At 54.1% G+C, this 57,671-nt stretch carries 44 protein-coding genes, 1 tRNA gene and 1 riboswitch (1 of these 46 only partly in view); of the genes, 30 read left to right on the forward strand and 15 right to left on the reverse strand.

The window, feature by feature from the left end; translation table 11 throughout:
• Positions 1 to 15: 15 nt before the first annotated feature.
• Positions 16 to 89 (forward strand) — tRNA-Arg (locus tag K239x_RS00265).
• A gap of 355 nt (positions 90 to 444) precedes the next feature.
• Positions 445 to 795, forward strand: a complete 351-nt coding sequence (locus K239x_RS00270) for a hypothetical protein (RefSeq protein WP_145415719.1) — start codon at positions 445 to 447, stop codon at positions 793 to 795.
• 137 nt (positions 796 to 932) lie between these two features.
• On the opposite strand, the gene K239x_RS28135 is transcribed toward K239x_RS00270, so the two are convergent.
• Positions 933 to 1,337 carry a globin gene (locus tag K239x_RS28135; RefSeq protein WP_419189490.1) on the reverse strand — a complete coding sequence of 135 codons (405 nt, stop codon included), beginning with the start codon at positions 1,335 to 1,337 and terminating at the stop codon, positions 933 to 935.
• Between the two features lie 257 nt (positions 1,338 to 1,594).
• On the opposite strand from K239x_RS28135, the gene K239x_RS00280 reads away from it, so the two are divergent.
• A complete protein-coding gene (locus K239x_RS00280; protein ID WP_145415721.1) occupies positions 1,595 to 2,179 on the forward strand; it encodes a GNAT family N-acetyltransferase in 585 nt (194 codons plus the stop codon).
• A 24-nt stretch (positions 2,180 to 2,203) separates the two neighbouring features.
• On the opposite strand, the gene K239x_RS00285 is transcribed toward K239x_RS00280, so the two are convergent.
• The 3 genes from K239x_RS00285 to K239x_RS28140 form a co-directional block, all read right to left on the reverse strand.
• Entirely contained in the window at positions 2,204 to 2,890 is a 687-nt protein-coding gene (locus tag K239x_RS00285) for an SAM-dependent methyltransferase (protein ID WP_419189491.1), read from the reverse strand.
• Positions 2,891 to 3,119: 229 nt separating this feature from the next.
• On the reverse strand, positions 3,120 to 4,673 hold the full coding sequence (locus K239x_RS00290; RefSeq protein WP_419189492.1) for a Y4yA family PLP-dependent enzyme: 1,554 nt from the start codon (positions 4,671 to 4,673) through the stop codon (positions 3,120 to 3,122).
• A 93-nt stretch (positions 4,674 to 4,766) separates the two neighbouring features.
• Entirely contained in the window at positions 4,767 to 4,943 is a 177-nt protein-coding gene (locus K239x_RS28140; RefSeq protein WP_419189493.1) for a hypothetical protein, read from the reverse strand.
• Between the two features lie 205 nt (positions 4,944 to 5,148).
• Between K239x_RS28140 and K239x_RS00295 the strand changes: the two genes are divergently transcribed.
• From K239x_RS00295 to K239x_RS00310, 4 genes are all read left to right on the forward strand, one after another.
• Positions 5,149 to 5,793 (forward strand): thioredoxin family protein, encoded by a 645-nt coding sequence (locus K239x_RS00295; protein ID WP_145415723.1) that lies wholly within the window; start codon positions 5,149 to 5,151, stop codon positions 5,791 to 5,793.
• 172 nt (positions 5,794 to 5,965) lie between these two features.
• Complete coding sequence (locus K239x_RS00300) at positions 5,966 to 7,171, forward strand: glycosyltransferase (protein ID WP_145415724.1); 1,206 nt, start codon at positions 5,966 to 5,968, stop codon at positions 7,169 to 7,171.
• A gap of 81 nt (positions 7,172 to 7,252) precedes the next feature.
• Positions 7,253 to 8,377: a hypothetical protein gene (locus K239x_RS00305; protein WP_145415725.1), complete on the forward strand. Its 1,125-nt coding sequence runs from the start codon at positions 7,253 to 7,255 to the stop codon at positions 8,375 to 8,377.
• A gap of 205 nt (positions 8,378 to 8,582) precedes the next feature.
• A complete protein-coding gene (locus K239x_RS00310) occupies positions 8,583 to 9,455 on the forward strand; it encodes a sugar nucleotide-binding protein (RefSeq protein ID WP_145415726.1) in 873 nt (290 codons plus the stop codon).
• On the opposite strand, the gene K239x_RS00315 is transcribed toward K239x_RS00310, so the two are convergent.
• Both K239x_RS00315 and K239x_RS00320 read right to left on the reverse strand, forming a co-directional pair.
• Positions 9,452 to 10,321 (reverse strand): calcium-binding protein, encoded by an 870-nt coding sequence (locus K239x_RS00315; RefSeq protein ID WP_145415727.1) that lies wholly within the window; start codon positions 10,319 to 10,321, stop codon positions 9,452 to 9,454. The genes K239x_RS00310 and K239x_RS00315 overlap by 4 nt on opposite strands.
• Positions 10,322 to 10,496: 175 nt before the next feature.
• A complete protein-coding gene (locus K239x_RS00320; protein WP_145415728.1) occupies positions 10,497 to 14,021 on the reverse strand; it encodes a beta-propeller domain-containing protein in 3,525 nt (1,174 codons plus the stop codon).
• 347 nt (positions 14,022 to 14,368) lie between these two features.
• Between K239x_RS00320 and K239x_RS00325 the strand changes: the two genes are divergently transcribed.
• The 9 genes from K239x_RS00325 to K239x_RS00365 all read left to right on the forward strand — a co-directional run bounded on the left by K239x_RS00325 (position 14,369) and on the right by K239x_RS00365 (position 28,418).
• Positions 14,369 to 15,643: a radical SAM/SPASM domain-containing protein gene (locus K239x_RS00325; protein ID WP_145415729.1), complete on the forward strand. Its 1,275-nt coding sequence runs from the start codon at positions 14,369 to 14,371 to the stop codon at positions 15,641 to 15,643.
• A gap of 111 nt (positions 15,644 to 15,754) precedes the next feature.
• The gene (locus tag K239x_RS00330) at positions 15,755 to 17,326 is read left to right on the forward strand and encodes an ATP-binding protein (protein WP_145415730.1); all 1,572 of its coding nucleotides are present in this window, start codon (positions 15,755 to 15,757) and stop codon (positions 17,324 to 17,326) included.
• A 252-nt stretch (positions 17,327 to 17,578) separates the two neighbouring features.
• On the forward strand, positions 17,579 to 20,443 hold the full coding sequence (locus K239x_RS00335) for a sulfatase-like hydrolase/transferase (RefSeq protein WP_145415731.1): 2,865 nt from the start codon (positions 17,579 to 17,581) through the stop codon (positions 20,441 to 20,443).
• A 249-nt stretch (positions 20,444 to 20,692) separates the two neighbouring features.
• Entirely contained in the window at positions 20,693 to 21,682 is a 990-nt protein-coding gene (locus K239x_RS00340; protein ID WP_419189494.1) for a mechanosensitive ion channel family protein, read from the forward strand.
• A 225-nt stretch (positions 21,683 to 21,907) separates the two neighbouring features.
• Positions 21,908 to 22,654, forward strand: coding sequence for a hypothetical protein (locus K239x_RS00345; RefSeq protein WP_145415733.1), 747 nt, complete (start codon positions 21,908 to 21,910; stop codon positions 22,652 to 22,654).
• A gap of 124 nt (positions 22,655 to 22,778) precedes the next feature.
• Complete coding sequence (locus K239x_RS00350; RefSeq protein WP_145415734.1) at positions 22,779 to 24,065, forward strand: DUF4332 domain-containing protein; 1,287 nt, start codon at positions 22,779 to 22,781, stop codon at positions 24,063 to 24,065.
• Between the two features lie 224 nt (positions 24,066 to 24,289).
• Complete coding sequence (locus K239x_RS00355) at positions 24,290 to 25,531, forward strand: Glu/Leu/Phe/Val family dehydrogenase (protein WP_145415735.1); 1,242 nt, start codon at positions 24,290 to 24,292, stop codon at positions 25,529 to 25,531.
• A 118-nt stretch (positions 25,532 to 25,649) separates the two neighbouring features.
• Positions 25,650 to 26,378: a 1-(5-phosphoribosyl)-5-[(5-phosphoribosylamino)methylideneamino]imidazole-4-carboxamide isomerase gene (gene hisA, locus K239x_RS00360; RefSeq protein ID WP_145415736.1), complete on the forward strand. Its 729-nt coding sequence runs from the start codon at positions 25,650 to 25,652 to the stop codon at positions 26,376 to 26,378.
• The gene (locus tag K239x_RS00365) at positions 26,379 to 28,418 is read left to right on the forward strand and encodes a prolyl oligopeptidase family serine peptidase (protein WP_145415737.1); all 2,040 of its coding nucleotides are present in this window, start codon (positions 26,379 to 26,381) and stop codon (positions 28,416 to 28,418) included.
• A 285-nt stretch (positions 28,419 to 28,703) separates the two neighbouring features.
• Here K239x_RS00365 and K239x_RS00370 read toward each other — a convergent pair whose 3' ends face one another.
• The 3 genes from K239x_RS00370 to K239x_RS00380 all read right to left on the reverse strand — a co-directional run bounded on the left by K239x_RS00370 (position 28,704) and on the right by K239x_RS00380 (position 31,590).
• A complete protein-coding gene (locus tag K239x_RS00370; RefSeq protein ID WP_145415738.1) occupies positions 28,704 to 29,543 on the reverse strand; it encodes a class I SAM-dependent methyltransferase in 840 nt (279 codons plus the stop codon).
• Between the two features lie 114 nt (positions 29,544 to 29,657).
• Positions 29,658 to 30,428: an SDR family NAD(P)-dependent oxidoreductase gene (locus K239x_RS00375; RefSeq protein ID WP_419189495.1), complete on the reverse strand. Its 771-nt coding sequence runs from the start codon at positions 30,426 to 30,428 to the stop codon at positions 29,658 to 29,660.
• 16 nt (positions 30,429 to 30,444) lie between these two features.
• The gene (locus tag K239x_RS00380) at positions 30,445 to 31,590 is read right to left on the reverse strand and encodes a helix-turn-helix domain-containing protein (RefSeq protein ID WP_145415739.1); all 1,146 of its coding nucleotides are present in this window, start codon (positions 31,588 to 31,590) and stop codon (positions 30,445 to 30,447) included.
• A gap of 429 nt (positions 31,591 to 32,019) precedes the next feature.
• Between K239x_RS00380 and K239x_RS00385 the strand changes: the two genes are divergently transcribed.
• The 4 genes from K239x_RS00385 (at position 32,020) to K239x_RS00400 (ending at position 39,587) form a co-directional block, all read left to right on the forward strand.
• The gene (locus K239x_RS00385; RefSeq protein WP_145415740.1) at positions 32,020 to 35,712 is read left to right on the forward strand and encodes a hypothetical protein; all 3,693 of its coding nucleotides are present in this window, start codon (positions 32,020 to 32,022) and stop codon (positions 35,710 to 35,712) included.
• A gap of 94 nt (positions 35,713 to 35,806) precedes the next feature.
• Entirely contained in the window at positions 35,807 to 37,159 is a 1,353-nt protein-coding gene (locus K239x_RS00390) for a dihydroorotase (protein ID WP_145415741.1), read from the forward strand.
• A gap of 92 nt (positions 37,160 to 37,251) precedes the next feature.
• A complete protein-coding gene (locus tag K239x_RS00395) occupies positions 37,252 to 37,905 on the forward strand; it encodes a sigma-70 family RNA polymerase sigma factor (RefSeq protein ID WP_145415742.1) in 654 nt (217 codons plus the stop codon).
• Positions 37,902 to 39,587, forward strand: a complete 1,686-nt coding sequence (locus K239x_RS00400; protein ID WP_145415743.1) for a serine/threonine-protein kinase — start codon at positions 37,902 to 37,904, stop codon at positions 39,585 to 39,587. Before K239x_RS00395 ends, K239x_RS00400 begins: the two co-directional genes overlap by 4 nt.
• Positions 39,588 to 39,595: 8 nt before the next feature.
• Here the strand turns inward: K239x_RS00400 and K239x_RS00405 are convergent, their stop codons facing one another.
• Positions 39,596 to 40,762, reverse strand: a complete 1,167-nt coding sequence (locus tag K239x_RS00405; RefSeq protein WP_145415744.1) for a metallophosphoesterase — start codon at positions 40,760 to 40,762, stop codon at positions 39,596 to 39,598.
• Between the two features lie 40 nt (positions 40,763 to 40,802).
• On the reverse strand, positions 40,803 to 41,318 hold the full coding sequence (locus K239x_RS00410) for a SixA phosphatase family protein (RefSeq protein ID WP_145415745.1): 516 nt from the start codon (positions 41,316 to 41,318) through the stop codon (positions 40,803 to 40,805).
• 140 nt (positions 41,319 to 41,458) lie between these two features.
• Here K239x_RS00410 and K239x_RS00415 point away from each other — a divergent pair, with 140 nt between their 5' ends.
• Positions 41,459 to 42,802, forward strand: coding sequence for an outer membrane protein assembly factor BamB family protein (locus K239x_RS00415; RefSeq protein WP_145415746.1), 1,344 nt, complete (start codon positions 41,459 to 41,461; stop codon positions 42,800 to 42,802).
• Between the two features lie 33 nt (positions 42,803 to 42,835).
• On the opposite strand, the gene K239x_RS00420 is transcribed toward K239x_RS00415, so the two are convergent.
• Together K239x_RS00420 and K239x_RS00425 are read right to left on the reverse strand one after the other, a co-directional pair.
• Positions 42,836 to 43,588 (reverse strand): sirohydrochlorin chelatase, encoded by a 753-nt coding sequence (locus K239x_RS00420; protein WP_419189496.1) that lies wholly within the window; start codon positions 43,586 to 43,588, stop codon positions 42,836 to 42,838.
• Positions 43,589 to 43,655: 67 nt separating this feature from the next.
• On the reverse strand, positions 43,656 to 44,027 hold the full coding sequence (locus K239x_RS00425) for a heavy-metal-associated domain-containing protein (protein ID WP_145415747.1): 372 nt from the start codon (positions 44,025 to 44,027) through the stop codon (positions 43,656 to 43,658).
• 198 nt (positions 44,028 to 44,225) lie between these two features.
• On the opposite strand from K239x_RS00425, the gene K239x_RS00430 reads away from it, so the two are divergent.
• Positions 44,226 to 45,734, forward strand: a complete 1,509-nt coding sequence (locus tag K239x_RS00430) for a BBP7 family outer membrane beta-barrel protein (protein ID WP_145415748.1) — start codon at positions 44,226 to 44,228, stop codon at positions 45,732 to 45,734.
• Between the two features lie 92 nt (positions 45,735 to 45,826).
• Here K239x_RS00430 and K239x_RS00435 read toward each other — a convergent pair whose 3' ends face one another.
• Together K239x_RS00435 and K239x_RS00440 are read right to left on the reverse strand one after the other, a co-directional pair.
• The gene (locus K239x_RS00435) at positions 45,827 to 46,300 is read right to left on the reverse strand and encodes a hypothetical protein (protein ID WP_145415749.1); all 474 of its coding nucleotides are present in this window, start codon (positions 46,298 to 46,300) and stop codon (positions 45,827 to 45,829) included.
• A 3-nt stretch (positions 46,301 to 46,303) separates the two neighbouring features.
• A complete protein-coding gene (locus tag K239x_RS00440; protein ID WP_145415750.1) occupies positions 46,304 to 47,851 on the reverse strand; it encodes an arylsulfatase in 1,548 nt (515 codons plus the stop codon).
• A gap of 271 nt (positions 47,852 to 48,122) precedes the next feature.
• On the opposite strand from K239x_RS00440, the gene K239x_RS00445 reads away from it, so the two are divergent.
• The 8 genes from K239x_RS00445 to K239x_RS00480 form a co-directional block, all read left to right on the forward strand.
• The gene (locus tag K239x_RS00445) at positions 48,123 to 49,229 is read left to right on the forward strand and encodes an AI-2E family transporter (protein WP_419189497.1); all 1,107 of its coding nucleotides are present in this window, start codon (positions 48,123 to 48,125) and stop codon (positions 49,227 to 49,229) included.
• A 432-nt stretch (positions 49,230 to 49,661) separates the two neighbouring features.
• Positions 49,662 to 49,736, forward strand: a riboswitch (cyclic di-GMP riboswitch).
• A gap of 59 nt (positions 49,737 to 49,795) precedes the next feature.
• Positions 49,796 to 50,194, forward strand: coding sequence for a response regulator (locus K239x_RS00450; protein WP_145415751.1), 399 nt, complete (start codon positions 49,796 to 49,798; stop codon positions 50,192 to 50,194).
• Positions 50,195 to 50,207: 13 nt separating this feature from the next.
• A complete protein-coding gene (locus K239x_RS00455; protein WP_145415752.1) occupies positions 50,208 to 50,666 on the forward strand; it encodes a hypothetical protein in 459 nt (152 codons plus the stop codon).
• On the forward strand, positions 50,663 to 51,217 hold the full coding sequence (locus tag K239x_RS00460; RefSeq protein WP_145415753.1) for a chemotaxis protein CheW: 555 nt from the start codon (positions 50,663 to 50,665) through the stop codon (positions 51,215 to 51,217). The genes K239x_RS00455 and K239x_RS00460 overlap by 4 nt, the downstream gene beginning before the upstream one ends.
• The gene (locus K239x_RS00465; protein ID WP_145415754.1) at positions 51,214 to 52,635 is read left to right on the forward strand and encodes a methyl-accepting chemotaxis protein; all 1,422 of its coding nucleotides are present in this window, start codon (positions 51,214 to 51,216) and stop codon (positions 52,633 to 52,635) included. Before K239x_RS00460 ends, K239x_RS00465 begins: the two co-directional genes overlap by 4 nt.
• Positions 52,635 to 55,388, forward strand: a complete 2,754-nt coding sequence (locus K239x_RS00470) for a hybrid sensor histidine kinase/response regulator (RefSeq protein ID WP_145415755.1) — start codon at positions 52,635 to 52,637, stop codon at positions 55,386 to 55,388. Before K239x_RS00465 ends, K239x_RS00470 begins: the two co-directional genes overlap by 1 nt.
• Positions 55,385 to 57,061 (forward strand): response regulator, encoded by a 1,677-nt coding sequence (locus tag K239x_RS00475; RefSeq protein ID WP_145415756.1) that lies wholly within the window; start codon positions 55,385 to 55,387, stop codon positions 57,059 to 57,061. Before K239x_RS00470 ends, K239x_RS00475 begins: the two co-directional genes overlap by 4 nt.
• On the forward strand, positions 57,058 to 57,671 hold the 5' portion of the coding sequence (locus K239x_RS00480) for an FHA domain-containing protein (protein WP_145415757.1). 757 nt of this gene lie beyond the right edge of the window; 614 of the gene's 1,371 nt are visible here — the first part of the coding sequence; the start codon lies at positions 57,058 to 57,060; its stop codon lies beyond the right edge, outside the window. The genes K239x_RS00475 and K239x_RS00480 overlap by 4 nt, the downstream gene beginning before the upstream one ends.

A 57,671-nucleotide genomic window follows, 5' to 3' on the forward strand; every position in this document is an offset into this window, starting at 1 on the left:
AAACTATCACGACACGCCCTCGTAGCTCAGCTGGATAGAGCAGCTCATTCCTAACGAGCAGGTCAGAGGTTCGAATCCTCTCGGGGGTGCTTCGCTTTTCGATTCTTTTTGCGAGTACCGGTTTTTACCGAAGTTGCCAATCGCGGTCGGTCATTGCGACCAAACCCGACCACCCAGATCCGATCGCTCAAACGCTGGATTTGAGGCAATAGGTGGCGTCATCGATCGATTTCACGCGTGTGGCTTCATGCAACTCTGCCTGCGAATTTGCGGGGAGCACTCGATTGGATCAGCTATTTTGGGGGAGTGGCATGTGGTTGTTGTGGGGCCCCACCATTAGCCATTTATGCAAGGGTGTTCCTTCATCGGTTGATTGTGAAGCGCGGCGGGCCGTTTGTTGGTCCGATGAAACGCCAAACGCAACTCCGGAGAAGAGCGAATACTGTGCGAAACAAACTGATGATCTTGGGCGTCTCATTCTTCTTGTCTCTGCCAGGCATCGAGGGCATCGCGGCCATCGTTGTTGAACTGGATCTAAAAGAGGATCGAACAGCCGTCCGCGAAGAGTACCCGATCGAGTCATCGCATTACGCGACGTCGATCGTTGTAAAAGATTCCGAACAGCCGTCCTCACAATCGCTGACAACTGTTCGCTTTGTTTCTCAGCCATTAGCGATTGAACAAAATTCGTTTAGCAACGGCTATTCGCTTGCCCAGATGACTATCTACGGGCTGACAGCAGCGTTCACTTTTTATGCCGCGTTAGTATTGCCCCGATTCATGCACTGGCGTTGAGCCGGCGGTGGATGCCTATGTTTGTGGGTGCCCGTGTTTGTGGAGGCCTATGCTTAGTGCCATGCCCGTGCTTAGTCACGAGGTCTCTGATCAGTCGGAACCTTGTGCCCTGTTGAAGTGACCCGTCGAATACTCGCTCAATAGAACTTCACCATGTGTGTGATGACGTGACCGAGAATCGCTGTCCAGGCCTCTTCCACTTCATCGGTCCATGCGGTGTCATATTCGCTGGCAACTTCGATCACGGTTGTCATCCACGTTTCGTACATTGACGGTTCAATGTTCAAATGGTGGCGATCGTGAGTTTCGGCACGCTCCCGAATTTCTCGGAGTGAACTGGGGTCTCCCGAGGTCGCACCGGCGGCGAGCTTCAACGAGCGCAGAAGCATTTCGTTTTGTTTTTCAAAATCAGTGTTCTTGAATTTGTCACGGATCGCATCCGAACGCGACAAGAAACGCTCATAGAATACCGGAATGAAGTTCCGGTTTTCACTACAACGATCGAGACTGCCGAGAAAAAGATCTTTGTGCGTTCCATCCATTGAGGGCTACTTTGTTCGATTGAAGCGGATGACTCTCCCTCAGCTTAGTTCATTTGGCTTGCAGTATGTCAGTGTCGTGCATCTGGCGAAAAAACAGAATGACAGAGAGAGCACGCATCGCTATCACGTTGTTTTTCTAGGAAATAGAATGCTCTGCTACGGTTTGGCGAACCATTCCAAACCGCAGCGTGTCGCGATTGCCATGTGACCCGCTTTCGGTGTAACCCTGTTCGACCTCGCTGAATGCCCTTTGTTTTATGAAACGAATTGAACCCGTCACGCTCGAACGCGGCGGCATCCGATTAGAACCTCTTTCGGAACAACACATCGAATCACTTTCGGCCGCAGCCTGTGATGGCGAGCTTTGGGAGCTGTGGTTTACGTCCGTTCCGAAACACTTGCAGACGGCGGACTACGTTGCCGATGCGTTGGCAGGGCAGGCCAGCGGACACATGTTGCCTTGGGCCGTGCGCGAGCTAGCCAGCGATTCGATCATCGGAACAACGCGTTACCACGACATTGTCGTCGATGCCAGTCGCGTCGAAATTGGCTACACGTGGTATGCAAAGCAATGGCATCGAAGTCACGTCAACACGACATGCAAGTTGATACTGTTGTCACACGCATTCGAGGAACTGAGCTGCGAAGTAGTGGGGTTGCGGACGGATCACTTTAACTTTGTCTCCCAGCGTGCGATCGAACGGCTAGGGGCAAAGAAAGACGGCGTGATCCGTCACCATGCGCCGCGTCGTGATGGAACTGTTCGCGATACGGTGATGTACAGCATCCTTCGTGCCGAGTGGCCTACGGTGCAGAGGCATCTTGAATCCAGGCTGTCCTGAATCCAGGCCGGGTCGCGAGCGAGCTTAAGCTGGGTTCTTCAGCAAATAGATGCCGTAACCCAGTGTGTCGCGTCCCCAGCGAAGGTAGGCGTCCATCCATTCGCGCCGGGCGCTGAGTCTGTCGGCGGCAGTTTGGTTGTTGGGATCTTCTGCGGCATTGTGTTCGACGATTTGTTGATAGCCCCATTCAAAATCGTCCCACTCTTCTTCACTGCTGGTCCATGCCGCAAGCGGAATGAGCCCGAGTTGCTTCGCTGTTTGGACGTTGCGGGCGTGCGTCATCGAATCGGGCGACGAGTCACCTAGCATTGCACGATACTCCGGCGATGCAGGCTGCTTCATGTATCCTTCGCCAATAAGAATTTGACCGCCAGGCGCGAGCATGGGAATGATCTTTGACAGAGCGTTTGCGAAGGAATCAGGACCGAGCCCAAACGCATGACTGGATCCCATGCAGATCGCAATATCGATGGGCGACTCGTCCACCGTGAACTCTGCCGCATTCGCTTCGACAAACTGGATCTGAGCACCGTTGATGCGTCTGGCCGCCCGACGACGCGCTTCGGCGAGGTGCGGTTGGGAAGAATCAATTCCAGTGGCGACAATGTCGCTGCATTCGCACAGCCGAATGATCAGTTCGCCGCATCCACATCCGAAGTCAACGACCCGATTGCCATCTTTGACACGAAGCGCCGAAAGGTATTTCGACATTTGTGGTTCGTTGATGGGGTCGTTCCAGAGCAACTCGATCATGGCGTTCTTACTCAAGCGTTTTGTGTTTGAAAGCATGTAGCCCGTGACACCTCAGACGTTCAACGGGTTCGCGCGAGATTGGCGGCACACAATTTCCTCTGCCGGGCTGCTAGCTGCGACATTTTCTTTAGTTGAGGCCGTCGTTATTTGGTAGCGTTTGATTGCAGTGTGCTTCAAAAAATGACAGTCAGTCCGTCGACTGATCGATCGGATCCAGACTCGTTGCCCCTGATTGGTCGATCACCAGATTGCTGGCCAACGGAAACTGATGCGAACGACTTTCCAGGAAATGCATTAGATAGCCTGCGGTGTTCGGAAAAGCGATCAAGTCTCCGCGCTGGATGCCATTGGGGAAATGAAAACGGCGGAGCGAAATCAGTTCCGATTCGGTGCAGTATGCTCCCACCAAGTAGCCGCTGATGGATGCCTCTTTGTGATGATCTTGGCCGATCAGTATCGGGTCCACTAAGAATTCTTCGTGCGTAGTCCGGCATTGCGTACGATTCATGGATAGACCAATGAGCCAGTCGCCCTCAGAGTTTTGTTTGCGAAACTCGACGCGAGCGACTGTCATGCCGCAACCATCTAGCAAGCTTCTTCCTGGCTCGCATCTCAACTGCAAGTGGTTCGATTGCAAACAAGCCGCGACCATCTGATCGCCGATTTTACTGTCCAACACTTCAGCCAACCAATCCGACCGCGTCGACGATTGATAGGACGGATAGCAGTTTGATTCGCCAAGCAATTTGCCATCCGCGACGTGCCTTCCCAAGCCGTGGTTTTGATACGTGATCGGTTCGCGGCGACCTAGCAGTGCGTTTGCGTGTTGTTCTAAAAACGCCTCCCACTGTGTTGGATCGTCCAGGTAGCTGACCGGAAATCCGCCACCCATGTCGATGAACGAAGGCCGGTGACCGGATTCGCGAAGTCGATTGATCCAGCGCAAGCTTTCGGCAATCGCCGTGACTCGTTGACCGGCGTCGTATCCGTCTAAGTGGAAATGGATGCCCTGAACGGATAGCGGCAAGCTCCCAAGTTGGTTGACGATCGATGCGTCTCGATCGATGTCGAATCCGAATCGGGTGAATAGCTTTTGGCCTTGGTGTTGAAACCCTCCAATCCGCAGCGCGACCGTTGCCGTCTTGCTGGATTCTTGGCAGAGTTCAGCGATGGCCGCAAGTTCGTCGTGATTATCGACGGCAATGCAGATTCCTTGATCGATGCACAGGCGAATCAAGGAATCCGTCTTGATCGCGGCAGTGCAGATCAGATCAGCTGGGTTGGCGTCTCGTGTGAGACACTGTCGAATTTCGTTTTCGCTGGCCGTGTCGATCCCGATCCCTGATTGGATTGCCTGGTCGACCAATGCCAAGCACTTGTTGGATTTGCGAGCGAAGAAGACGCGAAAATCGAGATGCCGTTGCTGGGCGACACGATTGATTTCGTCGATGTTCCTTGCCATCACCGACGTGAAGGTCAGATTCAACGGCGATCCGTATTGGTTGACGAGGCTATGAGCCGACGGTCCAGCGATCTGATCAATCATCCAAGGTTCCAGCCGCGCGCTTAGCGGTAATTCGCCAGCACAGAGTTCTCGAAGATCTCTGCTGCGAAAATCATCGGCTCGATGGTTCTGGCCAATTGGTTCGGTGCTTGGTCGGTTCGTGCTAGCTGCGTTGTTCATCGATGATCGCGTGGCAGGCGGCAATTTCACTTGCGGTGCAAACTTGAAAACACGCATCGGAGATGCGTCTCGTGAGCCAATTGTCGCAGCCGCAACGCAATCCCGCGAGTGCCAATGACCGGACTGACAAAGGCGGCTCGTTTTGCCGTCTTAGCTCGCCAGGCGTAAAAGGCTGCACCGTTTTCCCGCGTTCTCTTCGCCACTGACGATATTGTTCTCGCGAATGCGTTTGTTTGTCGGTGGAAAATTGGTTCGCGATACGTCCGTGCGTTTCACGCTGGTAGTCGCTCCGCGTCCAAGCAGTGAACCGGACCATGCAGCAATCATCGCGTGCACTCAGGAAAAATTTTGACTGAATCGGCGAGTTTCACGCCATGATCGTTGGGCGTAAAAGTGCTGCCGTACGTTTGAATGGCGGAAGCGAATCCCGAATCGCTATTGTTTGCTGGTACGAGTTCGTGCGATGCAATCGTAATGAGATGGTTTTTCGCGTGTGCGAAACGATATTGGCTTTGAAAGGATTGTTGGATCGATGGCTTACAAATCATTCCTGTCTGAACGCGGGCTGGGCGGTCGCTTGTTTTCAAGTTCGCTGATTACGATGACGGTCATTTGCGCAGCGATCTTCTGTATGCAAGCGGGGTGTCGGTCGTCGGATGTGTCGAATGCGGCATTGGCAGATGCCGAAATGCCGATGCCCGACCAAAACGCACCCGAAGCGGTAGCATCTGAACGTCCCAGTTACGCCCAAAGCAATGATGGCCCCACTAACGCCGACAACAAGAACATTCAGTTGGCATCGGCTCGATTGAATCAATCTTCCGACGAAGCAAATCGTGTAGCACCGTCGTCCAAGTTGGTGACGTTGCGAACGCTGGGGGCGGAAGACAATTTCCAACAGATTGTCAGCGATGCACCGGGCGTGGTGCTGGTAGATTTTTACGCTGATTGGTGTGGCCCGTGCCGAAAACAGGGCAAGGTGCTGCACGGGTTGGAATCATTCGCCGCACAGAACAATGCTCAGATCATCAAAGTGGATGTCGACCAACACAAAGCGATCGCAAAGCAATTTGCCGTCGCGTCGTTGCCCACGTTGGTCGTGATCAAAAATGGCAAGGTGGTCGATCAAAAAGTCGGTCTAACAAGCGAATCACGTTTGCGATCGATGCTCCAGTAGGCAGCGTCAATCGGCACTTGCATTGTGCTGAGAATTGCGATGTCGCGGTCGCTAGAGCACACTAGTGTCACATCGCCGCTGACGTGATGGGTTGATGTTAGCATTCTCTTGCCATCTTATATGGGTCGCGCAAGTAGCGGACTCCCACCACCCATTAAGAGTTTCTGAGGGTATGCACGTACTTTTCGCCCACAAGAATTACCCGGCTCAGTTTGGTCACATCGCTCGTTATCTAATTGACCATCACGATTTTCGTTGCACGTTCATTTCAGAGAAACCGCCCGGTAAGCACGCGGGATTAGAACGGTTGCAGTATAAGTGTAGTGGTGGCGCGACTGAGAAAACGCATGTCTGCAGTCGATCTTTTGAAAATCAGATTTGGCATTCGCATGCGGTCTATGAAACGCTGAAAGCGCGACCAGATATTCAGCCGGATCTGGTTGTTGGGCACAGCGGTTTTTTGTCGACGCTGTATTTGCGTGAACTATACGATTGCCCAATCATCAACTACTTCGAGTTCTTCTATCACACGCAAGATAGTGATCTGGATTTTCGCAAGGATCTTCCGGCTTACGGGATGAGCGATTTGTTGCGAGCCAGAACACGCAATGCGATCTTCTTGCTGGATTTGCAAAACTGCGACCGTGGCTATTCACCGACAGAGTTTCAGCGAAGTCAACTGCCGGCGGAGTATAGCGAGAAAGTTGTTTCGATCTTTGATGGAATTGATACGAATCTCTGGAAACCGGTTGAAGATCCGAACCGGCTGATTGGCAGTTGGCAATTGCCAACAGATAAGAAGATCATCACGTACGTCAGTCGCGGGATGGAGGCGATGCGCGGCTTTGATGTGTTCATGAAGATCGCGAAACGATTGTGCGATACGCGCGATGATGTTTTGTTTGTCGTTGTTGGCGAAGATCGCGTGGCCTATGGGGGCGACCTGCGGTTCACCCAAGGAACGACTTTCAAACAGTGGGTGCTCGCTCAAGACGACTATGATCTTGAACGCATCTTGTTTCTTGGGCGTATCCACCCGCAACAACTGGTGCAGTTGTTTTCAATCAGCGATTTGCATTTCTATCTGACCGCGCCTTTTGTGTTGTCGTGGTCGATGATGAACGCACTTGCTTGTGGCGCAACCGTCATAGGGTCCGATACCGCACCGGTGCGTGAGATGATCACCCATGGCGACAATGGCTTGCTGTTTGACTTCTTCGATGTCGACGCTGCGGCAGAGATGGCCAATGAAGTGCTCGATAATCTGGGCGACTATCAGGCTCTAGGTAAGTCAGCGGAGGATTTCGTGGCGCAATCCTACAGCCTCGACGTATGTCTACCTAGGATGATGGATCTTTACCGTTCGACCGGTGCCTGAATCGGTCAAAAAGCAGGTAAATTACCGGCGCAAAGACAGCAGCCTGATTGCCAATTAGGACAGAATTATTTTGAGGCAGGCGTGTACGACAAAGCTCGTGACAAACTGCTCGACGCTCAGCAGAAGCTTATCGAGCTTAACAAGAATGGAAAGCTCAACCGAGCTGATATTTCGCAAATTAATATCACGTTGGCTTTTGGTGATACCTACAAAAAACTCGGCAAGATAGAGTTCGCTCAGCTGGAGTTTCTTAAACTTCTGAAGCTTCGCAAAAAGTATTTCGCTGAGAACCCCGACTTCGATCAATTGCTAGTCGAAGCCAGTATGGCGGAAGTCTACGGACGTTTATCTGGCATCTATTCGCAGCGTGGCAAGCCAGAAGAATCGCTTTGCTATGGACTGCTGGGAACCAAGTCGCGTCGTGCGTTTTATAACGCGAGTCCCAACCGCGCGACCAACGCAGCAGAGCTCTCGGGCGCCCTTACATCGCTCAGTCTGCTCTACGAAAAAGCAGGTGATTTTGACAAGAGGTTCCAGACCAGCACCGAATCACTGGAACTTCAGGCAAAGGTTGCCGAAGTGCGGTCTGATTCGGCGACGATTCATAACACGGCTTTGAAACAACGCATTGTCGCCAAACAATGCGTCGCGCGCGGAAAACTGGACGAAGCTAAAAGGTTGATCGACGATTTGGTAAGAGCGTATGAAGGTCTGATCGATATTTCAGATGACCAACGGATTCTTGGTAGTGCCGTGAACACGTTTTACGAACGAGGCAAGATCGAAAAGCGTTTGGGCTTGGATCCGAACCAGAGTTTCGATCGAGCCGAATCGCTGCAACGTAGATTGATCGACAAATCGGATAACATCGAAACGCAAGGCATGTTGCTGAAGATACTGGCCTCGTCCGGGAAGGCAGACGAGGCGATCACGCTTAGCGACACGCTGGCGCAGGTGACTAGCAATGAACGCAAATGTGCTTACGCGGCGGTCGGATACTGTCTGACGCTGGAGCAGCTTGCTAAAGAAGACCCACGACGCGATCAACCGATTTCCAAAGCGATCGAAATGGTTCGCCAGATAATCGGTCACGGCTATCAAGATTTTCGAGCGATCCGCGAAACGGATCTAGATTTTGCAGTGCTTCATGATCACGATGGTTATCTCAAAATGCTGGCGGATGAAGAAGCGAAACTGGCCGACTGACTCGATATTTGACCGTTCGTGCTTCGTCCCAGCATCGCTGCAATGACCAGCGACAGAGTCAGTGATGCTGCAAGTATTTGTCGGTTTGGGAAATGGGATGACTTGGGTTCTGTCCTTTGCAAGAGAATCGGGAATATTTGAAGATGCTTCGTGACGAGCAGGACAAAGTTGAAACGGCTGATGACGTGAAACGGGAGTCTGCCTTGTGATTCTTTTGCTGGGCGGTAGTGGATTCATTGGTTCGGCGTTTCGTCGACAGTTGGAACGATCGCAGATTCAGTACCGCAGCGTTTCTAGATCGACGTGCGACTACACCAAGTGCGATCAGTTGGTCGCCCTGATCCGCGAATCCAAGGCAAGCTTTTTGATTAATGCAGCGGGCTACACTGGCAAACCGAATGTCGACGCTTGCGAAGTTCACAAGGCCGACTGCTTGTTGGGAAATGCGGTATTGCCGGGTGTAGTTCGTCAGGCATGCGAATTGTGTGATTTACCTTGGGGCCATGTTTCGTCGGGATGTATCTATCGGGGGTGCCGCGCCGATGGTGGTGGGTTTATCGAAAACGACGTTCCCAATTTTTGCTTTCGCAGTCCTCCTTGTAGTTTTTATTCGGGATGCAAAGCGCTGGGCGAGGAGTGTTTAGACGGGGCGGATTTGACTTACATCTGGCGGCTACGAATACCGTTTGACCAGTGTGATGGAGAACGTAACTATCTCTCCAAACTGCAACGCTACGACCGACTGTTGAATGCTACGAACTCCATCAGCCACCTGGGCGAATTTGTGGTGGCTTGCCTGCAGTCTTGGCAGCAACGAATCGAACCTGGGATCTACAACGTGGTCAATCCTGGTGCGGTCAGCACCCAAGAAGTCTGCGATCTGATTCGTGAGCACTTGTTGCAGGACAAACGTTTTCGATTCTTTGACGACGAAAAGGAATTCATGCAGCTTGCTGCCAGTGCGCCGCGATCGAGTTGTGTGCTATCGAGCAAGAAGATCACCGATGCCGGGATCAAATTGACGGAAGTTCACGATGCCATCGAGTTTGCTCTGAAGAACTGGTCACGTTCCCGCTAGGTCTGAAGCCGCACCAAACTTAGAAAGCGGTGGCCATGATGTTGGATTTCAAAGAAATTGGCATTCTCGGGCGCTGGCTTATAGATCTGAAACGTTTTCATGACGCCTAGCGTCGCGGCGCTTTCGAGTGGGCCAACAAAGGAACTGTCGCGTTGACCAAAGTGCGGTTGGTTGATCCACGTTTTCATCTGATCCGCATTTGGGAAATAGCATCCGGAGTGCGGATTCAATGGACGAACGAATCGAATGGACTTGCCCATCACTGTGCTCCGGAGCTCGGGATCCTGCGTGATGTCTTGGAAATTCTCCGTCACACGGGAGGCCAAGTCGCCGTCCAGATAACACTTCTTGTAGGCCAAGTCGTCGCCAAACTCGAAACGGTTTAGCAAAAGCACTTTCTTGTTGTCGACGTGCCCGTTGAACCATTTTAATTTGTCAAAGAACCACGCGTCATTCAGAATCAGATCGTCTTCGACGTAACCGTAATAATCGTAGTTTCCCCTTCGATCACGCATGATGGTTTGGCAATGAAAGCCCATGTGCATGGGATCGTCATCGATGCTGAACGGCTGGCAAACTTGTTCCGGGAAATTGGCTTCGTTCAGCAAATGATTGTTGCCAGCGACGACGATGACGGAGTGGATTTCGTGCCTAGACTTTGTGTTGGCGGGAACGGTTCGCCGCTCTGCTTGATAGATCATCGCTTGGAAGGAACCAAAACTCTGATGCAATCGATCCACGCACCCACGAATCGCCCGCAAACGGGTAGCTGCATCTGCACGCTGCGAAGCGTATTTGCCTGATTTTTCTTCACCGTCGTGCCGCGATCCGCCAAAAAAGTGGGCGATGGTGAGTAGCAACTTCATGGCAAATCGAAGATCCAGACCAGGGACGCGTTAGCGAGGTGGCGTTTGAAGTGATTTGCAAACAGGTAATCGAGAAGCACGCTATGGAAGTGGAAACAACTTTTCCGCGGCGTCGCCGAGGACAGCTAGGTGCGAGTGCCCGCTACGGTTTGTTACGTTTATAGCTCTGGCAGAGTTAGTTGCTCAGTAGTGTAATCGACAGGGTGAATCGGTATTCGTCATCTTCGATGGAGTCATCGGACACGGTGTCAGGCGAGACGCTGTGCAATTTGATCGAGTAGCCAGCAACCTCGATGGCGTTGTCCTGTCCTGATTGAAAACTCAATGTGTGAACCGATGTGTCGCCGGAGATTTGAGTTTCCAATTCGGCCCGCACTTGTCCTTCCCAAACACATTCGGCGTCCGTCGGACAGCGAGAGTCTTCGATCACATTGACTACGGAAACTTTCAAAGGGGAGTCTGGATTCTCGGCAAACTGATTCAAAGCCACGTCAAAGGGTTGTCCCAATTCAAACTCTGTTGCCTGTGATGAATTTCGTTGCGCTGAAGCGGCGATCCGATTGATCACTTGCAAGATGTCATCCGGAGTAATCTGCTTGTCGCCATTGGTGTCGCTGAAGAAGTGAAATTCGCGAATCGAATTTTCAATCGCCGATTCAATCGATTCGGTATCGGTCGCTCCAAAATCAGAAATCGTGTTGATGACATTCAAGATGTCACGAGGCGTTAGCTTTCCGTCGTTGTTGATGTCAAAACGGTTTTGCGTGTTTTGCCAAACAAGATCGGGATCGATGGTTGCGATGGCGTTGATCAGGGTGCCAGCTTGGTTGCGAGCGGTGTACTCAATGCGGTACGGCGAAAGTCGTCCATCGCCTGGCTTGAACTGCAAATGTTGGTTGTCGATCACGACGACTTCCCCATCGCCTTCGACTAACGCGGCAGCCAGGATCTCGATCGTCGAATCGATGTTGACGCCGTCGTTGCCAGTCACATCGACCGTGACTTCTTCGCCAACATTGGTTTCGAAAAAGTCATCGGCTCCCTGTCGTTCAAATTCCAGTGAAGCGATCACTCCATTTGGTTCGGTTAGATGGGTGACTTTTAGTTCGTTTTGCGAGAGGGAGTACAGGTAGTCGCCAACTCGCATGGCTCGATCGGCACGTGAATCAAACGGGATGTTATCGAGAGTGGAAATGCCCGTGAGTTCGTCGATGCGAAACGTAGCGACTGCGGATTGGCCGGGTGATTCGAAGATCGGTGCGTTGGGATTGACGCCATCAAAATTGCCGCCAAAAATGGTTTGGCTGTAGTACGGCAGCGCCAGGATGTCTTCGTTGCCAAAGTAACTGATGGCGTGATGATCGTTGATTGAAAACGGGTCGCCTTCGGCAAACGGAGAAAACGTGCTGCGCCCGCCAGCGAACAAGTACCGATCTTGAAGCAACGGGTTTTCGGCTTCGGTCACATCGAAGAGGGACACGGTGAGACCTTGGTACAGTCCAGTGTCCGGATCGGCGTCGCGACCGACTCCCAGAATGTGAGTGTCGCTCAGAACGTGCAGGTACTGCGAATAGCCGGGGACTTTGAGTTCGCCTTTGACTTGCGGATCGGTCGGTTCGGAGAGATCGAGTACGAACAAAGGATCGACGCGCCGGAACGTCACGACGTAGCCACGTTCGCCCGCGAAGCGAACCGCATAGATGCTTTCACCCGGTGCCAATCCAGTTGCGGCGCCGACGATGTCCAATTCGTTTTCTGACTGTTGCAGCACATAAACGCTACTGCCGAATCCCTCGGCGGGGCCGAAACGCCAGGCATTTTCCGTGGCGATACGGAGGTGGCCATCGTATTCGTCTAACGAAAAGCTGTTCTTGAGCGTCCCTGGGACACTGCCCTGGGCAACCAGTTCGACGCTGCCATCGGCCTGTAGTTCGTAGCGATCAATCACCGTGCTGATGCTAGGTAGTTCAGGAACAAAATCGATCACGTCGGTGATGTCTGCATCGATCCAATGGTGTTGGTAGTCCGTGTGCGTGATGTAAATGGAATGAGGAGTAACGAGAAACGTTGATCCCTCCTTGTTGATATCCCAATCAAAGGCTCCGCCGACGTCGCTTTGTGTGTCGAACGCTAAGACATTGATCCAATGACCATTGTCAACACCGAACTGCAATGGATCGACGGCCAAGATAGGATCGCCCACCGGACTGCCTTCACCATCAAGGACCTGTTGAGAAGGCATGGCAATTTCGACCAGCGAATCTTGCACTCTTTCCAAATACTGCTGCGCCGTTTCCCGAAACGAAAACACGTTGTCGGACGTCGCGATTGTTTCCAAGTCCGGCACGGAGCCGCCGTACTGATCGGTGAACACGTACAGCGAATCGCTCACGCGTCGTGCTTGTTTGAATTGTCCACTGGCTACCGTGGTAGAAACTGTGTCGACGTTTTGAGGATCACTTACGTCCAAAGTGCTGACAACCGTCTGCCCTTCTCGTTCAGCAATCACGGACAATCGGTCACCGTGCAGATCAAGTGAGAGGACTTTGTCGGCAAAAATTTCTCGAGCGACGATCGTAGGATTCTCAGGCGATTGGATATCAATCACCGTCAACATGTTTTCACCCGGAGGAGTGATTTCATCGGGAAGGCCCGTGATGGCTGGCCGCCCCCATTCGACCCAAGGAAAAATATTCCAACCCATCCATCCGGTTTGTTCCGGAGTCGTTAGGACGTAGAGGTAATCTCCGTCCGTCTTGATGCGATCTGATTCGTCGACGTCCGCAATTTGGTTATTGGTACCCGAGGTGTCCGGGGCGTCGCCAACTCCGGACGCTGGCACGCCGAGCGTGTCGAGTGCAAAGGCATCGCGTCGGTAGACGTCGTAAAAGTTGTCGCGACTGACACCAGTGCCGAACGAATATTGATGACGTTGAACGGCTTGCTGTACAAGCTGCTGTTGAAGCTGTTCTGGCCAGAGCTGTTCGCTCGCTTCGCCGTCAAAGACGCGAACCTGTGCGGTTCCCGTTGCCGTATATCCGTCTTCGTCGACGGTGGTGTATTGGAAAGAATGGACGCCAGTGAAACCAGCGGCCGGTGTGTACACCAAGTGCTTACCATCGCCAGCGATCGAGACGTCAATCGTCTCTGCTCCGCTGATGCTTTGGATCGTTAACTGTGGATTCGAACCAAGGTAGTTGGCGTTGGTTGTATCGTTGGAGAGCACATCGAGCGACAGTTCTGTGCTGGTGTCGGCTGACACAGAATACCAGTCATCCAAAGCGATCAGCGGTTCCACCACATTAATCGCGATGCGGTATTCGCTTGCAGTGTTGTCACCTGTCGCATCCGAGTTGAAATCGGTCATGCTGACAGTGATCACATCGACACCCACGAATCCGGGTTCAGGTTGGTACAAAACGGTTCCCGCTTTGCCCTCTGGAATCGAGGCAGTCCCTTCGCCCGAATCAATGACTGCGATCGGCTGGTCCTGGCGATCCGAACCGTACGACGAATACCCCAACCGCAATTCGACTGGGGACGGTTCGTCGCGACGGACAGTAAACTCCGTGTTGGAAATGGGAGCCAACGGATCAAAAACAACGACTGTCAGCAAACGCCGCGATTCCAGCGACTCCAAACGAGCGCGTCGCCGTGTAGGTTTGATGGGTCGTCGCGAAGATTTGCGTTGACGATTCATGGCGTAAAACTGCTATTTCGGAGATCCAGTGGATAACGATTCATTTTCCACAATCGTCGGTGGAGTTGCCAACCTAATTCGGTCGATTTCTAAGGCGGTTGAGCTCAAATCGATAGAAATCCGCTCAGCGACGTCGCATTCCGGCTCAGCTGCAACGCATTGGACGTCGGAAACCGGTTTTGGTGCCCCATAATTTTCGTCTGCTACGATGCCGGTGATCGGGTATCCTGCACATGCGGTTTGCTTGTGGGCATAATGACCGCAAGTCCTGCGTTGCGAGGCCTCGGTTGTCTTCGGCCGCGATGCCGATCGTTACAACTCCTTTGTTCTTGTTTTCGAGCCATTTGATGTACCTTCGTTTAGCCAAGCGTTTTGTAACCGAAACTGATAAACGTTTGCTGGCCAAAGCGGTTTGGATGTTGGGCGTGAAGGGTTTGCTGAGCATCCACAAGCATAAGCGCCGACTAAAACGAGGCGAGTTCTTTCCGCCGTTTCTGTACATGTCGGTCATCAATAGTTGCAATCTGAGATGCCAGGGTTGCTGGGTCGACGTTGCGGAAAAACAGCATCGCATCGAATTGGAGGCTGCTAACAAAACGATCGCTCAGGCCAAGGCAATGGGCAACAGTTTCTTTGGGATCTTGGGCGGCGAGCCTTTTATGCACAAAGACTTGTTGAAGATCTTTGAACAGAATCGTGATGTCTACTTTCAAGTTTTTACGAATGGGCATTTCATCACCGATGAGGTTGCCGCGAAGCTTCGTGAGTACGGTAACGTTACGCCGCTAATCAGCGTCGAAGGATCCGAAATCATCAGCGATACGCGCCGTGGTCGTGGTGGTGTACTGAATCAGACGATGAAGGGATTGGAAACCGCACTGAAACACAACTTGTTGGTGGGGGTTTGCACCAGCGTTTGCAAGTCGAACATTGATGATCTAGTTAACGATGCCTGGGTGAATCGTTTGATCGATATGGGCGTCATGTACTGTTGGTTCCACATCTACCGGCCAGTAGGGCCCGAGCCCAATCAGCAGCTGGCACTTTCGAGTGACGAGCAGCGCCGCGTTCGCCAGTTTGTTGTCGATACGCGAGCGACTAAACCGATCGTTGTCATTGACGCGTACCACGACGATGCGGGTAACGCGCTTTGTCCGGCTGCGACAGGATTTACGCACCATGTTGGGCCCTGGGGTGACATCGAGCCGTGTCCCGTAATCCAGCTAGCCACCGAGTCGATTCATGACGAGCGCCCGCTGGCAGAGACGTTCAATTATTCGGAGTTCCTAAGTGACTTTCGCGAACTGACGGCTCAGCACACGCGTGGCTGCGTGATCATGGAACGGCCAGATTTGTTGATCGACTTGGCCAACAAACATGGCGCGCGTGACACCACTGTACGCGGCGCCGTAATCAAAGAGTTGGAGAACGTGGTGCCGCGTCGTAGCCAGTTTCAACCTGGGCAGGAGATCCCCGAACGAAGCTTCGTTTACCGCTGGGCAAAACGATACGCGTTCAATGATTTTGGGACTTACACCAAGCATTTCGATTTATCGAAGTACCATGATCCAGACTTGGACGAACCTGCCCTAGAGAGTTCGTTGCCTGTTTTGCAGGACTAGTTTGGCTGGTCAGATGCATCTTTGGATCGTCATGGTGCCATCTGGGAAGCAAGGCTCCCGTTCCTTGGAGTGTCTGTGTTCCGTTGTTGGTTGTGAGTTGAAGACGCTTCCATGAAAATTTTTCGACTCAACGTTTTCGCTGGTGTTGCAGTCGTCCTGCTTGGATTCGCTGCTACCATCGCTTTGGAGCGGATCGCTTTCGGACGCCATCATGTGACTGTGCAGGCAACCGTCGCGCAGCAGCTCAATACGGTCCGCGCTGCCGTTGAGCGTTCGCTCAACGAGCGAATTTACCTGACACTGGGGCTCAGAGCTCATGTATCGGCCAACCCCGATCTCACGCCACAGCAGTTTGCGACGTTTGCTGCCGCGCTAATGAACGAGGGCGATGGAATTCGCAGCGTGACGCTGATCAAAGACAATGTCATCAGTGACGTCTACCCGCGCGAGAACAACGAAGCCGCGATTGGCGTCAAGTTGCTTGATAACGACGAGCAAAGGGAGGGTGTGCTGCGGGCGATCAAGTCACGGCAGCCGTGGTTATCAGCACCAATCGATTTGGTGCAGGGCGGTCAGGCGTTTATCAACCGCGCTCCCGTGTACGTCACACCGCCTGGAGGCAAAACCGGCAGCGGTGGCTATTGGGGGTTGGTTTCGATCTTGATCAGCAAAGAAGTTTTGCTCAATGACATCGTTCGTGAATTGCCAGACGAATTGACTCTGGCAATTCGCGCTCAAACTGCCGGTAGCGCAGAGCATGTTTATTTTTATGGCGATTCGTCAATCGTCGCTGCCCAGCCCATCACTCTGGATGTCAGTCTTGCGACGGGTGACTGGGAGGTAATGGGCACGCCGACTGCAAACTGGCCAACGCGTGCCCCTAGTTCTTGGATGCTGTGGTCGTTAGGCAGCTTGCTGTCGATCGGCATGGGCGTGCTTACAACGATGCTCCTCCAGTCCAACAGCAACTACCGAGAGGCTCGCGCGACTGCCGAATCAGCGCTGGTGCAATTGTCGCGAAAGAACGAAGACTTGGAAGCATTTCTCAGCACTGCTTCGCACGATCTGCGGAGTCCGCTTCGACACATTCGCGCCTACAGCGACATCATCATGGAAGACGCAGGGGACCGATTGACCGACGAAGACCATCATCGCCTCTCGCGGATTAGTGCGTCTGCCGACCGGATGATGAATTTGCTGGACAGCATTTTGCGATTCGCGCGTACAGGAGCAAGCGGAATCGAACCGGAGGTGTTTTCATTGAGCGAAGCGGCTGAAATTGTCGTTCATCAGTTGCCCGAAGAGAAGCTTGGGCTGGTTAAGGTTGGCGATTTGCCGGAGGTTTTTGGCGACAAGAATTTGCTAACGCAAGTGCTTCAGAATTTGATCGAAAACGGACTCAAGTACAATCGGAACGAGACCATTCAAGTGTGCGTCGAATCACACAGCTTGCCCGCTGAAACACAAATCTCAGTTTCGGATAACGGGATTGGAATGAATTCGGCACAGCTAGCGAATGTTTTTAAGCCAGGAGTCCGTGGTGTATCCGAGTCGGATTTTGCAGGTAGCGGATTTGGACTTGCGATCAGTGAACGTATTGTCAAAGCACACGGCGGAAAAATATGGGCCGATTCAGCGCCGGGAAAGGGTTCTACCTTTCACTTGACGTTGCCAAGAGCATAGATGTGTTTTGAGTGGCGATTGCGAAAGAAATTTTGCTCGCGACAGTGAATGCCCAGGGATTAAGATGGCGAATGGGCATGGCACTCACCATCTTGCCCGAAGGGATCGGCCGGCTATGCATTTGCTACTCGCTCGCCAAGCCGATCCCAAGCTTCTTTCGCATTATTCGTGGCAGGTTTGCGATATCGATGGCGCAATCGACTATTCTGCGAGGGCATCTAGACTGACAACGCCAACTCATTGATCTTCGTTATGTACTGCAACTCGCTCTTACAGCAGATCGTTCGAGACGGTTTTCACTTTGTGTTTCTCATCGCGGCTTGTCTGGCGACATCGACCTGGTCGACCGTGATCGCGCAGTCGCCTGAACAACGACCGATTATTGCGATCGTCGTTGATGATCTATTCGCCTACGATCATTATCGCAATACGTTTGGCGTCGAACTGCTGACTCCCCATTTGGATCGACTCTCCAGTCGTGGGGCGACCTTTGCCAACGCCTACGCCCCGATTCCTGTTTGCAACGGTTCGCGAGCCGCAACGATGACGGGGTTGTCGCCGTTTCGCACGAAGCTGCACATGGCGTCACCGACGCAGTGGAATGAATTGGTACCGATCGAGCAGAATTGGGTGTCCGCGATGGGGGCCGCGGGATATCACACGGCTGGTGTCGGCAAAGTGTTTCACAATTCGGCAAATGCTGTTTACCGAGACATCTTTGAATCGATCTACGACCAGTTTCGCTTCGAGCCCGGTGTACTTGTGAAAACCGATCCTGGCCGAATTGCGAATGCCTTGGCGGCGGGCAAGTCGATCAAGGATCAGCGTTATACGAATTGGGCGGTGCAGAAGATCCAAAATCACCGCGCCGATCAACGTCCCCTGTTGCTGACTGTGGGACTGGTGCGACCGCATCGACCGTTCGTGGTGCCGCAGGAGTACTTCGACCTGTATCCCCAATCTGAAATCGTCTTGCCGCAAGACACCGAAGGCGATTTGGCAGACGTATCGGAGTTTTACAAATCGTTTCGTTTGCAAGATGGCTATCACAGCCATTTGGTAAACAACGGCTGGACCAAAGAATTTGTGCAGGGCTACTTGGCCAGCATTACCTTCGCGGACGCGCAGATCGGTCGTATCTTGGATGCAATCGATGGCAATCTAGCGTTGGCCGACGCAACCATCGTTTTCTGGTCGGACAATGGATTTGAGTTAGGCCATAAACGCACCTACAACAAGTTTACTCTTTGGGAAGCATCATCCAACGTTCCGTTGATTGTGGTCGATCCATCGGCGACTCCCGGTTCGGTCAACGAAACGCCGGTTTCGCTTCTGGATATTTTCCCAACGATGCTTGAATTGGCGGGCGAAACGATTCCCAGTGCTTTGGACGGCCATTCATTGCTGGACGTGATTGAGAACCCCGGAAATCATGACGATGACGCGGTTATCATGACGATGATCGGAAGCATCGCGATTCGATGGAAGGAGCTCCGGTTGATCAAGTACAACGATGGTACGATCGAACTTTACAATTCCGTAAGAGACCGATTGTCGCGACGAAACATCTCCACGCTAGGAGTCCATTCGTTGACGACGATTCCTAACTTGCTTGAACGAATGAAGCAGGTGGTTGCTCAGCAAGGTGGTGTTTTTGATGGTCAAAGTGCGGTGGTCAATGGAACTAGCGGCGATGATGCGTTGATGGTCAACGGGCTTCAGGATGTTTATGGCGGCGATGGCGATGATCTGTATTTTCTTGCCGATGGCGGCAACGCTATCGAAGCCGTCGGCGGTGGTTATGACCGCGTCGTCTTTGCAGATTTTGACTTTACGATTCCCGACCACGTTGAATATGTCCGCAACCACACCTACGCCAATGGACGTACGTTTCGTGTGCATGGCAACGATTTTGGCAACGAGATCTATATTGCATCGGCCAAGGCAGACGTTTCTGCCGCAGGTGGAGATGACGTGATTGATCTCGGGTTTGGATTTCATCTGGCCGACGCAGGTGCTGGGAATGATCTGATCGTATGCCAAGGTCGTGCGGATCTGTTTGCCGGTGGCTCTGAAGGTGATGCGATCATCTGCGGGATCCAGAGCGATACGGTTTGGGGGGACAAAGCGATCGAACCAGACCCGCCTGGCGCGGCTTTGCAGACCGAGGGTGATTTAATTATCGCTGACGGCGTGAGTCCAATTGATTTGTTGAATGCGGACATGAAATATCGTTTGGGAAACCTTACCAACGAAGCTGGCTATTCGCTTTCAACGGAAGCGTTGCGAAAAGCGGTCGATGTGTTGCCCAAGCGATACCAGGCTTTCACGGTCGACGCATCGCGTGGGGCAGCCGATTTGATTCACGCAGGTCTGGGAAACGACTTGGTTTTTGCTCAAGGTGGAGACGACGACGTGCATGCAGGCAAGGGCGACGATCGTGTTCACGGCGGTGACGGAAACGATCGGGTTCACGGGGAAGAAGGAGCTGACCTGCTGTATGGTGGAGAGGGAAATGATTGGTTGTCCGGAAATGTCGGCGACGACCGTTTGTATGGCGAAGCGGGGCACGACAGTTTATTGGGCGGTAGTGGCAACGATCGTATGTTTGCAGACGACGGTAACGACGTGATTCACGGCCAGAGTGGTGATGATGTGTTATTAGGCGGTCACGGCAACGACAGACTTTTGGGTGGGGTTGGAAATGATCAACTGGTTGGCCATCCGGGAAGCGATGACTTGATGGGGAACGCTGGAAACGACCAGTTGTCAGGCGGAACGGGCGACGATGATATGGATGGCGGAGAGGGAGATGATCAACTAGCCGGTGGCCCTGGTCGTGATTATCTCAAGGGAGGACCGGGAAATGATTCACTCAGTGGCGGCGTTGGACCGGATTGCTTTGTGATCATGTCAAGTTTTGGGAATGACATGATTGACGATTTTTCTGCTGTCGATGAACTGGTCGTCACAAGTCCCGCCTATACCTCGTCAGCCCAGATCATGAATGTCGCTGTGCAGGACGGCGACGACGTCTTAATCGGCACCGCGGGATACTCGGTCCGTGTCCTGAACACGACTTTGGCAGTCGTCTCTAGCCGGATTACGATTCAATAGCGAATTGACAACGCGACTTTTCGCGGTCGAGGGTTTTGCGGCTGTCCAACGAGCGAGATAACGCCCCGTTTGGCGTTTGCTAATGGCTGTTTCTGTGACGTTGAACGAGCCAGGACCCGAAAATATCTTTGCTATCAGACATCTGTCTTTACGCTTGCGTCAGCGTTTTCTATAGCTTGGATTGATCGGATGCCCGCAGGCTCGATCGCAAAATTTGATTCACTGAGATTACAGGGAAGGACCCTCCACGTGGCAACCGAATTGACTGCACTCGCGGACGAGACTGACATCGACGGCGCGATTGATAAAGTACACCAAACAGCTGTTGAGTCTGTCCAAAGCATAACGAATGGTGACTTTTCGATTTTTATCGGACTCGCGAAAAACTACGTTCTCCCAGGTGCCATTGCGCTGGCGGTGTTGTTCTTTGGCTACTTGTTCGCCAAATACCTCTCCCGTATTGCCAGTCGGCCGGTTTGTCGCCGGGTTGATGAGACACTCGGCAAGTTTTTAGATCGGGTGATCTTTTATGCCGTCATGTTGGGTGTGACCGCCTTGGTGATGAACCAGATCGGAATCAAAATGAGCGGTGCGGCGGCTGTTGTCGCTGCGATGGGGTTTGCAATTGGATTGGCTTTCCAAGGAACGCTTAGCAACTTTGCGGCTGGCATCTTGCTGATGGTGTTTCGCCCCTTCAAAGTCGGCGATGTGGTCAATGCCGCAGGCGTGGTTGGCAAAGTAGACGAGATCGATTTGTTCACGACGGTTTTGGATACGCCCGACAATCGACGCATCATTGTTCCCAACAGTTCCATCTCAGGCGGCACCATCGAAAATGTCAGCTTTCATTCGCATCGCCGCGTTGAAGTGATGGTTGGCGTCGACTACACCGCGGATTTGAAGACGACCCGTGCGGCACTGCAGTCTGCGCTCGATATGTTTGCCGCTCAGACAATTCAGGGCGACAAACGGGGCGGACAAGTGATCCTGAGCAATCTGGGTGACAGTGCTGTCGAGTGGAAGGTCCGCATGTGGGTCGCTTCTGCTGACTATTGGCCGTTGCACGAATCGTTGGTTGGTGAAGTCAAAGAGCGATTGGATTCCTACGGCATCGGAATTCCTTTCCCGCAATTGGATGTTCACATTTCGCAAAACGATTCCGGTGAAGCGGCAGATAGCCCGAGTCGAAAACGTCCCCGAGTGCGAACGGCCGCTCAGAATTATCCGCATGCGGCCTAGTCGCTCGTTGGCAGAAGTGAATCGGATTTCTGCTAATGTTTTCGCAAAACAGGTTTGTCAAACGATTTGCGGCGACGCGAAAAAGTATTGGCAATTCTATTGTTTTAGGAACGCACAAAAACACTCGTTGATGGCTTTCGCGCTGATCACGACTGACTATGATATCCGCGGCCATGTCAGGCCACACGATGACGTTGTTAGATCGCGATCGCGAGGAATCTCAGTATGTGGCATACCAGTAAAGGTGACCGAACGCTTGTCGGTGCTGAAGCTGAAGTCGCAGCGCATGCGGTCGACACGATGGTCGACGCACTAACGAATTTTATCGACGACGACGGCACGAATGATGACTGGGACAATATCTCGGTTTTTTGCGAATCCGGTGTCGCACTTTACGACGAATTGCCTCCCACTCGTCGTATCGCGTTACTTCGCGAAGTCGCTTCGCATTTGCTAAGTGACACGTCTTCATTGATGCCACTTTCAGCCTACGCCGAAGCAGCCGTGGCAGCGATTTATGTCGAAGTTCGCGATCAAGTCGCAATTGAGATCGATCTTTTTCCTGCGGGTTTTGAGGCAGAGGATCGCTCCGATGATCCCGAAGAAAATGTGACGTGGCGAGAATTGGTGCTCTCGGCTTACGCGGCAGTCCATTCGCAAGATGCCGACGGTGGGGCTACATTTGCTAAGAATGTGAGCGAACCTCTTTTGGATCTGCCCGATCCGTTCTGCTTAGCGATCGAAAGGTGGGAGCCTGTGATCGATTCCCTGGCAGACGCGGTGCTGTGGGATCGTGACTTTGAGATGGCAGGCGATTTTTTGGATGCTGAACCGCGAGTTTCACAGCAACGACGTCGGCTTTTAGGCATCGACGATGACTACTTTGCCAGCATCGCTCCCGATCCGATTGGCACAGAAGTCTTTCGATTGATCTCGGAAACAAGATCGATCGTTCGCAGCAAACCGCGATAGTTCCTCTTGCTTTGCGGCGCCGCGAATCGCGACACTTGCGATCACCCTGTCAATTGTCGTCCTCTCCGTTGCCGCCCTCACTGTTGTTGGGGCCTAATCGAATTTGGATAAGGCCGCTTGAAACATGCCTGCCTTGCATTGGACCCTGCGCCGTTTCCATTGTCGCCATACGCATCATTTGCTTGCGGTTGATGCACTCGGGTTAGTGCAGACACCGGCGGGAAAACGTCTGGCGTCTTGGCTGCTGCGTTACCACCGTGACTATCTGGCCGGTGCAATCGATCCCGATGTGCGCATTTGCGATTTTCAAAATCAGATCATCCATGTCGAAGACGGATACTGGGGCGGCGGCCCGCGAGTCGCGCAGTTGTGGTATCACCGTCTCCTGCAAAATTTGCAACGGAGAGACTTTCGCAAAGCCGCCCAGTCGGCGGGGATTCTGACTCACTATTTCACCGACGCTTTGCAGCCGCTGCATACTGGCGAAACGCGCCGAGAATCGCTTGTTCATCTGCCGTTTGAACGAAGTGTGTTTCATTGCTACGACGCGATTCGCCAGCACTGGATTGATGATCCACTGCGGGGCGTGTTTCGGTTGACGGATCATCCCGAGTGGCTCCGTCACGCGATGCTTCACGGAGCACAATTAGGACACCAAAAGTTTTCGCTCCTGGTGAACTCGTATCGGTTTGATGATGGAGTTGCCGACCCGACCGCTGGGCTGAACAACGTGTCACGCTCAGCGATGGCCGAAGTAATTGGTTTGACCCTGACAGGACTAGCACGCATCGTCGAACGAGCCGCTCAGGACGCCGAAGGGCTCCTGTTGGCGCCGCTGCCTTGCGCGGGACACACCGCTCCGCTGATCGTGGCATCGATTCGATGTCCGCAGCAAGCTTGGGCAAAATGGCGTGAAGCAAATCGCAGCAAGCGTCAGGCCATGGCGATTGCAAAGGAGTATCGAAAGAGAGGTTTTCTGTCGAAGCATCTGCCGCACGAGGTCGACATCAAGCAACGAGTGAATCAGGTGCGTCGAGACGAAAAGATCTACCAAGCAGCCATGGCCGAGCGTGCGCGTGCAAAACTGGCAAACCAGTCCGATGCAACGCGACAGGATCATCCCAAAGTAATGACAGTGCCGATCCAGGAGCACACGGTTTGTCCGCCAGAGGATCATGCTTCCGCACCGGCGGTGAAATCGGTCGACCGGATTGATGCCAGGCTGCTATTGGCGGCAGGCTACCACACCAGGGCCCAGCTCGCCGCGGCGGAGACCCAGCAGATTCACGCTGAACTTCAACGACTGGCTTTGACCAAGACGGGGCAGCGAATCTTGAGAGGCCAATCGCCACCGAGTTTGGAAGCCGTGCACGAAGAAATTCGTCGTTCGAGCCAGGGACAGGTGGCTTAGAGACACGCGAAAAGATTCAGCCCCAGTGGTTTGGTACTTGGCAGGGCGATTGACGGTTTATTGTTGCAACCGACAGGCGATGGTTTGTCGGGGCCCTTGGTACGTGGGGCGGAGTTGTCATCGGTGAATGCTGCATACGCCCGATTCCTAGTTAGGTTGCCAATCGTATATCCTTTGGCACGACGATCCCCGGCGGATAGTTTTTGCCCCGAACAGGCGTAACCATGCGAGCTTTTGACGCGATCCAAATTTACTTCGACGCTGCCGCAGAGCATCTGGATTTAGAACCAGCGTTCCGCGAAGCGCTGTTGATGCCACAGCGTGAAGTCCAAGTGCAAGTTTCCATCGAACGCGATGATGGCAGCTTGGCCAACTTTGTGGGTTTCCGCGTTCAACACGACAACAGCCGTGGTCCGATGAAAGGAGGGCTCCGGTATCATCACGAAGTCGACTTGGACGAGACTCGTGCGCTGGCCAGTTTGATGACCTGGAAAACGGCCGTCGTCGATCTGCCTTACGGAGGTGCTAAAGGCGGCATCGGTGTGAACCCGCGAGAGTTGTCGCACCGCGAAATCGAACGCCTAACGCGAGCCTTCGTCGATCAAATCCACGACATCGTCGGACCCGACACGGATATTCCAGCTCCCGACATGGGAACTGATCATCAAGTGATGGCTTGGTTCCGAAACCAGTGGGAAAAGTACCACGGGTTTCAGCCTGCTGTGATCACTGGCAAACCTGTCGAACAGTACGGTGCCAAGGGACGCGAAGAGGCGACCGGGCGTGGCGTCGGAATGTTGACGTTCAAGTTGGTCCGGCGGCTTAGCCGGCAACCCAAAGAGACCCGGATTGCCATTCAGGGTTTTGGAAACGTGGGGTCGCACGCCGCCAAATTTTTACACGAGTCGGAGTTTCCAGTCGTCGCGGTGAGTGATACGACGGGCACGTATTACAAAGCCGACGGGCTTGATATTCCCGCGCTGTTTCACCATCGGCTTCAGCACGAGCACGGATTGTTGGCCGGGTACACTGATTGCGAAGTGCTGCCGATGAACGCTTTGTTGGAATTGGAAGACGTTGACGTTCTGATACCTGCAGCCCTGGGCGGGGTGATCACCGAAGACAATGTGGATCGGATCAAAGCGAGCGTGATCATCGAAGCCGCGAATGGTCCTATCTTTCCCGCTGCTGACAAAATTCTGTACGAACGCGGCGTGACTGTTCTGCCTGATATCTTGGCCAATGCGGGTGGTGTGACGGTCAGTTATTTTGAATGGGTGCAAAATCGACAACACTACCGCTGGACATTGGATCGCGTGCGTCAAGAATTGGACCACACGATGAGCAGTGCCTTCGAGAATGTTTGGCAGACATCGCAAGAGAAGGACTTGTCGTTACGGACGGCTGCTTACATGATCGGGATCGCTCGCGTACAGCGTGCTACCGAATTAGCAGGGCTGACCTAGCGGCGGCCAATATCGATGCGAGTGCAATTTGGACGTCTAGTCCAATTCGCTTGTGCGTTCGCGGTTGCTTCACGGCGCAGCGACTTAGAAAACAGAACTCCCAACTAAGAGAATCCCATTGGAAATTTGGCCCGCGATTGACCTCCGTCATGGAAAACCCGTTCGCTTGCGACAGGGAGACTACGAACAGCAAACGGTGTTTGGTGAAGATCCCGTCGTATTCGCTAAGCGATGGCAGGCAGCCGGTGCCAAGCGTTTGCACTTGGTCGATCTGGATGCGGCGCGAGGCGACGATCCGACGGCGAATCGCGAAGCTGTCAAATCAATCGTTGCCGAGACGGGGCTACCGTGCCAGATGGGCGGAGGCGTGCGCGACGAAGCAACGATCGAAGCTCTGATCGCGCTTGGTCTGAGCCGCTTAGTGGTGGGATCAGCGGCGCTGAAACGACCGGATTGGTTTGCCAACATGTGCGATGCTCATCCCGGAAAATTGGCTGCCGGCATCGACGCACGCGATGGCATGGTGGCGACCGATGGTTGGCTTGAGACAAGCTCCACACCGGCCATCGATCTCGCGAAGGATCTTCGCCAGCGAACCGAAAATTTGGTCGCGATTATCTATACGGACATTGCGCGTGACGGAATGATGCGGGGGCCGAATTTTGACGGGCTGGCCCAAATGGCCGAAGCCACCGACATTCCTTTGGTCGCCAGCGGTGGCGTGACTACGCTGGACGATGTTCGTGCCTTGGTGCGGATGGAGATGCCAGCAGCAATCGTCGGTCGTTCGATCTATGATGGCGTGATGAAACTAGAAGAAGTCTTGGATGTAGCCGGAGATCGTTAGATGTTGAACTCATTCAGCCGTGCCCAGTTCGTCTGCTTGAGCATTTTTTTCACGGTCGCGACAGGCATACCGAGTCAGGCGCAACAAAATTTCAAACAGCTGCCGCCGCTGGGCATCAAGATCGACGTAGAGACTCGCGAGAAGTTGGCGCAACGAGTCGCTCGCTTGAAAGAAGAGATCGAGGACTTAGAAAAAGCGTCTGAGGACACTTCGACGTGGCGTGCTGACGTCGTGGTGCTGGTTCGCGCGGTCGAATTGGCACTCCGGCAGAATGGTTTCTACAAAAAGAGTGAACCGGCGGCAGCGGCAAAATTGCTTGATGAAGCGAAACGTCGCATCGACGCGGTCGCTGCCAGTCAACGTTCGCTTGGTTTGCTTCGCACAGCGGCGACCGAATCGGATCAACCCAGCCTGCTGGTGGGCGGGTTCGTTTCGCACATTGATGATTCCGTTCAGCCTTACGGATTGGTGTTACCAGTTGGGTTTGATGCCAAGAAAACGTACCGCTTAGATGTTTGGCTTCATGGTCGCGGCGATACCAAACTGGAAGTCGCTTTTCTGACCGAGCGGATGAATAAGGTCGGTCAGTATGCGCCGGCAGACACGATCGTTCTTCACCCTTTTGGTCGACACTGCAATGCATTCAAGTTTGCTGGCGAGACCGATGTTTACGAAGCAATCGATCACGTCAGTGGGTTGCTAAACGTCGACCAGAGTCGAGTCGCCCTTCGCGGTTTTTCGATGGGCGGGGCAGGTGTCTGGCATCTTGCCGCTCACGATCCGACCCATTGGTTCGCGGCGAATCCAGGAGCCGGTTTCGTTGACACGATCGTTTACCAAGGCTGGGCCGAAAAGCTTCCGTACCCGATGACTGATGCGCGAAAGAAACTGTTGCGTTTGTACGACGTTTTGCCTTGGACCAGTAATTTGCAGAACACACAGCTGATTGCGTACAGCGGCGAAGTCGACAAGCAAAGACAGGCTGCTGATCGTGTGATGAAAGCCGGCAAAGAATTAGGGTTCGACTGGGACTATGTCATCGGCAAAGGCATGGGGCACAAAATCAATCCTGAATCGGCGACAAAGGTTGATGCCAAACTTGCTTCATGGAGCGCGCAAACGTCGCAGTCGCCTCGAAAGTCAATCGACTTCACCACCTATACGCTGCGATACGCCAAAGCGGATTGGTTAACCGTCACTGGTTTGCAAGAGCACTGGAAGGCTGGAAATGTGAAAGCAGTTATTACTGAATCAGCAACTCTAGACATCAAAACGGATGGCGTGACACATCTGTCACTGGACTTTGCCGATTCGTCATGGCCGGGGAAAAAGGAAGTCGGTCTTAACATTGATGGCGAGCGTTTCTACATCAGCGACACGTCGGAAGAGCCCGGTCTGCAGTGTCAGTTGCAACGCGGTAAACGGTGGGAACAAGTCGTCGGGATATCGAGCGAACTCCGCAAACGTCCGGGAGTTCAAGGCCCCATTGATGACGTTTTCTACGATCGATTCCTGTTCGTCCTACCAACGCGTCCAGCCGGAAACGGAGTGGTCGAACGTTGGGTCAAACGAGAGATCGAATACGCGATGTCGCGATGGAAACGTTTGATGCGGGGCGAGGTTCGAACGGTCAGGGACGTTGATCTGACAGACGAGCAAATCAAGAACAACCACCTGATTTGTTTTGGCGACTTTCTGGGAAACCGTTACTTAAGCAAGGTCTCCAATCGCATGCCGCTAACATGGACGCGGAACAAATTGAACTTTGCGGGAAAGTCCTATGATCCGGCCACTCACGCGGCGGTCATGTGTTATCCAAATCCAGAAAATCCCGACCGCTACATCGTGATGAACAGCGGCATGACGTTTCGCGAGTTTTCCAACGTCAGCAATTCGCGTCAAATTGCGATGCTGCCCGATTGGGCGATGCTGAAAATTGATGATGAATTCGACGACAGCATCTTCGCTGGCGATGTGGTCGCTGAAGGATTCTTTGACGAGCAGTGGCAGATCAAAACGAAGAATCCGACACTACCATGAGCCAGATCATCGCTTCCTTGCCTTGAGTTTCGGGCGTCGTTGGGACCTAGTGCTTCAACCGCGACGGGTAGTCCGTCGCTTTTTGCTGCTCTATCAGCGGCACCTGGTTTTTCACGCTTCAGGTGATGTAACTGCCACTGCATACGGGTGGCATGCGAAGTATCGAATGGAAAACTGGCACCGAAAGCAGGCGAGGGCCTCAGCTATTCGTGGACAACCTTCGATCACCGAACAATCCGCTCCGCCTGCACTTTCGGGTCGCGGTTGAGTGTGGCGTCACGACCGCTACTTTTTCGCTACCAAGTAACAGATCCAACTTGGATCGCTCGGAGCGACTTCGCGGCGTTCCCACTGGCCGTCGCGATCGGGATCTTCGTTCTCGTCGATTTCCCAGTAGACGTGGCTTTCGCTGAAGCCTGCCTCTTCTAGCATCTCGCGGACTTCGGAGATCGTCCAAAATCGCCAGTGATACTCAAAGGCGTGTTTCAGTTTACTGCCGTCGGGAAATTTGAAACTGATTGAAAAGCTGGCGTCGGCTGTGATCGGATTAAACGAAATTTGCGACCAATGGTATTTGAATCCCTTCTTGCCTTTTTTGATCGTGCGTTTGTCCACAAAGTCTTCGACGAAACACTCGCCACCGCCCATCATGTCCATGACCATGATGCCGCCGTCATTTAGGTTGGCTCGAGCGATTTTGAAATACTCGATGACTTCCGCGCGCGTCTTGAAAATCCAAAACGAAAAGTTCTGCGCGGCCAGCACGTCGACAGTTGGCTTGTTGCGTTTGCGGACGTCTTGTTCGATTAAACGGACACGCTGCTTCTGCTCAGGATTTAGTTTGGCCAAATTGTTATCGCGGCCCCACTGCAGTGTTTCGTCACACAGATCAACGCCGGTCGCCTTGCGGCGTTTGTCGCTCTTGACCCACTCGCAGCAAACGGCAAACGTCCCGCAAAAATCTTCGCGCAGCGTCAGCGGAGTCGCATCGTGAAAATCACGGTACGCCTGCGTAAAGAATTCGACTTCGTGATCAGGCGTCTGAACCGACTTTTCGTAGAGTTTGAACTTGTCGGCGCGGTCTGCCATCGTCGGCTTGCCGGGCTTCTTCTTGTGTTTAGCCATCTTGTGAGATTTGGGTTAATCAGGGTGCTTAGCTAAGAGTGTGCTGAGATTGTACCGCGGCGCAGAATTCTTGCACCGGGTTCGTGGGAAAAGCGACGCGGAAGGATGGCCGCGTTAGTGGTGAGCCCAGCCGCGATCGGCGAGCAGTTCCTGGCCAGTGATGGCAGCGCTGGCGTTGCTTGCCAAAAAGAGTGCCACGTCCGCAATTTCTGAAGGCTTGATCAGATCTGGAATGCACTGCTGAGTTTTTAACATTCGCTTGACCTTCGGCGTGACAAATTGCTCCAGCTGCCGGTCCGTCATGATCCAACCTGGCGAGAGCGTATTGACGCGAATGTGACGCGGTCCCAGTTCGCGAGCCAGCGATCGCGTCAGGCCGATGATGCCCGATTTAGTCGCAACGTACGCCGTCATTTCGGCGGGTGACAGATGATGGGTGATCGACGAAAAGTTGATAATCGATCCGCCCTTGTCGGGCATCAGGTCCACCGCTTGTTGGACAGCGATGACGAAGGCTCGCAAATTGAGTGCGATGATTTCATCCCACTGGTTCATCGTCATCTGGCCGAGCGCAATTCGTGGATCGCGTGCGGCGCTATTGACCAAAACATCAATGCGACCGGCTTGTTTGCCAATGCGGTCAATCCAGTTTCGCAGTGGCTTTTCTTTAGTCAGATCGACTGCTGAGAATCGGGCCCGCTTGTTGGTTTCCAACTGCAGCCGTTTGCCCGCATCGGAGTCGACGTCACAGAAGTGAACTCGTGCGTCTTGGTCGACGAAGCGACGAACCATCGCTTCGCCGATTCCGTTTGCACCGCCCGTGATGACGACGACCCTGTTGGCAAGATCGTCGTACGTGGCAAGCGATTGCTGGGGCGAAGGCACGGTTCAAAAATCCTAACTACCGACGTGCAATTCGCTTGGCGATCGCAGCGCGTGGTAGCGGCATGATTTCGGCAGCACCGCCCGGGTTGTACAGCAGGTCGTCGGGGCTAGGTTTGCTGTCGGCGTTGTCGTACTTAACCAAATAAGCACCGATCTGAATTCCACCTTCGTCGTAAACAGGAGGCCAGAATTCTTCGCCGCGAATCGCCAGTGTTTTTGCTAGCAGGCGGGTCGCCCGACCGGAGAAACCGCTTAGCACCATGTCTAGACGGCCGAGAGCTTCGCGGAAGAGGTAAAACACCAATGCTGTGTCTTGATCTTTACCGCCAGCGTAAGCCCAAGTGCCATCGTCTTTTTCGTAGTAAAAACCAGGCTCCGGCGCGTCTTCGTTTTTGCTCAGTCGTGTGCCAGCCGAAGCACCGTCGGGTTTGGGATCGGTATCACGGTAACGCAAAAAGAATGGACAAGACCGCGCCGAAACGTCATCGACGTCGTCTTCGGTAACAAACGGCGAACAACCAAACGCTTCGGAGAATACCAATTCAACAACGGGGTTACTTTTCACACTGCCGATGCAAACCATTCCGCGGTCGCCTTGGGCATCGGTGAAACCCTCGAACACTTCCGAGGCACGAGCGCGAGCGTCTTCCAAAGATGCCTTGCCTGGGCTCCACACAAGTGTTTGCTGCAGGCGATCGGGCATGGGGACTTCGACCGGTTTGCCTTCGTCACCATCGGCGCTGGCGTGGTGTTTGGCAGCACCTCCCAACGTCGAAACACCGTTGAGCAATTCGCCGACCAAGACCGAGTCACTGGCGATGACTGCGGCACTCTCGGGCGAGCCTTCGGTTTCACTTTGGCGAACACCCACGACGATTTCGATGTCACCGCGGCGGGCAAGCAGTTCCCAGAAGTTTTCTGCATTGACGGCGAACAACGCACCAGGCAATTGGTCTGCTGTGGCGTAGCCTTGATCGATCAAATAGTCACATAAACGCGAAAGAGCGTCTAAGGGAATGTATTTTGCTTCGTTCTTCAGAAGGGACGCGACTTGATGGCGGTCCAATCCTGTGTGTTCGACGATCGATTTGATCGTGCCAGGGCGTTTGCGTCGGTCAGGAGTATGTCCAAGAAGTTCCGCTAGACGGAATGCATATCTCATCAGTCGTTGTCAAATAAAATGGAGGAGAAAAGATTGCCCAAAACGTATTTGCACGAACCATTGTATCAAGAGCAGTGCCGGCCAATTACGTCGGGGCCTGAGGAATCGATCGGAAGTCAATTCTTTCGCAAAGAAGAAAGGTGGGCCCGTTTGGTAAACTGATCCGCAGATTGACGGCGAATCGAAGTCTGCTTCAACGATTGTCCAAAGTGATTTTCGATAGGGACGATCCTGCTGCGGCGATATGCCGAAGATGTTTAAGTTAATACGTTGGTCGATGCTGTCAGCGAAATTGAGCCACATCGATCCAAAAAAGCGGACAAATCCCGCGCCGGTGGCGAATCGTTCACTGGATGCGGTTATTAACGAGGCGGTTTCTTCCTTTGTTCAGCTATAGTGGAATATGCCGTTTCTCTTTGGGATCTCAGGATGTCAGTGGCTAACTCATCGACGACGACCAAGCAGCCTCGCTCGGCGAATGCTGTCGATCAATTTGTGTCGGATCGGATTGCCGAAACATGCCGTGCACTGTGGTGGGAGGAGCTGATTCGCCGCTCTCTGATCCTGGTGATCGCATTGATCCTGGCGGTTTTGCTTTGGGTGGTGATCGATCAGTGGGTGTATTCCGCGAGTATTCTTGTTCGCGGGGTGTCTTTTGTGGCACTGGTCGGAGGGGCGGTTTGGTACTTCGTCCGTCGCATTTGGCCCGTGCTGACCAGCAGTGTGCGCCCCGAGTACGCGGCGCGAGCGCTGGAACGCGACCAGCCCGACATGAAGCAGGAACTGACCAGCTACATCACGCTTCGCGATCAGGTCGCCAATGGCGAATCTGCCAAGGGAGGCAAAAGCGGACTGCACCAGCGCGTGGTCCGTTCGATTGGTTCGATCGCTGCGGGCCGTCTGAGTTCGTATGATGCGTTGCCAACTGAAGCCACCGCGACGCTTCGTTGGTGGATCATCGCTGCGGTGTCGCTCGCAGTGCTGATGGCGTACACAATGTTTTCACCCAAAAGCACCGTTGCATCGGCCAGCCGATTGATTGCCCCGCTATCGTCGATTGCGCCTGCCAAACGGGTTTTGATTTCGGACGTGCAACCGGGCGATGTCGAAGCGATCGCGGGACGCAGTACCAATGTCTCGGCCAAAGTCCAAGGATTGCGTGACGATGAAGAAGTGGTATGTCGGTGGCGGTCGTCCAGTCGTGAAAACGAATTTGTGCTTGCCTACAACAATGAATCGCGTCGTTACGAAGGCGAGCTGCAATTATCACACAGCGATGCTGGCGAGATACCTTACTCGATTTTGGCCGGCGACGATCAATCCGATACGCACTATTTGAGTGTAAAAAATCTGCCCGTTGTTGCGATTGAATCAGTGCGTTACCAGCCACCTGCCTACACCGGCGCAGTGCCCCACACCAGCAGCAGCGCTTCGATCTCGGCCGTTGATGGAACCACCGTGACCATCACAGCAAAGACCAATCGTCCGGTTCGGCGTGCCGACATCGAATTCAATCCGCGCTTGTTGGGCGAAACAGTGCGGGCTACCGCAGGGGCAAAATCGATGGCGATCGATTTGGCGGGAACGGGGCTGACGATTACCTTTCCGCTTCGCGGCGAACAGGGCCGTTCGGCGGCCGTCGCCTTGGAGAACTATCGCGTTCGTGTGAGCGATGAAGCCGGGCAAGACAATCCCGACCCGATCGTTTATCCGATTCGAGTGATCTCCGATTTGCCGCCCGAAGTATCGATTGTTTTGCCACGCAAGTCGCCCAAGTCCATGGGCGTGCAGATGCAACAGATCATCGAAATCCATGCGATGGATCCAGACTTTGGTTTGAAACGAGTCGAGTTAAATATCAACCGCGGCATCGATGTGATCGCCAACCCCACGCTTTGGAGCGACGAACACGGAGCCAAAGGCAATCAAGTCACGGAGTTTCGTTTTCGGCCATCGGAACATGGACTGCGAGTTGGCGACGTCGTGCAGATCATCGGAATTGCGACTGACAATCGTTCGATTCCCGGCATCGATTCGGTCGAAGCCAACGTGAGTGTGACAGACCCAGTCGAGATTCGAATCATCGGCGACCAGCCGCCACCGGATCCTCAGGGCGCCGAAGATGGCTTGAGCGAAACCGACCAGCGACCCGCATCGGATCATCCGCAGGACAATGCCGGTGGCGAAAAGTCGGCTTCGCAGGATGGAGATCAGAAACAGGGTGGCTCAGGAGGAAAGGGCGAATCCAGCCAGCAACAGCAAGGCGAAGGTGGCAGCCAGACCGGTGAAAGCCAGGGCGGAGGCAACAGTGGTCAGCCGCAGCAAAACCAATCTTCCGAAGGGCAGGGGAGCAGTCAGAGCAATCCGTCCAACGAAAGCCAAGGGAAAAGCGGCGAAGAGACATCCGGCGAGCGTGCTGGAGATAGCTTGTCCGCCGCCGGCGATCAAGAAAACATGTCGCAGCAACCGCCGAGCGATTCCGGTAATCAGCAAGCGGGGCAGGGCGGACAATCAGGGCAGGGCGAACCGTCCAAGCAGCCTCCGGCTGACAGTGCTGGTGCGAAAGGAGACCCGTCCAAGGGAGATAGTCAGGATCCAAACGGTAATGAATCCGCCAGCAAGAACAACGCCGGGTCCGCTAACGACGGTTCGCAAAATCGATCGTCCGAGGGCGCGTCGGACGGGCCACCGAAACACGACGGGGAAACGTTTGAGAAGATTCGCGACTACTTGGAAAAGAAAAAGCAAGAGAACGCCAAGAACGACGCGAGTCAAAGCGGCGATCCCAAGAATGCTCAATCGTCTGAAGAAAAAGGCAGCTCGTCCTCAGCCAATCAGGACGATCAAGATGCGATGAGTGATGACGGTCAAGGTTCCAGTGATTCCACGCAGCAGGGGGCCAATGACAAAACGGGCAGTGAAGAATCTGGCAATGACAAACCGAGCACGGACACGTTTAGCCAAGAACAATCGGAAAACGGCAGCGGCAACGGTCAAGCGGATCAGAGCCCATCGAAGAACGGCAAGTCGGACCAAAACAATCCCGGTAACTTGCCAAACGAAGATAACTCCGGCGATCGATCGGAGGACATGAGTGGAAAGGCTGGTGGCCAAGACGCAGAGGGTCAGCCAAAGAGTGATTCAGCGCCTGACAATCAAGCTGCCAACGATCGGGATTCCGCGGGACAAGAACCGGGCAAACAATCTGGTTCTGACACTGATGCGAAATCCAATCAAGACGGATCGGCAGGCAGCCAACAGCCGAAGCAAGATGGTCAGTCAGGCGATTCGAAAGCTCCCAACGACGCTGGCGCGATGGACAATCAGTCATCCGGCCGAGACGAACAGGGCGATGCAGGGAAACCATCGACTGACGACAGTCAGCCCAAGGGCGAAGGGACTGGCAGCAGCAAGGACGCAGGTGGTGCTGGCGACACGGATTCACAGGCTGGAGAAGATCCGTCAGATCAAGCTGGCGAACAGCCGAGCCAAAACGACCAGGATGGTTCATCGAAATCAGGTGGCAAAAAGAACGGTGACCCATCCAACCAAGGGTCGCCATCGCAGAGTGATCCTGGCGACCAAAAATCGGAAGCTGGCGAAGGACAAGAAAGCCAAGCTGCGTCAAAAGGCAATCCTTCGGACACCCAATCCAATAACAACAATCCTCAAGGCGGACAGAAGTCGCCATCGGGGGCCAACGCCGGCAGCGGCGAAGCGGGGGACGGACCGCCGGCACCGGAGGCGGCTGATTTGGAGTACACCAAAAAAGCAACCGATATGGTGTTGGACTATCTAGAGGAAACGCGAGATCAACCCGATCCCGATCTGCTCAAGGAGCTCGATTGGACCGAAAAAGACCTGCAGCAATTTGCCGATCGCTGGAAAGAGACTCGCAATTTGGACACGCCCGGCGCAGATCCCAACGTCCAGGACACGAATGTCCGAGACGCCTTGGAGAGTTTGGGTTTGCGACCACCGGCAGACAACCAGCGTGATGTCCGCCGGGAGTCATCGGACAATCTGAGAGACATTCGTGACTCGGGAAATCGGCGGCCACCGCCAGCGGCTTACAAGGATGTTTTCGATGCGTTTCGGCGCGGTCTGGGGCGGCAAAAATAGCCGGGGACTGGGGCGACAAAAGTAAACGGGCTACGCTTTTGTGTGTTCGCGTCGCGATGCCGCGATTCTTTTGTTCAAACTCAAAGCACGCTGAATGTTACGCACACTCTTTCGAAACGCCGAAGTTGTTCTCCCCAGCGAAGTCCGTCGTGGATCGGTCTTGATCGAAGATGGCAAAATACTGGACATTGACGCCGGCGAAAATGTCCAGGCCGACTCAGTGGTCGACTGTACGGGATTGCATTTGTTGCCCGGCGTGATCGACGACCAAGTCCATTTTCGCGAACCCGGTCTGACGCACAAAGAAGACTTGTCCACGGCGTCGCACGCTTGCGCCGCCGGGGGAGTGACGACGTTTTTGGAAATGCCCAACACCAAACCGCCAGCGATAACAGTCGAAGGTGTTCGCGCAAAGGAAACGATCGCGGCAAAAAAATCGCTCGTCAATTACGGTTTCTATATCGGTGCGACTCCGGACAACGCCGCCGAATTGGCTGTCGCGAAGGACGTGCCCGGCATCAAGATTTTTATTGGTAGCAGCACCGGTAATTTGCTGGTCGATGAACAGACAGCACTTGAGCGAATTTTTGCCGAAACGACATTACCGATTTGTGCCCACTGCGAAGACGAGACGACCGTGCGCGCCAATGCAGCCCGTTTGGCGGGAACCACTGACGTTGCCGATCATTCGCGAATTCGCGACGAAAAGGCCGCGATGATTGCGACAAAGCGAGCGACTGATTTGGCGCGGCGGCATCAACATCGATTTCACGTCCTGCACGTTTCGACGGCCGCGGAATTGGTCTATCTGCAAGAAGCGAATCCGTATTTGACCGCCGAAATTTGCGTGCACCATTTGCTGTTCAATGTGGACGACTACCCGCGGCTAGGCACCCGCATTCAGATGAACCCCTCCATCAAAACGGCCGCCGACAACGAAGGGTTGTGGCGGGCATTGTTGGACGGGACCGTGCAAGTCATCGCGACCGATCATGCGCCGCATACGCTGGAAGAAAAATCGCAGTCTTATCCCCAAAGTCCCTCGGGCTTGCCAGCGGTCGAAAATAGCTTGGCGTTGATCTTGAACCGAGTTGTCGCGGGCGAGTGTTCATTGCCACAAGTCGTCAGTTGGATGGCGGATGCCCCCGCCCGAATTTGGGGCATTGTTGGCAAAGGACGCATTGCACCGGGATACGATGCAGATCTGGTTTTGGTTGACTTGGAAAAGACCGCTACCATTCGTGATGCCGATCAACACACCAAATCACGCTGGAGCCCTTGGGACGGTCAATCGCTAACGGGGTGGCCGGTCAGTACGTGGGTTGGCGGCAAACAAGTTTGGAGCGGCGAGACGGGCTTTGACGAGTCTCACCGCGGGGCAAAACCTTTGTTCGATCATGCTCGCGGCGGGTTTTGGGCGACTGATGAAGGTATCGGAATCGCGTAAAGCGACCTTTAATTGCAGTTGCTCGCAGTCACAATGAAGCAGACACCGGCGCGTTCGTCGTCGGCAACTTATCCTCTGACGCTGATCTATTTATGGCAAAGTCAATTTGGCCTCTTAGCGACCAGACCGAGGAGTTGTTGGCTGCTGCCAAAACGGGCAACAGCGACGCGATCAACGCCTTGCTGGAAAAACACCGTGGTGCGGTGCGCCGTTTGGTAGAGCTGCGGTTGGATCGCAAGGTCCAGCGGCGCGTCGATGTCAGCGACGTGGTTCAAGATGTGATGATCGAAGCCAGCGGGCGGTTGGACAAGTACCTAGATGATCCGGTGATGGCGTTTCACCTGTGGCTCCGGCAGATTGCTTGGGACCGAATCATTGATACGTATCGGCGGCACCGCGTGAGCGCCAAACGAAACATGGATCGCGAGCAGCCGATGACTGCGGCGACCGGGCCGGACCAATCGACCATGGATTTTGCAGGCCAACTTTGCGATCCTGCCATGACGCCTGCCACGGCAGCGACGCAGCGCGAAATCGCCGAACGAGTCGAAACCGGTATCGAACTGTTAGGTGATCAAGATCGGGAGATCATCATCATGCGTCACTACGAACACCTGTCCAACCAAGAAATCGCCGAGGTGCTGGGGTTGAACGCACCCGCCGCCAGCATGCGTTACTTGCGAGCGGTTCGCCGGTTGCGGGAAGTGTTAGAAGAAAACAATTTGGCCGACGAGAGTGATGCGTGAGCGGGCAAGCTGACGATTCCGATCGCTCCGACGACTTGGCTCAGTACGACCAGCGGTTGGCCAACTTACTTTCGGAATTGACGGATGCGATCTGCCGAGGCGACGTCGTCGACTTTGACATCGTCTGCCAGCAAAACCCGGAGTGTGCTGACGATCTGCGCAAACTTTGGGGCGCTGTCTTGGTGACTGACACGGCGGGTGCGATCGCAGACGAATTACCGCGAAGCGGGGGCGGAAATCTTGCGGATGATTCCGCGGTGACGTGGCGAACTTTGACGCTGCCCGCAACGATTGGTGACTACGAACTGATACAAGAGATTGGTCGCGGCGGAATGGGCGTGGTCTTTCGCGCCAGGCAGATCAGTCTGGACCGTGAAGTCGCTGTGAAAATGATTCTGCGTGGGCGACTGGCCAGCGATGCCGACCTGCAGCGTTTTTTGGCCGAAGCCGCGGCGACTGCCAAGCTGGAGCATCCCAACATCGTGCCGGTCTACGAAGTCGGCGACGTCGACGGACGACCTTTCTTCAGCATGCAGTATGTCGAAGGGCAAACGCTTCTGCAGTTTTTGAGCGACGGGCCCATTGATCCCAGACTGGCTGCTTCGATCGTGGCCACCATTGCGCGAGCGGTGGGATTTGCGCACGAACAGGGGGTTCTGCACCGCGATTTGAAACCAAGCAATATTTTGATTGCCGATGACGGCACGCCCATGATCATGGACTTCGGTTTGGCCAAGCAGGTCGGCACCGAAGAGAATCTGACGCGCACCGGAATGTTGGTCGGCACGCCCGCCTACATGTCGCCCGAGCAAGCTAGTGGACGACGTGGTTTGGTTGGCCCGGCGAGTGATGTCTACAGTTTGGGATGCGTTTTGTACTTTGCCCTGACTGGCCGCGCTCCGTTTGTCGCCGAATCACCGATGGAGTTGGTGATGTTGGTGATCGAGCAAGACCCGATGCCGCCGCGGGCGCTGCGTCCACGACTGGATCGCGATCTTGAGATGATCGCGATCCGTTGTCTACAGAAACCGATGGACCTGCGTTATGAATCCGCCAATGCTTTGGCGGACGATTTAGATGCCTATTTGGCTGACGAACGGGTCGCTGCCCGCAGCGGACGGTTCGGTCAAGTAATCGCGAGACTGTTTCGCGAAACCCATCATGCTGGCGTGCTAGAAAAATGGGGTTTGCTTTGGATGTGGCATTCGCTGGCACTGCTTTGTGCCTGTCTGCTGACTTGGCAACTGCAGTTCATGGGTGTTCGTGAACGAACGATCTACATCGCCGTCTGGACACTGGGGCTGGGGGCGTGGGCGGCTGTGTTTTGGAAGCTCCGGCAGCGAATGGGTCCCGTCACGTTCATCGAAAGACAGATCGCGCATGTCTGGGGTGCCAGCATGATTGCGATCGGTTTAGTGTTTCCGTTGGAATGGTGGCTAGGCCTGCCGGTACTGACGCTTTCGCCTTTGCTGGGCGTGATTAGCGCGATGGTGTTTGTGGTCAAAGCCGGCATGCTGAGCGGTGTTTTCTACCTGCAAGCCGTCGCACTGCTGTTATGCGCGATCGCCATGGCCATCTTGCCCCAATGGGCACACTTGATGTTTGGCTTTGTGTCGGCGGCCTGTTTCTTTATTCCCGGTTTCAAATACGAACGAAGAAGCCGGCGAGCGTCAGGCGTTTGAGATCGGCGCTATGCACTTCGCAAAGTCAGCAACGACAACTGCGGCCGGCAATTAATCCGGAGCAAATGAGTGCCGCAGACACCGCGTGAAACGTGCAGCGTGGTGGGCGGTTTGTAAAAATCGCCAGATGCCCAACGGCTGCCGTGAAAGCTGGGGCTTAAGATCGGGCCAACCAATGGCAAGCGACCTTGTCCACCATGCGTGTGTCCCGCCAGCATCAGATGAACGTTGTGTTTCCGTGCCCAGGGAAATTGGTCGGGGCTGTGGCTTAGCAACAGTCGAAACGCAGATGACTGTCGCGGGATGTTTGCGACTGGAAACCACGGCGATTCGTTGCCGATGATTTCAGATTCGACATCCGCTAGTCGCTTTGTCGTGGGCTCCTGTCCAACATCGATCCAGCCGGCACTGCTCATCGCCGCGCGGGTTTCGTCCGGTGAAGCGATTCGCGTATCGTGGTTTCCAAGAATGAAGTAACAGCCATCCGTTGCGCGAGCTCCGGAGAAGATGTCTGTCAACCAATCCACGCAGTGGTGGCTGTCGATGATGTCGCCCGACAATGCCATCAAGTTGGGTTGCCACTCGGTGGCACGTTCCACCACGTACTTGCAAAAATCACGATGGATGTGACCCGTCAAATGAACGTCGGAAAACTGCGCGAGTCGGTATCCATCCAGTTTGGCCGGCAGGCCAGCGACGGGAAGCTGGATCTGCTCGATGGATAATTCAAAGATCTGATTCAGCGGCATCTGTTCTGCGAATCGACACTTGTTGGTCAATGGCAGCGTGTGGTCAACGTGGTTTCGGATATCGACGACTTCGATATCGCGTTGCGTTTTGACCCATTCCAAACCCAGGATGGGACGCCACGCCAACCAAGGCAATCCAAACACGATCCAGCACAACAAACAGGCCATTCCGTACGACATTAGAATCGCAGGGATCGGCAGGTTCTCGGGGCGTCCGAGTACCAAGTCGGTCAACGCGTCGCGAAACACCCAGGCCATCGCCAGTGGTATCAGAAGCGTCGTGAACGCGAAACCATATTCGATTGCCTTGAGCACTCTTCGGCGGATGCCGAATCCGTTCAAGCGATTGTAGATCGCGACGTGAATCCCCAGGTGGCCGATAAGACAGGCCGCCAAAATGCTCCACCAGAAAATGCGATCCGCCATCGTGTTGTTTTTCTAAGAAGAGGCTGTGCGAATCGATCGTCTAGAGCGATTTGGGCCGCATGAACTGAACCAATTGCAAACTCGTATCCGCGCCAAATAACTGCCACGATTCGACGTCGACTTCAAAAACGGCCACGGATGCTGTCGGCATCTCCAGAGCTTGGTTGGCCATCGCAGAGGCAAGCTGGGACATTCCCGGATTGTGAGCGACCACCAGCAGGCATGCGGCGTCGCCCCCTTCGCTACAGATCGTCTGAAAAATGCTCTCGGGACTCCCTAGGTAAAGTGAATCGCAAAAGCTGACTGGCAGATCATTCTCCCAACTGTCCCCCAACAGTTGAACCGTCTGGCGAGTTCTTTGCGCGGTCGAACACAGGACTCCCTCCGGCACGCAGTCTTGTTCTGCTAGCCAGATGGCCATGCGAGGCGTGTCGCGTTGTCCTCGTTGATTGAGCGGCCGATCGTGATCCGACATTGATCCATCGGACCAGTCGCTCTTTGCGTGACGCATTAAAATTAGCTTCAATGAAAACTCAGCGTTGTCGGGGCGAGGCATCGATGTGCGATACCTAAACGGTTGAAGTAAGGTCTATACTGACAAAATCTACATTGGAAGAACGCTGTGTGGCCAGTCTAATTGACGGCGCCGATCAGCCTGCTTCCGAATCGTCCCGCACCGAATCTCCATCCGATTGCATGAACCATTCAATCTCACAACTGTCCGTCGTCACCTTTGCTTTGCTACCCCTGACAATCGTGCTTTCCACCGCCAGCGCCGACAATTGGTCGGGTTGGTTGGGATCGCAGCGGGATGGAGTGTACCGCGAAAAGGGAATCGTCGACGAGATCCCAGACGAAGGTTTGAAGATTAAGTGGCGAAAAGCGATCGACGGAGGTTATGCCGGTCCAGCCGTCGCTGATGGACGCGTCTTTGTGTTTGATTACGTGACCAAATCAGGCAAAGCGTTTAACGATCCCGGTCAGCGGGCCACCCTACAAGGCGAAGAACGGCTGACGGCTTTTGACGTCGAAACCGGCGAACAGCTCTGGCAATTCAGCTACGATCGGGCCTACAGCATTTCGTATCCGGCCGGCCCACGCTGCACACCGACGATTGACGGGCAGCACGTCTACATCCTGGGCAGCGAAGGAGATTTGAAATGTCTGCAAGTCGCTGACGGTGAAGTGGTTTGGAGTCGAAATCTGAAGACGGATTTTGATGCTGAAGTTCCGATTTGGGGGTTCGCCGCGCACCCATTGATCGACGGCGACATGCTTTACACATTGGTCGGCGGCCGTGGCCAAACCGTGGTTGCGTTTGACAAAGCGACTGGCGAAGTGAAATGGAAATCGCTCAGTGCCAAAGCCGGCTACTGTGCGCCGCAGATCATCCAGGAAGGTGGCACCCGACAACTGGTGATTTTTCATCCCGAAGGCGTCGATGGATTGAACCCGGCAACTGGCGAAAGTTACTGGAACGTGCCGATGAAACCATCGTACGAAATGTCCGTTGCGCAGCCGATGATCGATGGCAATTTGATGTACGTCAGTTCGATTCATACCGAAGCGGTCTTGATCGAATTGGACAAAACAAAGCCCGACGCAAAAGAACTTTGGCGCGGTGAAGCCAAGAACGCAGTGCACTGCAGCAATTCGCCGCCCGTGTTTGTCGATGGTGTGATTTATGGAACGGATTGTTCGCAGGGCAGTCTGATCGCGGTGGACAGCGAAGACGGAACTCGGCTTTGGGAAACGTTTGCGCCGACCAAACCAGACGAAAAACGTTTTATCAAACACGGGACAGCCTTCGTCACGCGTCTGGGTGATAGCGATCGTTTTTTGTTGATGAGCGAAAACGGCGATTTGATCATCGCGAAACTCTCTCGCGATGCCTATGAAGAGAAAGGTCGATTCCATGTCCTCGAGCCGACGAACGAATCGTTTGGTCGGCCCGTTGTTTGGAGCCATCCAGCGTACGCCAATAAAACGGCGTTCGTCCGAAACGACAAAGAAATCGTTGCGGTGGATCTCGCGAAGTAGATTCGCTTCGGCCCTGCGAGCGGCGTCGCAGGACTACAGAGCGACTCGGTCTTTGATCGCTTGGGCGACCTGTTGATTTGGTCCTAGGTAGTCGCCCAGGTGAAATTTGACATCCGGGTGACGCTCGGAAGCTTCGGCGACCTGTTTTTCGATGGCTTGGTACAGCCTTCCCTCGAACAGAAGATGCGGCTGCACGACAACGTCTCGAACGTTGGGGTTGGCTGCGGCTTGATCCAGAATCTCTGGCAATCGCGGTTTTGCCATCGCATAAAAAGCGGTTGTCACCGATGCAAACGGTTCTCGGTGTGCAATCAACTCACTCAGGCACCGCATGTCAGCTTGAGCACACGGATCGTGGCTCCCGCGACCGACCATCACCAGGGCGGTCGATTGGGAATCCAGCGAAGCTGACGCGGATCGGATTCGGTGCCGCAACAAGTCGACGATGGCCCCATGCCGCGATAGTGGACCGGCCTGATCGAAAGTGACCTGGGGAGTTTTTGACTGGCATTCACGCACTAGATCAGGGATGTCCTGCTTGGCGTGGCCGGCTGCAAACAGCAATAGCGGCGATACGTGAACGTGCTGGACACCCGCTGCGACCAATCGCTCCCAAGCCTGCGGAATGGTCGGCTCTTGAAACTCCAGCAAGCAGGCGATGACCGGCAGGGGCGCAAGTTCTTTTTCCAGCAATCTGCCGAGCTGAAAAAATTGCTCCGTGCCTGCCGCGTCACGAGTCCCGTGGCCGACCAAGAGCACACCGCACCTCCGTTGGTCATCCGTCATACAGCACACCTCGATGGACGATGATCGTGGGACCACTGCGGATGCATGGCCAAGACTCAAGCCGGGATTACTGGACTACCTCGGAATCCTTGAATCCTTCTGCTTCAAGCAATCCGATGGCCTCGGTCACGTTGAAACCTGCGTCGTAATTCACAATCACCTGGCGATTGTCGACGGTGCCTTCTTCCTTTTGTTTGGCCAGTTCGACTGTCTTTACAGCGTCGGTCGCCTCAAGCGTCTCTTTGATTTTCGGAAAACACGAAAATTCGCACATCATGTCGGGCACGCTCATCGTCAGGGTGCCGGCTTCGCTTCGCACGTTTGCCTCGCTGGATACCGCGGTCACATCACTGGTCGATTTGTCGCCGGGGGTGGTCGCGATTCCGACGGCGATTCCAATCGCTGCCAGTACTGCGATGCCATAAATCACTGAACGCATTTCTATTTCCTGGAATGTCTGGAGAGAGAATATTTGTGAAACGACGTGGTCTTCAAACGAAGCTTCGACTGAGAGTCAAGGATTACTGCATGTTGCCACGTTGGCAAGTGTGTTTCACGACAATGGCGTGCTTGCATTTTGTCGCAGGCTCCTTCGCCTTTCGTCTTGACGTGGGATACGACATTTTCGGAGTTTGCCGTGAACTTTAGAAAAACCGACGATATTTCGGAAAGTTTTCAGGAGAATTCGTTGTTTCGCATTTGGCCGACACTGATCACCGCCCTTGTTCTGGGCGCCGCAAATTTAGCGGCTCAGAATCCGATGGCGGTCAATCAAGGGACTTTGACAGGTGGGTACATCCCAGTCGTCGTCAATGATCCTGTCGCGGGAGATCCGTACGCCATGGTTGCTGTCAGGCGTCAGCTCCCTTGGCTTGGCGGCACGGTTGGTGGCAGCCAGCAAACGGTGCTGGCTGGACCGACCAACAACAGCGGTCTCCTAGGTGGGCCAGGCATTCTTAACGGACCCGGACTACTTGGCGGACCAGGTTTGAACCGCGGCGGGCAAAGTGTTTTTGCTCAACCGTACTGGATCGGCAATGGCCAATTGTTTCCGAAAGTCCACAACACATTTGACCAACGGTTGTATCTGAACGCCGACTGGCTGCTGTGGGACACCAAAGGCATGGATACGCCGGAGCTTGCTACCAGCAGCACCGCCGGCACGCCTCGAGAAACTGCGGCCGTGCGAGGAGAAGCCGGATCATCGACCTTGTTTGGCGGTCGCGAGCTAAACGGCGATAGCGTTTCCGGTTTGCGAGTGGGCGGCGGAATGTGGATCACTCCGCAACAGAATTTTGCCATCGAAGCAGAGTACTTTCGGCTGGCTGAGCAAGATGATCGGTTTACCGGAAACAGCGATGGTAGCTTTATCATCGGACGGCCGTTCTTCGATATCGTCGCTGGCCAAGAAACCGCGCAACTGGTGTCGTACCCCGGGCTCGTCAGTGGCAGCATGAACATTGAAACGTCGACCAAATTTCGATCGTTCCTGATCAATGGACGTGCGTCGCTTTGCCCGCAAGGATGCAATCAATGCGGCTACCGTGATCATGTCGACTGGATCATTGGCTATCGCCGAATGAAACTGGATGACACGATTCAAATTGACGAAAACCTCAATTCGTTGCTGACAAACGCACCCGGCACGATCGCCGTCACGGACCGGTTTGACACCGAAAACGAATTCAATGGTCTACAGCTGGGCGTCGTGCACCGCGCGAATTTCCAACGTGCGTGGTTGGAATCCACCCTCCGAGTCGCGTTGGGACAGAACCAACAAACCGTGCGTATCAACGGAACAAACACGATCACCGAAGCCGGTCTGACTGATACGCTTCAAGGCGGGTTGTTGGCACAACGGACGAACATTGGAAAACACAGTCAGGACGAATTCACGATGATCCCCGAAGTCGGTTTTCGGCTGGGACTCCGTCTGACCAAAGCCCTCAGCGCGTCGGTTGGTTACAGCGTGATCTACTTTCCAAACGTCGTTCGCGCTGGCGACCAAATCGATACCGATCTAAATCCGAATTTGGTGCCACCAGAAGTCGTGCCGTTCTCTGGAGCACTTCGTCCTCGCTTTACGTTCAACGAGAGTGACTACTGGGCTCACGGATTATCCGTCGGCGGCGAACTGACTTTCTAGACGGCATGGTTGCGTCCGTCGCTTTGCGTTCACACTCGCGAACCGTGTTGTTGATCAAGTGATGTGATCAATCGTCCGGTCTGCAGACGCACCTACGTGAGTTGCGTGTCCAGGCGATGCCAGGCAAAAACGGTGATGACAAGATAAACCAACGATGCAATCCACTGCACCGTGGTGAGTTGATTGTAGCGTTGGTGACCGATCGTGAACCCATCTCGGTCAATGATCGTCGCATTGCTGACGTCAATCACCGCATCAAGTTGGCCGTGCACGATGAAAAGACCCAGCACGGCGCAACCCAAAATGGAGCTGCAGCCGATTAGCAAGCCGCCGTGGAGTGTCGATCGTTTTGCCACGATCAAAGCGTTCATCAGCATCAGCACAACCGCGGCCGCGCCTAGAATCTGTAGCCAAGCGGTCACTCGCTGCGTGATCAGCCCGCCATCCATTGGGTCGTTCAAAACGTCGTGCGAGATACGCACGACGATCCCTGTATAAAACGTCAGCCCGCCCCAATAGATTGCGAACACCAACAGCAAGAGCACGCGGTTCATCCAAATGGTCATGGACTATTTCTTGGCTGTCATCGTGTCAAAGAATCGCTGCGGAAAATCGGGTTCGATTGTCCGCGTTTCCAGATACGCGGCTTCCAGACGTTTTACGATCTCAGGATTCTCGCTTGCCAGGTCGTTTGCTTCGGCGCGGTCATTGGCCAAGTTGTACAGTTCCCAGGGCGATGGGGCTGCATTCTTGGAGTTGCATTTGCGTCGAACGGCTTTCCAGTCTCCGTCACGGACCGCAACCAACCCAGTGTAGCCAGTAAAGTCCCAGATCAACGGGGCGCTGCGATTCGGTGTGCCTTGACCTTTCAGTGCAGCGGACAGATCGATGCCATCAAGCTGCTGATTCGCAGGAAGCGTTCCGCCACTGATCGACGCAAACGTGGTGAACCAATCCGGGAAATACGATGGCAATTTCGATTGTGTTCTGGGCTGGACCTTTCCAGGCCAGCGAACCACGCAGGGCACTCGGATCCCGCCCTCGTCGACGCTGCCTTTGAAACCCTTGAGTCCACCGGCCGACTTGAAGAACGTGCACGCGGCGCCACCGACGTGAAATTTAGGATCACGACTTCCGTGCGTCGGGCCATTGTCGGATGTAAAAACGACGAGCGTGTTATCGGTCAATCCATGCTTCTCCAAACGGTCCAGAATCGTGCCGACGTGTTCGTCCAAGTCCGAAATCATCGCCGCGTACCCCGCCCGTGGTCGTGGATGTGGCAAGTATCCATTCTGTCCTCGGTAAGGACCGTTCTCTTCGTCCCAGCTAGCTGGATAGGTATCGATCCACTTCTGCGGCGGTTGCATCGCGACGTGTGGTTCGACGAATGGCAGGTACAAAAAGAAAGGTTTCGATTTGTTTTGGTCCAACCATTTCACCGCTTCGCTCAGAATGCGATCCGGTGCGTACACCTTGGCTCGATAGTCGTCCGCCTTGACTTCGCCTTCGGGTTTGCGATCGTGACCAGGAATCGGATAGGAATTGATGCGTACTTCCCTTTCGTTACTGTCCAAAAACGGAGGGTAATAACTGTGTGCGTTGCGCTGACCGTTGTATCCAAAGAATCGGTCAAAGCCTTGCTTCATCGGTGACCCGCTCGTGTTGGATGGACCCAGGCCCCATTTCCCAAACGCACCGGTTGTGTAGCCGGACTCTTTCAACACTTCGGCGATCGTCACGATCTCATCCGTAATGGGGAATTGTCCCGGATAGATGCGCCCGTTGCCGGAATCACGATTCGATCGAATCTCGGCGTGCGCCAGGTTTTGCCCGGTCATTAGCACGCAGCGCGACGGCGCACATACCGGAGCACCACAGTAGTGATCCGTAAACACCATGCCTTCGCTGGCGAGTCGATCGATGTTGGGAGTCTTGATCTTCTCCTGGCCGTAGCAACCCAGTTCTCCGTATCCCAAATCGTCCGCCAGAATAAAGACGATGTTTGTTTTTGTTTTTTCTGCGGCAATCGAAGACGACCCGACGGTACAAAGCCCCGCAAACAAGCCGATGAAAAGGGCCGAGAAAAACGGGGGTTCCGAAAGTGATTTTGAAGACATGGCTGCCGCGGCAAAGAGGTGGGAAAATTGAACGTTCAGAATTTGAAATTCTAAACGTAGACGCGTCCGTCGTCAGGAGAACTCTTGCCGGAAATCAAAAAACTAGGCGCCGGACACGCTCAGCAATCAATAGGCTGTCTTCACGCTCTTGCTCCTGCGCCCGCCTGTGCCGCGCTGGCGGGCAGGTGTTACGCTACTGCTCCGTGGTGTCCGTCGTGCTCAGCTTGTTCCGTCGCGACGCTCAAACTGCCGTGTCTCCGACGAATGTCGAATGATGAAGACAACCGATCACTTGGGTTTGAACCCAAAGACTCACTTGACCGAATCCCGCGTGCAAACGATCTGTTTGATCGTCATCGCTGTTTTTGCCGCCATGTATGCCGTCTACTGGCTGCGGCCCGTTCTGGTGCCATTCGTCGTTTCGGTCTTCGTCGTCAGTGGGCTGGTGCCAATTCTGTCGGGGCTGGAAAAACGACTGCAGGTCAATCGCTTGGTCGCTGCGATGATCACGCTTGTGGTGGGGATGTTCGTGCTGGCCGCGTTCGTCGTCTTGATCGGCAATTCAGTGACCGAGTTAAGGCAAAACTCCGACGCCTACTTAAACAGTGTCGAGGAGTTGGTGGGGAAGTTTGAATCGCAGTTTCCCAGTCTGTTGTCGTCAGTCAGTTCTGATACTGACCAAGAACCATCGGAGCTGCTGGTCGGCGACAAAAAGCTAGGGGATTGGATCGAATCGGCAACACGATCCGGGATCGGCGAAGTGTTAGCAGTACTCGCAGGATTGGTCTCATCCAGCATTGTTGTTTTGATCTACGTTTTCTTCTTGTTGATCGGTTCGCCTTCGCATCAAGAGTCGGGCACTGTTCTGGAAATCGTGCGCGAAGTGCGGACTTATCTTCGAGTCAAAACAGTGATTTCGGCGCTCACGGGGTTGGTCTTCGGTTTGATCTTGTGGATGTTCGGTGTGCCGATGGCGTTTGTTTTCGGATTGCTCGCCTTTTTGTTGAACTTCATTCCCAACGTCGGCCCGCTGTTCGCAACATTGTTGCCCATTCCACTGATTGTGTTGGCCCCGGATGCCAGTTTGCTATGGATCATCGCCTGCATCACGATCATCGCGACCGTCCAAGCCGTCAGCGGCAATATTGTCGAGCCCCGCATCATGGGGCAGTCGTCCGACCTGCATCCGGTCACGATTCTGACCGCGTTGATGTTTTGGGGCATGATGTGGGGACTGATGGGAATGTTTCTGGCAACACCCATCACGTCGGTGATCAAACTGCTGCTCGACCGCAGCAAAACCACTCAGCCGATCGCCAATCTGATGGCCGGACGTTGGAACGAAACGACCGACAGGCAACCAACGGCAGTGCCGTAGAAGCGACCAGATCGCGAATGTTTCCTTCGCGCAAAATGGCGTGAGTCGTTCGGATGGTCGGCTCGGCAGTGACAATGCGAAGTTTACAGCGCGTTTACCATTGTCCTTTTTGCGTCCTGTAGCACGCGGGCTAAGGGTGGCAACTCGGTACAGTCATCCACTCGATTGATCCGTCTGCTTTCACTTCATCTCGCTGATTAGCCTTCAGACACGTGTACAGGCGTGTTGAATTTCTGGCACTTGTGTAGCAATGACTGTTGAACACCGGATTACCCGCATCGATTGCGCCATTCCGACACGTTTCCTAGCCGTTCGCATTTGACTCTTGCGATCTTTGACACATTCTTCAGTTGAGTGCGGCTAAGTCGCATTCATCACGGGGAATCTCGGTGTACCAATTCAATTCCACTTGGTGTGGGACTCTGAACGGGTGTTTCGAAACGGCAAACCGATCGCGAGATTGGGACGCAAAGCTACGGATCTCTTTGAGACCGCCGGGCTACCAAAAAACTAACCCAACAAAACGGCTTCCGATCGCACGATTCGCGAGAAAATCGGTTCGCTGTTTGGAGATCCCCGTGGACCCTATGAAAATTCTCGTCGCCGACGATAGCCACACTATCTGCACCTTGCTTCGGCGATGCCTGACCGGCGCAGGATACGATGTCATTCTGGCCCACGACGGAAAGCAGGCCGTCGAACTCGCAAAAAGCGAGCTTCCCGATCTGGTCATTCTTGACATCCAGATGCCCGAAATGGACGGCTACGCCGCTTGCGAAAAGATCCTGGCGATCAACCAGCAACGTGAGCGCCTCCCGATCATCTTTCTCACCAAACGTGACGGCGAGCACCTCGCCACGCTTGGCAGCGAAATGGGGGCCTATTTGCAAAAGCCGGTGTGCGAAGAAACCCTGCTTTCGACTGTTCGTGCCCTATTGAGTCGATCATCGACCACAAGCGTATAGGGGAGCTCAGGCGATGGAAACATTCTCAGGCCCACGGGCAACGGATCCTTTTTCGCAGTCCCACGAGGGCGACACGCTGGAAAGCCTGCGTGACGAAATGGTGAAGTTTGCGTACGAAATGCAAAGTCGGTTGGAGACGTTAACCGACCAAGTCACACAACAGTTCAGCGATCAAGCGTGTCCGTGCAAAGACCCAGGCAGCGCAGTCGAGCAGAGCGAGCAGAACAATTTGCCCGAGCCGATTCCCTATCCAACACCGCATCCGGTTGTGTTCCAGTCAGATCGATCTGGCAATGACGAAAACAGCATTGCGCTGACAACGAGCAAGCCAACAAAGACAGCACCGACCAGAATCGAAGTCGCCGCGGAAATCAGCGAACGAGCGGAACTGCTGGAAACCTCAGATCCGCTGCAGCGCCTCGCAGCAATCAAGCTGCGTTTAGAACAGCAGCTCTCAAAGGGGGAACAATGATGATTGCTACACAGTCAAACAACGAAACCTTTCAGTCGACTTCCCAAGATTCAGCAGCCGACAAAAAACACTGCATGTTTCGCTCAGGTGGCGACTGGTTTGCGATCCCTGCGGTCGTTGTGCGGGAGATCACTGCTTCTCCGGCGCTCGTACGCGTTCCCGATTGCCATCCCTGCCTCGCAGGCATCTGCCATCTTCGGGCCGAGTTCATTCCGGCCATCTCCATCAGCGGCATCCTAGAAGTCAACGCAAAACGCGATGAAGAAGCCGAGAGCACGCTATTGGTGATCAATGGCAATGTCACGTGGGCACTGCTGATCGCTGAAGCGGGATCCGTTGAAACTCTTGAAGTACTTGGCAACACCGAGCAACAGCGCGAAACAGTCGAACTGGGAACCGCCATGCATCGCGACCAGATCGTGCGAGTCTTAGATCACAACGGAATCTATCAGCGAGTTCAGCAGTTGGTCGAGAACGTTTGGGCGTTACCAGATGATGCCGTTGTGGAATCGCTGCCGCCACAAACCCAATCCACATCCGGGAGTGAATGATGAAACTGAGTAGCTTTTTCGTCACGTCACATGCAATCGTGGCCGCCCTGTCTGTCGCAGCTGTCCAGCTGACCAGCGGGACGTCGATCGCCCCTGTGGCAGGCATTTCGCTGGGAATAGTAATTGTTGCGAGTTGGGCATGCGCCCGACAAATCAAGCGAGGGTTGATCATTCTTGAATCGGTTGTCGCTGACGATCAGAACGCCGTCACGCTTCGATCCGGTTTGACGGAGATCGATGAGACGTCGAGACGCATCGGCGAATGTGCTCAGCATTGGGAAACGATTGCCGCGAATACGCGCCGTCAGAACAGTGAGATCAAAGAAATGATGTCGTTGTTGAATCGTCGCGATCGCAGCGGTGCTCCTACCAGTGGGCAACTTCAAGGCGTATTGTCAGCGCTTGGAAATGCACTGCACGCACATGTTTCACAAATTGAATCAGGTGCCAGCGAGATCGACCAACACGCGCAAACGATCGCGGACGGAACCGAAACGCAAGGACACGCCGTCGTAAAGGCAACGGCCTACGTCGAACAGCTTGCCGTGGCCATTGACGTTGCTTCGTCCAATGCAATTGACGCCCAGGCAAAGGTTCAGGACACAGTCGTATCGGCGACGGCCGCTCTTGAAACAGTCAGCGAATTGATGCAGGGACTGGAACTGGTTCGCACCGATTCCCAGACATGCCAGCGTAAGCTGCTTAGCCTGTGCGATCCGGCACAGCAAATTTCCGGAATCGTCGGGACAATCAATGACATTACCGCTCGCACAGACCATCTGGCTCTGAACGCTTCGATCGAATCGATTCGGGCTGGTGAGCACGGCCGTCGCTTCGCGATTGTTGCTGATGAAGTTCGTCGGCTGGCCGAACAAACCAACGACGCGACGCGAGAGATTGCTGGCCTGACCGATGCGATGCAATTGGTGATTGACGAGTCCATATGCGGAATCCAGCGTGAAGGAAAACGAATCGAGTCAGAGACTGCCAGAGCAAACGTGGCCGAGACGTCGCTACAACAAATTCGTGAATTCGCTGAGCAGAGCTCGCAGCATCTTCAGCAAGTGACTCATTTGTCGGGGCAACAAGTGCAGTTTGCGCAGGATATCGTGCAAACCGTTCAGCAAATCGCAACGATTGCTAAGTCCAATCGCAGTGGTGCGGAGGGCGTTTGCTGGACCATGAAGTCGATCACCAAAACACCGGCTCAAATTGTCACGACCATCGGCAGACTGCGCGACTGCAGTAAGGCGGAAAAGGACGACGTCAACGAAACGAGTTCAAACCCTTCAGAGCCCACTGAAAACGAAGAAAACTCGACGCCTTCGGTTGCCGGCGACGCGCCATCGAGTGCTTCGGTCCCCGTCATCGCATTGCCATCGCCAGTGACTGCCTTGCCATCCTGTGAGGTGTCTTGATGCCAAGCGAAAGCAACAGCCAGATACCATCCATCGCTGAAAACCGCGAGCTGCTCGAAGAAATTCGCTTCGCAACCGAAGAGTCTCCGCAATCCGATTTGCATCGCTTGACGAACCTTCTGGCACAGGTAATCGACACGGTCCAAGGCGACAGCTCACAGGGGCCTTTGGATTCGGATGTGGTCGAACTGATCAATGATGGAGTACGAGAAATTCGTTTGGTCGCGGAATCCGAACAACCGACTTCAATCGATCTGGCAGCATTGCTGCAAGAAGCGACAGGCCGATGGGGCGAGAGCCTTGGTATGAGCTGCGTCGCTGATGAGGACTTCGCGTTTGATGGCCCGTCTTTAGAGAATTCAGATGCATGGAGCGATGGTTTTGAATTCGCTTCTCAAGATGAAGAGCTAGCGGATGAAGAATCCGAAGACGAATCTTATCAGGCACCGACGGCGGAAGAAATCGCGTCGTTGCTTAATGCGATGGGCGAGACTTCGACACCGATCGATCAGTCGACAATCACAGTCGCGCCAGCAAGCGAACCCGCAGTCGTTGACGACACACCAAGCACTGAACTTAGCGTCCAAATTTCGCTTGAGTCTCTTGATGCCGAGCTGAAAGAAGCGTTCTTGGAAGACGCATCCAGTTGCATGGCATCGATGGAAGACGCACTTCTTCGCCTTGAGAACGATCCCAGCGACGCCGACTCTCTGAATCAGATTGGACGTGAACTCCATACACTCAAGGGTGCATCGGCTAGCGTTGGGCTCTCGGACTTGGCAGGCCAATTGCACTTGTTGGAAGACAGACTTGCCGACCAGAGTTCAGCTGGCGACGCGTCCTTTATCAACGCACTCCTCCAGTGCGTTGATTCAATACGCAGGCAAATCAGTAGCGACGACACACCCTCTGAAATCGTCGCACCCCAACCCAATCCGACTCAGTTTCAGGCGGCCACCAGCCAGCCTGCAGCAATCGTTTCGACGCCGTCTTTTACACCGGACGTCAGCAATGATGACGATTCGATTCGTGTGAAGTCGTCGCAGGTCAACCGATTGATGGACACGCTATCGGAGATGGTGATGTTGCGTAATCGGCGAAAAACCGAAGTCAGCGAGTTGCAAGAGGTCTACCACGAACTCATCGGTAGCGTCTCGAAGATGCGGCTGCTTAGCCATGACGGAAATGAGCAATCCGACGCAAGTTCGTTGCAATTGTCCGAAGTCGCAAACGATGTCTTTGCAGTCGCCCAGAGCGTTCGAGACGGCCTGCGCCCAGTCGCCGAAGGGAATGCCGCCCTCAGTCAGCTGATCGGTCAACTTCGCCAAGAGCTCGTTGAACTTCGCACCACTCCCATTTCCGGATTGTTCCGCCGATTGCAGCGCGTGGTACGTGACACAGCGAATGTAGAATCCAAACAGGTTCGATTGCAGTTGGTCGGCGAAGACAGTGGTATCGAACGTTCATTGCAACAGCGTTTGTATGAGCCAATGCTGCATATCGTTCGCAATGCAGTGTGCCATGGCATCGAATCGGCGTCGCAGCGTGAGCGAAGTGGCAAAGAAGCCGTGGGAACGATCACGGTGGAAGCGAAAGCAGGACCGGACGTGTTCGTCATCGAAATCCGCGACGATGGTGGTGGGCTGGACTACGAAGCTATCCGGCGCCGCGGAATTTCCAGCGGTTTGTTAGCTAACGATCAGTCGGTCAGTCAGTCGGAACTGTCGCAGTTGATCTTCCAGCCTGGATTTTCGACTCGCGAATCCACCAACCAAGCTGCGGGGCGTGGCGTCGGCATGGATGTCGTTGCATCAACATTGAAACGCATGCGTGGCTGGCTGGACGTTGATTCCGATCCGGGTAAGGGAACACGAATCCGACTTAGTTTTCCGATCCCGTCGGTCATTCAGCATGCGATGGTGTTTCGGTCGGCCGGGCGACTATTTGCTCTACCGATGCAGTCGGTTCAATGTGTTAACCCTGAATTGGGCGGCGCAACAACACTTCGATTCTCGGAAGTCTTCGGTGAGACAAAAGATTTTGCTGCTCAGGATGAACAGCGAATCGTGCTAACAGATACAGCGTCGCGAACGGATGGACACGGCCGGGTGACACTCTTGGTCGACGAAGTGCTGGGAGCAGAGGAAGTCGTCGTGCGGCCGCTTCCATCGCTGCTGAGAAATCATCCCTACTGCAACGGTGCGACTCTATCGGGGACAGGTGAGCTGGTTCTGTTACTAGACGCCAGACGTGTGGTTGATTCCCAAGCATCTCGCATCAATCAAGCTACTGCACAGCCGACGGCATCTGCCCAGCATCAAACGAACAAGCAGCGCCCGCGCGTCCTGGTTGCCGACGACTCAGTAACTGCCAGAAAACGAGTGGTGGAATCCCTGAGTCGCTATCCCGTCGAAATCATCGAAGCGTCTGACGGTCGACAAGCGCTTGAGATCTTCCGTCACGAGACCATTGACGCGGTCTTCAGTGATATGGAAATGCCTCATGTCACAGGCATGGATCTCCTCTCAGCCATCAAATCAGACGATCGCGCTGCACGGCCGCCCGTCGTCATCATCAGTAGCCGAAACGAAATCGAGTTCACGACGCGAGCCAAAGAGCTGGGCGCGACCGACTACTTGATCAAGCCTCTCGCTGACGAGTCCCTCGATTTGGCACTGACCAAAATGCCGAACCTTAGCCATTTTCTCGATTCTCATCTTAGTGATCTACCACCCTGCGGAGCCATCCAGTGACTGACAAAACCGTTCTCGTGATCGACGACAGCGCGACCATTCGAAAGTTGGTCGATACCCATTTGACTCCCGCCGGCTACCGTGTCGTGCTGGCTCCCAACGCGGAAGACGGAGTACGTTTGGCGGGCGAATGTTCTCCCGACTTGATTTTGCTAGACCATCAGCTTCCTGGTACCACCGGATACGACGTCTGCTGCAAGTTGGTCGAAATTCCAGAGCTGCGATCAATTCCAGTCGTGATCAGTTCGACGCTGCGCAAAAAGGCGTACGCCGAATACGTCGACCTGGACAACGTGGTCGACATGCTGCCTAAACCGTACACCGAGCAGTTGCTGTTGATGACGGTTGCCAACGCTTTGGAAACGGCGGCAATGGTCGTGACATCCCAGTCCCAGGGATCCGCGGTACCCGAGGTAATCAACCAACAGAGCGAAGCTGAACTGGCTGGTTCACTAACTTGCTTTGGACTGCGCGAACTACTGGACTTTTTGAACAACGGTCGCAAGAGTGGCGTGCTAGAAGTCGAAGCTGATCGCGCAAGAATTCGCTTCCATTTGGACAAGGGCCGTATTCAAGGTGTTTACGGATCGGGAATGGATCCGGATGACATCGAGAAAATCGTCTCTCAGTTGCCAGATTCGCTTAGCAGTCTCGCGCCCGTCTTGAGAATGACCATGAGCGGTCGCAGCTGCGCAGAGGTCGATGGGTTCGTTCAATTACTGGATCAGAAAGTGCTGGATCCACGTTTGATGACCAAGCTGCTTCGTTTCCAAGCGTCGATGCTGGTTCAGCTAGCCTTTGAGCAAAACCTAAACGCATTCCGGTTCGAGCTAGGGCATTCGCAAAACGCACTCCACAAGAATCTGCCGCTTGATATCAGCTTGCTTGCTTTACTGGTCGAAGCCGCGATGTGCTCCGATGATCCCCAGGCGACTTCCGGTCAAAACCAATCATACGTCCGCCGGGCCATTCGAGGACAAAATCTGGATCGCGCAGGATTACCTGCCAGGCACATGAAGATCTTGAACTTGCTCTCGGATCCTAAGAGCCATGCGGAAATTCAGCGTGAGCTGGGATGGAGCGAAACGGAGGTCCGCCAAGTTCTCCGCGGATTTGTGATGGCCGAGTTGGTCGAGATTCGTTCCCAAGTCGTTGCCGGCAATTTTGTCGTCTTCGAGCCCAACGCTGCTGCCGCACAGAACTTGCGTGCCGAGCTGGAAGCATCGGACAATCGATATGCTGGCAAGGTCGTCCGTGACAAGCTTGCCCTTCAACTTGTCCTCAAGCGTTCGATCCCGCACACGCTGGCATTTGCTGCGGACGACGACATGGCATGTCAACTGATCGCTCACCTGTTTTCAACATCGAATCCCAAAGCCGCAAACGTCAAACGCATTGCGTTGCTTGGTGATGCTGACGCCCATGCGATCGACTGGAATGATCGAGTTGGATTTACACCCGATGATGTGCTGCAGCGTCCATGCACGGCAGAGTTATTGTTCCGATCGATGGATCGCCTCTTTGATGACGGTGCGGAACAAGCCCAGCATGAAACCGAGGCACAGGAAAATGAGACGCAACATGCGCCTCCGCTGTCCGCCGGCGACTCCGACGCTAACAGTCCCATCGCCACGTCGTCGTTCACCGCATTGCCAACAGGAGTCGAAGCATGATTTCACAGAAAACCGACACCGCGAATTTTACACTTTCGGTAACCGACTCATTTGGTTCGACAAAGCAGGTTTCGCTACGTCCCGACCAAAGTATCTTTGCTGGAACCTCTAACAACTGCGGGCTCAAGCTATCAGGCTCGGGTCTATCAGAGATTCATTGCCGCTTGGAACTCACCGATGGCCAGTTGATCATTCAAGATTGGATGTCAGCTACCGGCACCCTGGTCAATGGTGAAGCGATCTCAGCCGAATCGGAAATTAATATTGGCGACGTCATTGGCGTCGGTGACTATCGCATCGAAATCGCTACCGCGGTTGATGCAGCTTCAGCTGGATCGTCAGCTGACACGTCACCCGAACCTTCTTCCGCCGCGCCGATCCAAAGCGTTCAAGCTGACAGTGTCCCAAACACGCCCGAAGAGATGGGACAGCAAGAACAGCAGGAAGAAGAACCGACCGACATTGAATGTCTCGCAACGGACGACTCGGACGCGTTCGCATTGGACATCCCAGATGATTTCTTCGCCTTCGAGGAGGAAGCATCTTACGATCACGAGACCGTCGCTCTCCTGCACGCCGAAATCGAAGAGCTGCAAGCCGCGCTTGCCCA

The sequence above is a fragment of the Stieleria marina genome (assembly GCA_007741555.1).
Taxonomy (GTDB): domain Bacteria; phylum Planctomycetota; class Planctomycetia; order Pirellulales; family Pirellulaceae; genus K23-9.

Bases quoted from the DNA above. Each gene is read 5' to 3' on its own strand.
- K239x_RS00390 (WP_145415741.1), top strand. From the start codon at position 35,807: ATGTTACGCACACTCTTTCGAAACGCCGAAGTTGTTCTCCCCAGCGAA.
- K239x_RS28135 (WP_419189490.1), bottom strand. From the start codon at position 1,337: ATGGATGGAACGCACAAAGATCTTTTTCTCGGCAGTCTCGATCGTTGT.
- K239x_RS00405 (WP_145415744.1), bottom strand. From the start codon at position 40,762: ATGGCGGATCGCATTTTCTGGTGGAGCATTTTGGCGGCCTGTCTTATC.
- K239x_RS00290 (WP_419189492.1), bottom strand. From the start codon at position 4,673: ATGCGTGTTTTCAAGTTTGCACCGCAAGTGAAATTGCCGCCTGCCACG.
- K239x_RS00355 (WP_145415735.1), top strand. From the start codon at position 24,290: ATGCGAGCTTTTGACGCGATCCAAATTTACTTCGACGCTGCCGCAGAG.
- K239x_RS00320 (WP_145415728.1), bottom strand. From the start codon at position 14,021: ATGAATCGTCAACGCAAATCTTCGCGACGACCCATCAAACCTACACGG.
- K239x_RS00285 (WP_419189491.1), bottom strand. From the start codon at position 2,890: ATGTCGAAATACCTTTCGGCGCTTCGTGTCAAAGATGGCAATCGGGTC.
- K239x_RS00465 (WP_145415754.1), top strand. From the start codon at position 51,214: ATGATGAAACTGAGTAGCTTTTTCGTCACGTCACATGCAATCGTGGCC.
- K239x_RS28140 (WP_419189493.1), bottom strand. From the start codon at position 4,943: ATGATTGCTGCATGGTCCGGTTCACTGCTTGGACGCGGAGCGACTACC.
- K239x_RS00395 (WP_145415742.1), top strand. From the start codon at position 37,252: ATGGCAAAGTCAATTTGGCCTCTTAGCGACCAGACCGAGGAGTTGTTG.
- K239x_RS00325 (WP_145415729.1), top strand. From the start codon at position 14,369: ATGTACCTTCGTTTAGCCAAGCGTTTTGTAACCGAAACTGATAAACGT.
- K239x_RS00315 (WP_145415727.1), bottom strand. From the start codon at position 10,321: ATGAAGTTGCTACTCACCATCGCCCACTTTTTTGGCGGATCGCGGCAC.
- K239x_RS00380 (WP_145415739.1), bottom strand. From the start codon at position 31,590: ATGAGATATGCATTCCGTCTAGCGGAACTTCTTGGACATACTCCTGAC.
- K239x_RS00455 (WP_145415752.1), top strand. From the start codon at position 50,208: ATGGAAACATTCTCAGGCCCACGGGCAACGGATCCTTTTTCGCAGTCC.
- K239x_RS00420 (WP_419189496.1), bottom strand. From the start codon at position 43,588: ATGACGGATGACCAACGGAGGTGCGGTGTGCTCTTGGTCGGCCACGGG.
- K239x_RS00385 (WP_145415740.1), top strand. From the start codon at position 32,020: ATGTCAGTGGCTAACTCATCGACGACGACCAAGCAGCCTCGCTCGGCG.
- K239x_RS00300 (WP_145415724.1), top strand. From the start codon at position 5,966: ATGCACGTACTTTTCGCCCACAAGAATTACCCGGCTCAGTTTGGTCAC.
- K239x_RS00410 (WP_145415745.1), bottom strand. From the start codon at position 41,318: ATGCCTCGCCCCGACAACGCTGAGTTTTCATTGAAGCTAATTTTAATG.
- K239x_RS00345 (WP_145415733.1), top strand. From the start codon at position 21,908: ATGTGGCATACCAGTAAAGGTGACCGAACGCTTGTCGGTGCTGAAGCT.
- K239x_RS00335 (WP_145415731.1), top strand. From the start codon at position 17,579: ATGTACTGCAACTCGCTCTTACAGCAGATCGTTCGAGACGGTTTTCAC.
- K239x_RS00440 (WP_145415750.1), bottom strand. From the start codon at position 47,851: ATGTCTTCAAAATCACTTTCGGAACCCCCGTTTTTCTCGGCCCTTTTC.
- K239x_RS00350 (WP_145415734.1), top strand. From the start codon at position 22,779: ATGCCTGCCTTGCATTGGACCCTGCGCCGTTTCCATTGTCGCCATACG.
- K239x_RS00370 (WP_145415738.1), bottom strand. From the start codon at position 29,543: ATGGCTAAACACAAGAAGAAGCCCGGCAAGCCGACGATGGCAGACCGC.
- K239x_RS00445 (WP_419189497.1), top strand. From the start codon at position 48,123: ATGATGAAGACAACCGATCACTTGGGTTTGAACCCAAAGACTCACTTG.
- K239x_RS00470 (WP_145415755.1), top strand. From the start codon at position 52,635: ATGCCAAGCGAAAGCAACAGCCAGATACCATCCATCGCTGAAAACCGC.
- K239x_RS00460 (WP_145415753.1), top strand. From the start codon at position 50,663: ATGATGATTGCTACACAGTCAAACAACGAAACCTTTCAGTCGACTTCC.
- K239x_RS00365 (WP_145415737.1), top strand. From the start codon at position 26,379: ATGTTGAACTCATTCAGCCGTGCCCAGTTCGTCTGCTTGAGCATTTTT.
- K239x_RS00330 (WP_145415730.1), top strand. From the start codon at position 15,755: ATGAAAATTTTTCGACTCAACGTTTTCGCTGGTGTTGCAGTCGTCCTG.
- K239x_RS00435 (WP_145415749.1), bottom strand. From the start codon at position 46,300: ATGACCATTTGGATGAACCGCGTGCTCTTGCTGTTGGTGTTCGCAATC.
- K239x_RS00280 (WP_145415721.1), top strand. From the start codon at position 1,595: ATGAAACGAATTGAACCCGTCACGCTCGAACGCGGCGGCATCCGATTA.
- K239x_RS00425 (WP_145415747.1), bottom strand. From the start codon at position 44,027: ATGCGTTCAGTGATTTATGGCATCGCAGTACTGGCAGCGATTGGAATC.
- K239x_RS00415 (WP_145415746.1), top strand. From the start codon at position 41,459: ATGAACCATTCAATCTCACAACTGTCCGTCGTCACCTTTGCTTTGCTA.
- K239x_RS00295 (WP_145415723.1), top strand. From the start codon at position 5,149: ATGGCTTACAAATCATTCCTGTCTGAACGCGGGCTGGGCGGTCGCTTG.